Origin of the sequence: Dysosmobacter segnis (assembly GCF_014297285.1) — a bacterium.
GTDB classification, from domain to species: Bacteria; Bacillota; Clostridia; order Oscillospirales; family Oscillospiraceae; genus Oscillibacter; species Oscillibacter segnis.
The window spans coordinates 54,635-96,375 of record NZ_JACOQI010000012.1 but is presented as its reverse complement, the minus strand read 5'-3'; the positions used below and the strand labels follow the sequence as shown (position 1 = coordinate 96,375).

The 41,741-nt window shown below is 53.8% G+C and carries 41 protein-coding genes and 3 pseudogenes (1 of these 44 cut by a window edge); 41 read left to right on the top strand and 3 right to left on the bottom strand.

The features are described 5' to 3' along the window. From H8Z83_RS12470 to H8Z83_RS12365, 22 genes and pseudogenes are all read left to right on the top strand, one after another. Positions 1–159, top strand: a 159-nt coding sequence (locus H8Z83_RS12470) for a M23 family metallopeptidase (protein WP_187015346.1), incomplete at its 5' end; no start/stop codon positions are given. Positions 160–174: 15 nt separating this feature from the next. Continuing rightward, the gene (locus tag H8Z83_RS12465; protein WP_187015345.1) at positions 175–366 is read left to right on the top strand and encodes a hypothetical protein; all 192 of its coding nucleotides are present in this window, start codon (positions 175–177) and stop codon (positions 364–366) included. A 1-nt stretch (position 367) separates the two neighbouring features. Then, a complete protein-coding gene (locus tag H8Z83_RS12460) occupies positions 368–1,441 on the top strand; it encodes a hypothetical protein (protein WP_187015344.1) in 1,074 nt (357 codons plus the stop codon). 25 nt (positions 1,442–1,466) lie between these two features. Continuing rightward, positions 1,467–1,679, top strand: a pseudogene (locus tag H8Z83_RS12455) (M23 family metallopeptidase); the annotation flags it as partial. Between the two features lie 39 nt (positions 1,680–1,718). Next, positions 1,719–2,102: a hypothetical protein gene (locus tag H8Z83_RS12450; protein WP_187015343.1), complete on the top strand. Its 384-nt coding sequence runs from the start codon at positions 1,719–1,721 to the stop codon at positions 2,100–2,102. A 2-nt stretch (positions 2,103–2,104) separates the two neighbouring features. Continuing rightward, positions 2,105–2,887, top strand: coding sequence for a hypothetical protein (locus H8Z83_RS19650; RefSeq protein WP_243184983.1), 783 nt, complete (start codon positions 2,105–2,107; stop codon positions 2,885–2,887). Between the two features lie 16 nt (positions 2,888–2,903). Then, the gene (locus tag H8Z83_RS12440; RefSeq protein WP_187015342.1) at positions 2,904–3,182 is read left to right on the top strand and encodes a DUF6103 family protein; all 279 of its coding nucleotides are present in this window, start codon (positions 2,904–2,906) and stop codon (positions 3,180–3,182) included. A 1-nt stretch (position 3,183) separates the two neighbouring features. After that, positions 3,184–4,197, top strand: coding sequence for a hypothetical protein (locus H8Z83_RS12435; protein ID WP_187015341.1), 1,014 nt, complete (start codon positions 3,184–3,186; stop codon positions 4,195–4,197). A gap of 664 nt (positions 4,198–4,861) precedes the next feature. Next, a complete protein-coding gene (locus H8Z83_RS12430; RefSeq protein WP_187015340.1) occupies positions 4,862–5,299 on the top strand; it encodes a ribbon-helix-helix domain-containing protein in 438 nt (145 codons plus the stop codon). After that, positions 5,281–6,873, top strand: a complete 1,593-nt coding sequence (gene mobP3, locus H8Z83_RS12425) for a MobP3 family relaxase (RefSeq protein WP_187015339.1) — start codon at positions 5,281–5,283, stop codon at positions 6,871–6,873. Before H8Z83_RS12430 ends, mobP3 begins: the two co-directional genes overlap by 19 nt. A 29-nt stretch (positions 6,874–6,902) precedes the next feature. Beyond that, on the top strand, positions 6,903–7,802 hold the full coding sequence (locus H8Z83_RS12420; RefSeq protein WP_187015338.1) for a DUF3991 domain-containing protein: 900 nt from the start codon (positions 6,903–6,905) through the stop codon (positions 7,800–7,802). After that, positions 7,799–9,664: a type IV secretory system conjugative DNA transfer family protein gene (locus H8Z83_RS12415; protein WP_187015337.1), complete on the top strand. Its 1,866-nt coding sequence runs from the start codon at positions 7,799–7,801 to the stop codon at positions 9,662–9,664. The genes H8Z83_RS12420 and H8Z83_RS12415 overlap by 4 nt, the downstream gene beginning before the upstream one ends. Beyond that, positions 9,661–9,957 (top strand): helix-turn-helix domain-containing protein, encoded by a 297-nt coding sequence (locus H8Z83_RS12410; protein WP_187015336.1) that lies wholly within the window; start codon positions 9,661–9,663, stop codon positions 9,955–9,957. The genes H8Z83_RS12415 and H8Z83_RS12410 overlap by 4 nt, the downstream gene beginning before the upstream one ends. Positions 9,958–10,070: 113 nt before the next feature. Next, the gene (locus H8Z83_RS12405; RefSeq protein ID WP_187015335.1) at positions 10,071–11,141 is read left to right on the top strand and encodes an anthrax toxin lethal factor-related metalloendopeptidase; all 1,071 of its coding nucleotides are present in this window, start codon (positions 10,071–10,073) and stop codon (positions 11,139–11,141) included. Between the two features lie 114 nt (positions 11,142–11,255). Further along, positions 11,256–11,528, top strand: coding sequence for an HU family DNA-binding protein (locus tag H8Z83_RS12400; protein ID WP_187015334.1), 273 nt, complete (start codon positions 11,256–11,258; stop codon positions 11,526–11,528). 302 nt (positions 11,529–11,830) lie between these two features. Continuing rightward, positions 11,831–14,098 carry a hypothetical protein gene (locus tag H8Z83_RS12395; RefSeq protein ID WP_187015333.1) on the top strand — a complete coding sequence of 756 codons (2,268 nt, stop codon included), beginning with the start codon at positions 11,831–11,833 and terminating at the stop codon, positions 14,096–14,098. A gap of 286 nt (positions 14,099–14,384) precedes the next feature. Next, positions 14,385–14,897, top strand: a complete 513-nt coding sequence (locus H8Z83_RS12390; RefSeq protein WP_187015332.1) for a ferritin — start codon at positions 14,385–14,387, stop codon at positions 14,895–14,897. Positions 14,898–14,925: 28 nt separating this feature from the next. Further along, positions 14,926–15,300, top strand: coding sequence for a desulfoferrodoxin family protein (locus H8Z83_RS12385; RefSeq protein WP_187015331.1), 375 nt, complete (start codon positions 14,926–14,928; stop codon positions 15,298–15,300). A gap of 355 nt (positions 15,301–15,655) precedes the next feature. Then, positions 15,656–16,282: a flavin reductase gene (locus H8Z83_RS12380; protein ID WP_187015330.1), complete on the top strand. Its 627-nt coding sequence runs from the start codon at positions 15,656–15,658 to the stop codon at positions 16,280–16,282. A 39-nt stretch (positions 16,283–16,321) separates the two neighbouring features. Further along, a complete protein-coding gene (locus H8Z83_RS12375; RefSeq protein WP_187015329.1) occupies positions 16,322–17,185 on the top strand; it encodes a nitroreductase family protein in 864 nt (287 codons plus the stop codon). A 130-nt stretch (positions 17,186–17,315) separates the two neighbouring features. Continuing rightward, positions 17,316–17,972 (top strand): type I phosphoribosyltransferase, encoded by a 657-nt coding sequence (locus tag H8Z83_RS12370; RefSeq protein ID WP_243184982.1) that lies wholly within the window; start codon positions 17,316–17,318, stop codon positions 17,970–17,972. Between the two features lie 73 nt (positions 17,973–18,045). Beyond that, positions 18,046–18,657, top strand: a complete 612-nt coding sequence (locus tag H8Z83_RS12365; RefSeq protein WP_187015328.1) for a cytidylate kinase-like family protein — start codon at positions 18,046–18,048, stop codon at positions 18,655–18,657. Between the two features lie 808 nt (positions 18,658–19,465). On the opposite strand, the gene H8Z83_RS12360 is transcribed toward H8Z83_RS12365, so the two are convergent. Next, entirely contained in the window at positions 19,466–19,981 is a 516-nt protein-coding gene (locus tag H8Z83_RS12360; RefSeq protein WP_187015327.1) for a DUF1836 domain-containing protein, read from the bottom strand. A 187-nt stretch (positions 19,982–20,168) separates the two neighbouring features. Between H8Z83_RS12360 and H8Z83_RS12355 the strand changes: the two genes are divergently transcribed. The 8 genes and pseudogenes from H8Z83_RS12355 (at position 20,169) to H8Z83_RS19400 (ending at position 27,473) form a co-directional block, all read left to right on the top strand. Beyond that, a complete protein-coding gene (locus H8Z83_RS12355; protein WP_187015326.1) occupies positions 20,169–21,002 on the top strand; it encodes a DegV family protein in 834 nt (277 codons plus the stop codon). Between the two features lie 81 nt (positions 21,003–21,083). After that, complete coding sequence (locus tag H8Z83_RS12350) at positions 21,084–21,569, top strand: hypothetical protein (RefSeq protein ID WP_187015325.1); 486 nt, start codon at positions 21,084–21,086, stop codon at positions 21,567–21,569. A gap of 85 nt (positions 21,570–21,654) precedes the next feature. After that, entirely contained in the window at positions 21,655–22,815 is a 1,161-nt protein-coding gene (locus tag H8Z83_RS12345; protein ID WP_187015324.1) for a hypothetical protein, read from the top strand. Next, positions 22,812–24,011, top strand: coding sequence for a glycosyltransferase (locus H8Z83_RS12340; RefSeq protein ID WP_187015323.1), 1,200 nt, complete (start codon positions 22,812–22,814; stop codon positions 24,009–24,011). Before H8Z83_RS12345 ends, H8Z83_RS12340 begins: the two co-directional genes overlap by 4 nt. Positions 24,012–24,035: 24 nt before the next feature. After that, entirely contained in the window at positions 24,036–25,799 is a 1,764-nt protein-coding gene (locus H8Z83_RS12335) for a cyclic nucleotide-binding domain-containing protein (protein ID WP_187015322.1), read from the top strand. A 107-nt stretch (positions 25,800–25,906) separates the two neighbouring features. Continuing rightward, positions 25,907–26,839: a DUF4349 domain-containing protein gene (locus H8Z83_RS12330; RefSeq protein WP_187015321.1), complete on the top strand. Its 933-nt coding sequence runs from the start codon at positions 25,907–25,909 to the stop codon at positions 26,837–26,839. A 284-nt stretch (positions 26,840–27,123) separates the two neighbouring features. Next, positions 27,124–27,342, top strand: a pseudogene (locus H8Z83_RS19405) (DegV family protein); the annotation flags it as partial. Next, complete coding sequence (locus H8Z83_RS19400) at positions 27,273–27,473, top strand: hypothetical protein (protein WP_207732055.1); 201 nt, start codon at positions 27,273–27,275, stop codon at positions 27,471–27,473. The pseudogene H8Z83_RS19405 and the gene H8Z83_RS19400, both read left to right, overlap by 70 nt. A gap of 75 nt (positions 27,474–27,548) precedes the next feature. On the opposite strand, the gene H8Z83_RS12320 is transcribed toward H8Z83_RS19400, so the two are convergent. Both H8Z83_RS12320 and H8Z83_RS12315 read right to left on the bottom strand, forming a co-directional pair. Next, a complete protein-coding gene (locus H8Z83_RS12320; protein ID WP_187015320.1) occupies positions 27,549–29,786 on the bottom strand; it encodes a PepSY domain-containing protein in 2,238 nt (745 codons plus the stop codon). Beyond that, a complete protein-coding gene (locus H8Z83_RS12315; protein ID WP_187015319.1) occupies positions 29,783–30,343 on the bottom strand; it encodes an RNA polymerase sigma factor in 561 nt (186 codons plus the stop codon). Before H8Z83_RS12315 ends, H8Z83_RS12320 begins: the two co-directional genes overlap by 4 nt. Before the next feature lie 349 nt (positions 30,344–30,692). On the opposite strand from H8Z83_RS12315, the pseudogene H8Z83_RS12310 reads away from it, so the two are divergent. The 11 genes and pseudogenes from H8Z83_RS12310 to H8Z83_RS12260 all read left to right on the top strand — a co-directional run. Continuing rightward, a pseudogene (locus tag H8Z83_RS12310) lies at positions 30,693–31,178 on the top strand (M14 family metallopeptidase); the annotation flags it as partial. A gap of 210 nt (positions 31,179–31,388) precedes the next feature. Next, positions 31,389–32,075: a LytR/AlgR family response regulator transcription factor gene (locus tag H8Z83_RS12305; RefSeq protein ID WP_187015317.1), complete on the top strand. Its 687-nt coding sequence runs from the start codon at positions 31,389–31,391 to the stop codon at positions 32,073–32,075. Next, complete coding sequence (locus H8Z83_RS12300; RefSeq protein WP_187015316.1) at positions 32,038–33,162, top strand: S-layer homology domain-containing protein; 1,125 nt, start codon at positions 32,038–32,040, stop codon at positions 33,160–33,162. Before H8Z83_RS12305 ends, H8Z83_RS12300 begins: the two co-directional genes overlap by 38 nt. Before the next feature lie 256 nt (positions 33,163–33,418). Beyond that, a complete protein-coding gene (locus H8Z83_RS12295) occupies positions 33,419–34,033 on the top strand; it encodes a TetR/AcrR family transcriptional regulator (protein ID WP_187015315.1) in 615 nt (204 codons plus the stop codon). Positions 34,034–34,117: 84 nt separating this feature from the next. After that, on the top strand, positions 34,118–34,720 hold the full coding sequence (locus H8Z83_RS12290; RefSeq protein ID WP_187015314.1) for an MptD family putative ECF transporter S component: 603 nt from the start codon (positions 34,118–34,120) through the stop codon (positions 34,718–34,720). Further along, positions 34,721–35,419 carry an energy-coupling factor transporter transmembrane component T family protein gene (locus H8Z83_RS12285; protein WP_187015313.1) on the top strand — a complete coding sequence of 233 codons (699 nt, stop codon included), beginning with the start codon at positions 34,721–34,723 and terminating at the stop codon, positions 35,417–35,419. 2 nt (positions 35,420–35,421) lie between these two features. After that, a complete protein-coding gene (locus H8Z83_RS12280; RefSeq protein ID WP_187015312.1) occupies positions 35,422–36,876 on the top strand; it encodes an ABC transporter ATP-binding protein in 1,455 nt (484 codons plus the stop codon). Beyond that, on the top strand, positions 36,876–38,627 hold the full coding sequence (locus tag H8Z83_RS12275; protein ID WP_187015311.1) for an ABC transporter ATP-binding protein: 1,752 nt from the start codon (positions 36,876–36,878) through the stop codon (positions 38,625–38,627). Before H8Z83_RS12280 ends, H8Z83_RS12275 begins: the two co-directional genes overlap by 1 nt. Next, entirely contained in the window at positions 38,627–40,390 is a 1,764-nt protein-coding gene (locus tag H8Z83_RS12270) for an ABC transporter ATP-binding protein (RefSeq protein WP_187015310.1), read from the top strand. The genes H8Z83_RS12275 and H8Z83_RS12270 overlap by 1 nt, the downstream gene beginning before the upstream one ends. A 40-nt stretch (positions 40,391–40,430) precedes the next feature. Further along, entirely contained in the window at positions 40,431–40,994 is a 564-nt protein-coding gene (locus H8Z83_RS12265) for an L-2-amino-thiazoline-4-carboxylic acid hydrolase (protein WP_243184980.1), read from the top strand. 7 nt (positions 40,995–41,001) lie between these two features. Further along, positions 41,002–41,741: the 5' portion of a serine hydrolase domain-containing protein gene (locus H8Z83_RS12260; RefSeq protein WP_187015308.1), read on the top strand. Its footprint extends 1,096 nt past the window's final position; 740 of the gene's 1,836 nt are visible here — the first part of the coding sequence; it begins with the start codon at positions 41,002–41,004; the stop codon falls past the right edge of the window.

Here is a 41,741-nt window from a genome sequence, read left to right as displayed (position 1 = left end):
TGCTCCAAGCTGCTGGCAAGGGTGGGACAAAACGTACAGGCGGGAGACATCATCGCCCTCTCCGGCAGCACTGGGCGCTCCACCGGTCCGCATCTCCATTTCGAGGTGCGCGTCAACGGAGAGCGGGCGAATCCAAGGGCATATCTGCCGAAAGGCTGAAAGGAAAAACTAATTATGAATACTGCAATAAAACCGATCACGCCGGAGCGTGAGCAGGAGTTGGTTGCGAAGCTCGTGGATCTTCTCAGTAGCCGCTATGACGCCGGGAATCTCTATGACATCCTGCGTCACGGGCTTGGCATAGATCACAGCGACATGGAGGCGCTGGGCTTCCAGCTCCGCGACTACTACGAGGAGGTTGAGTAATATGGCATACCAAAAAGTATCCAGACCGTCCACGGTCTATCATTTGACGCAAAAAGGCAATCTCGACAGCATTCTGGATGACGGCGTGATCCGCCGCTTTGGTGATACGGAATGTTGGTTCTGCGAGAGTCTCGACAAAATGAAAGCGTACATGGAGCAGACCGTGATGTGCGAAGGCAAACCGTATCGCACCGCAGATGGACAGCTCTGCCATTACTCCAAATTCAACCCGGAAGCATACATCCTTCTCAAGCTTGCTCCCATCCGGCAGGAAAATGCATGGTATCGCCGGACTCAGGAACAGCCTTCAAGCAGTTCTGATGAAATGATGCAGGCAGAAAGAGAATTCTTCCCACTGAGTATTGGATATCGCGGTGATATGGCATTTCAAAATGCGGAAGTGATTGATGTGCCAAAATTCCTTGCCGGCGAAATCGTCAGCCACAAGGAGCTGACCTCCAGTGAACTGTGGGGCCTGTTATTTGAGCGAACCGAGGCAGAGATGGCTGCCTATATGCGTGGGCTGGATCATCTGGAACGTGACGAACTGATCCAGTCCGCAGAGGAGATCTCCGCCATGCAGGTGTGCCGCAGAGGACTAATGGCGGAGAGGAAAAAACTGACAAGAAGAAACGTTCTATTTTTACTTCAGGTGGAAAAGCCGCTGGGAATGATTTCTGAAGTGTGGATGGAGCAGCAGAATGCCGAAGAAGGTAATGCTTTTTCCCGATTGCTTGCGGAACTGTACAAGCAGAAAGGAAATGGGTATCTGATCGATGATGAACAGCCAGAAACCGTGAAGCAGATGCTGGAATCCTGTCCAAACAATTGCTTCATGCTTCTGATGCCGCAAGGTATTTTAAAGCTTGCCTCCGATGAAGCTGAAAAGGCTCTGCGCGGTGAAGAATACACTGTACTTCTGGACTATTCCGGAGATTCAGAACCGATTAAGACAGCAGACTTGCTGGAAATGGTAGTCATTGATATGAGGAAGGATGAGCAGGGCTGCTGGTATGTCCTGGTTGTCCATCCAAAGCTGTTGGAGGCGCTTAGACGGGAAAAGAAAATGACCTGATGTCCTCATTACCGACGAACACATCGGAGCCTATGCGGTGATCGACCACGGCAATGGCCTTGCCACGCTGTACGGCCACTGCTCCAAGCTGCTGGCAAAAGCAGGCCAGACGGTGGAGGCGGGAGACATCATCGCTCTCTCCGGCAGCACCGGGCGCTCCACCGGTCCGCATCTTCATTTCGAGGTGCGTGTCAACGGGGAGCGGACGAATCCAAGGGCATATCTGCCAAAAAGTTAAAAAGGACAACAGTCAAAGGAACAGAAATGGAGGCAAGCGATGTCAGATAAAAACTCGCTATTGGAATTCCCAACGGACGAAACCAAGGAAAAAGTACAATGGACAAAAGGACACGACTTCATGGACGGCACGCCGCGGTATACCTTTGAGGGACGCGATCCCGCTACGACCTATGAGCGCTTTCAAGTCGTAATCTACACAGAGTGGGAACACCGGTACGCACATGATCCCGGCAACCGGTGCAAACACTATTACGGCTATGTGCGTGATAATGAACAGGAATGGTCAGAAACCATCGGACCGTTCTTCTCTGTGAGGGAAGCGAAGAAGGAAACGCTGGCGCTATTCAATTCCTTTATGGAGCGGTTCGTTGCAATGGAGTCGGCTACGCAGAAGCACAATATGAAAATGGGAGGAATCTGAGTATGGCGTATGTAAAAGTCAGGCCGCCGGTCAAGATTTATCACCTGACGGGGAAGGACAATCTCAACAGCATTCTGGACGACGGCGTGATCCGCCGCTTCAACGATACGGAATGCTGGTTCTGCGAGAGCCTCGATAAGATGCGGGCATACATGGAGCAGACCGTGATGTGCGAGGGCAAGCCCTACTACGCCGTAGGCGGTCAGCTCTGTCGCTATCCCAAGTTCGTGCCGGAGGACTATGTTCTCCTCAAGCTCACGCCCAGTCACGCAAAGGATAACTGGTACCGCTGGGATCAGGAGATCCCTCCCGGCAGCCCCAGAGGACTGGTGCAAGCAGCTAAAGAATTCTCTATGCTGAAGATCGGCTACCGCGGCGACATGGCATTCCGCAACGCGGAGGTCATCGATGTGCCGCTGTTTCTTACGGATGGGATCACGCAGGGAGAGCCGGTGCAGACCACATCGGAACTGCGGGAACTCCTGTTTGAACATGTCGAGCGTGAGCAGAGGGAATACACAGATTCCCTCTACCGCATGACGCAGGGACAGCTCATCGCCAACGCAGGAGAGATCGAGGCGAATCGTTTTTGCTATAATGCCTTGCTGACCATGCGTTTAGACCGTGAACAGTTGAAAGTGCTGGCGGCGATGGATGACCCGCTGGAGGCAGTACGCAGCGCATGGGCCTCGGCGCAGGACGTGGGACAGGAGGAAGAATTCTCTCATACGCTGTTTGAAATCTGTGAGCAGACGGCGCAAGAACAGACGATGCGGATGAAATAGGAGGAACATACCAACCATGAAAAAGGAAAATGTCACGATCTCATTCAAGAGCGAGCAGCTTGCCGCTCTCGAATTTTCACTTAAAAAGAAGAACTCCAGCGTGCAAGCACAGTTGGAGGAGCTGCTCAAATGCCTCTACGAATCTGAGGTGCCGGAGCCGGTGCGGGAATATCTCGCCAGCCGCACAGCGCCTGCTGCCCGTCCGCGCCGTCCGGCAAGACCGGCGAAGCCGCAGCCGCGGGAGGAGCCTCCTTCCGCGTTGGCGCAGCCCACTGACGAAAGGAATGGTGAGTGAGATGGCAGATCATGTAGACATCACGCTGTGGATCGACCGGCGATGGAAGGATGCCATTGAAAAGCATCTCAAGGATGAAACCTTGCAGGAGCATCTGGAGGATGTGCTGGATGAGCTGTGCAACCAGCTCCCAGAACGTGAGTATGAGCGCATCAGTGCCGAGATCTACGCGGAGGATGCCGCGCGGCGCACGGAGGAAGAAGCAGCCCGCACCTACGCCGCCTACCATGTGATGGAGCGCGGGCAGGAGTGGTACTTCAAGACCTCGCTCGGCGAGGAGCTGCTGGCGGTCGGAAAAAAGCTGCGCGGTTATCTTACAAAGGGCAGTGGTGTTGCACCGGACAAATTTATCGGAATGTTTTTCGGCGGGCAACCCATCACGGTGGAAGAGTACAACGCGCTCACTGCCCTTCGCATGGAGAACACCGGCAAGGTGCGCGGCGTGTTCGATGTGAACTTCGACAAGCGGGAGTTCTCCGCCGTTCACATCATGGACGGTTGGCAGACCTGGGCGATGCGGGATGTGTCAGCGGCGGTGTACCATGCCACACGGTCGCAATTCGCGTCGAGCGATGATAAGTGGCGCAAGCTGCTAGATCATCTGAGCGGTAAAGAGATCACCTCGGTGGGACATCTCTCCGCGCGAAATTTCTCTTTCGGTGATGAGATCATCGAATCGGACGGCAAGCTCAATTTTTATGTGCAGACGGAGTTCGATGTGGACGCTGCCTTCGGAACCTTCGTCCTCACGGGCAAAAACGATGACTGGCTCAACATCTATGCCAACTACGACATCGCGGAGGATAGACCCTGCGACACGCTGGAGCTGACGCTCTGCAAGGGTGACGGTTCCGAGGAAAGCTGGAGCTACCAGCTCAACGCCGCAGAGCAGGATGTCCTGCTGCGTAAAATGGAGGAATACTGTCAACAGCAGACCGGCATGAGTCTCCACGACTACGCGCAGCAATTCCGCGAGGAACCGGAACAGCAGCAGGGGCCGGTGATGAAGCTGTAGGTACAAACGCAGGCACAGCAAGGCTGAAGCACTCACGACTGCGGAAACAACAGCGTCCAGGCTGCGCGTGCCTGCGGGCCCGCGGCGCCGCCGAACTGCGTCAACCCGCCCTTGGCGGGCAGCCGCAGTTTGGCGGCTGTTATTCTGCTCCCGCGGTTTTTCTCCGTCCCGAATTTGAAAGCGTTTTGCACAGATTTTGTGCCTTCAAATGTGCCGCGCAGGGCGGCTCCCCGTTTCCCCGCACCGTTCGCCCTGTGTGCCGCTGTGTGCGCGTTTAAGGGCTGGGGTGGAGTGTGTACCCGCCAAAGCCCATTGAAGCGAGTGTTGCGGCGTTTATGGGCGATGTGCGAAAAATCCGTGTGGATAAGGCTTCGACGATGGAGAAATGAGCCTTTGGGGAGGGTGTTTTTCCTCCTGACCATGCCCTGTTCCAGAGACTTTCGCCCCTTATTTACCCGTTCGATAGTGGAACAAGATAAAGGGCCGCAGTCGCAAGCGCCCGCGGCCCGCCCACAAAGCCCCGCAGTGCGGGGCTTTTTCGCGCTTTCCAAAGCGCAGTCTACTTCAGCACATTTCAGAAAAACCGCAGTCTGGTTTCCAAAAAGGCACGGTGTTTCCGGCACTCGCGCCCCTTTTGACCGACGGCAAGGAAAGGAGAACACCGATGGAAGAAAAAGTGAAAAAGAAAACGACATTCTGGCTCCCGCCCGACATGATCGACCGCATGGACAGCTGGCTGAAAGCTGATAACTGCCGCAGCCGCAATGAATTCGTAGAAAAGGCCCTGCGGTTCTACATGGGCTATCTCGGCACGGAGGACAACACCGCCTACCTCTCGCAAGCCATCCTCACCGCCATTCAGGGTACGCTGGACGACAACAACAACCGTCTGCGGACGATCCTCTTCAAGTGCGCGGTGGAGCTGAATATGCTCTGCCACACCATCGCCGCGCACTTCCGTACCGATCCCATCCACACGCGGGAGCTGCGGGCCTACGCGGTGGATGAGGTGAAGCGCACCAATGGTCAGGTGAGTTTTGAAAACGCGGTGCGGAGCCAGCGGCGCATAGAGCCGGATGACACATGGCCCGGATCGTACTGATCTCGCCCTACCTCAAGGGCGGACAGAACGCCGCGAAGCTGGCGCAGCGTACCCGCTACGTCGCCACCCGTCCCGGCGTGGAGCTGCTGGCGGATGAACGCAGTACACTCCCCGCCACAAAAAAGCAGCGGGATTTTATCACGCGGCTGCTGAAGTCCTTCCCCTCCTGCTGGGAACTCATTGAGTACGAGGAATATCTGGATCACCCCACCCAGGGCAGCGCCTCCGCGTTCATCCAGCAGGTGCAGGAAGACTACATGGAGGCGCTGGAGCAAAAGGAAAATTTTATCGACTACATCTCCCATCGCCCCGGCGTCCAGAAGGACGGTGAGCACGGGCTGTGGGACGCTCACGGTAAGGTACAAAATCTCGCGCGGGCGGTACGGGAGGTGGCGGAGCATTCGGGCAATGTGTGGACGCCGGTGGTGGCGCTGCGCCGTGAGGACGCAGAGCGGCTGGGCTATGACAGCGCGGAAAACTGGCAGGCTCTGGTGAACGCCTCCATCTGCGATATCGCAAAGGCGTATAAGATCCGACTGGAAAACCTGCGTTGGTATGCTGCGTTCCACCAGAAGCCAAATCAGGTGCATATCCACATGATCATCTTCTCCGCAGATCCAAAGGAGGGCTACCTCACCAAAGAGGGTATCCGGGAAATGAAATCCGTCTTCGCCAGACGGATCTACCACGCGGATCGGATGCACATCTACCAGCAAAAGGATACCGCGCGGCAGGAGCTACAGGTGCAGACCCGCAAGGCAATGGTGGAGTGCATCGCGCAGCTGGAGCATGGCTCGATGGACAATCCACGGCTGGAGCAGCTTACCGCAGAACTGGCGAATCGTCTGCTGACGATCAAGGGCCGAAAGGTCTACGGCTACCTGCCGCCAAGGGTCAAGGCCATCGTGGATGCCATCGTGGAGGAGCTGGCGAAGGACGAGCGGGTGTCCACCGCCTACGAAACGTGGCAGACGCTCTACGAGCAGGTGTGCTTGGACTACGATCAGCGGCCGCGCAAGCGTCTGCCGCTCTCCCAGCAAAAGGAGTTCCGGAGCGTCCGCAATATGGTCATTCAGGAAACACTGCAATGGATAGCGGAGCGGCAGCGGTACGCGGATGTGCGGAGAACTCCTTCCATGCAGGAAGGACCTATCATCAAAAAGGATGCCGCAGAAGCCGCGCCAAAGAACTCTGAGGTCACGGCATCTCTCGCGTCAGCGCAGCCCAAATCTGACCGTGCGGCGAGTACCGCACCGGAAGATCCCGGCTCCGCTGACGCTGCCGCCTCCAAAGGTACCGCGCCGCCCGTGGGCGAAATGACTCCGACGCACTCACAGCCATCCGGTCAAGCAGGGCAAACCGCACCGGCAGGAGCAGATTATCGTGCCCCCACGGTGGGCGAAACCGTTGTGCGGATGCTGCATCACATGAGCAGAATTTTTGAGGACAACAGCAAGATCGACCAGATCCACCGCGGCTTGCAGATCGACCGCAAGCGCCGACAGGAATTGCAGCGCAAGCGGCTGGCGATGGGACACAAGCCGGACGACCATGAGGAACAAACATTCAGATAGCACAAAGCAGAATTATGAAAGGACATGTCATGAGCAAATTTATCTATTTCACGCCGGAGGAAAAAGCACGTGCGCAGAACACGGATCTCGTGTCGCTGCTGCGCGCCCAGGGCGAGCGACCTGTGCGCTCCGGCCGGGAGTTCCGTACGCCCAATGATCCCAGCATCACCGTGCGGGGCAACAAATGGTTTGATCACTCCGCACGGGTCGGCGGCTATGCCGTCAGCTTCGTGCAACGTTATTACCGTCTCCCTTATCAGGAGGCGGTTTTGCTTTTGCTGGGCAGAAAGAACAGAAAAACATATGAACAGGCAAAGCCTGTGAATGAAGTTCCAAAGGCTTTCGCGCTGCCGGAGCCTTACGGAACCATGCGGCGTATGTATGCCTACCTCATGCGTCAGCGCCACATTGACCGCGAGGTTATTTCCGCCTTCGTACATGAAAAGCTGCTCTACGAGGACAAGCATCACAACTGTGTTTTCGTGGGGCTGGATGACAGCGGTGAGGCCAAGCACGCGCACATCCGCAGTACCAACAGCGAGGGACAGGTGTTCCGCATGAACATCGAGGGCAGCGCAAGTGAGCATTGCTTCCACAAAGGCGGGACCGACAAGTCCCTCTATGTGTTCGAGGCGCCCATCGACCTTCTGTCCCACATTACCCTCTATCCATACGGCTGGCAGGAACACAGCTATGTTGCCTGCTGCGGAACTTCCATCCAGCCGGTGCTGGAACGGCTGCGGCAGAATCCAAAGCTGGACATGGTGTATCTGTGCCTCGACAACGATGACGCGGGCAATGACGCCTGCGACCGCATGACGGATACGCTGGAGGACATGGGCTTGGATGTGGAGCGTCTTTGCCCGGTGCGCAAGGACTGGAATGACGATCTCTGCGCCAAATTTGAGAGAAAGGGGAAAGACGCATGAACGAAAATGTATGGCCCCTGATTTTGCTTGGCGGCGGACTGCTGGCATTTTTGCTTGTCGTGTCCTTTCTCTCCAAGAATTACTCACTCAACAATTTCAAGAGCAAGACCGTTGGCGACGGTCAGCACGGTACGGCTCGGTGGGCAACGCCCAAGGAGATCGGCAAGACCTATCATGTGGTCCCGTTTCGCCCGCGCTGCTGGCGCAAGGGAAAGGATCTGCCTACGGTGCAGGGCATCATCCTCGGCAGCATGGGCGGCAGAAAGCGCAGAGCTAAAAAAGGCGTGATCTCACAAGCCACGCACAAGCTGCTGGAGAGGCTCCGCCGTCCTACAGCAGGGAAAAAAGAACAGCGAAAGCCGAAGAAAAAGAAGTCGGCGATTTCCAAAATCAAAAATGTGGTGGAAGATCAGCGGGATGTCCGTGCGCTGGTGGACAGCGATGATATCCACTGTCTGATGATCGGCGCTTCCGGCGTGGGCAAAACCGCGTATTTTTTATATGCAAATTTGGAGTACGCCAGCGCCAGCGGCATGAGCTATCTGGCGTTGGACACCAAGGGGGACTTGGCGAGGAACTACGGTGCCATTGCCTCCCGGTATTACGGCTACAAGGTATCCGTCATTGATCTGCGCAACCCAACCCGCTCAGACGGTTTTAATTTCCTGACACTGATGAATCACTACATGGATATTGCACGCAAGCATCCGGAGAACCTTGCCGCCCGTGCGCGCGCAGAAAAATATGCCAAGATCCTTGCCAAGACCATCATCAACCCGGACGGCGACGCTGCCCAATACGGTGAGAATGCTTTCTTCTACGACAGCGCTGAGGGACTTCTGACTGCCATTGTGCTCCTGCTGGCGGAGTTCGCACCGCCAAAGGATGGAGAGCCGGAAAAACGGCATATCGTGTCAGCCTTCAAGCTGGTGCAAGATCTTCTGGCGGTGCCGAAGTCAAGAGGCAAGAACGGCTTTCAAGTGCTCATGGATGAACTGCCACCGGAGCATAAGGCCCGGTGGCTGGCAGGCGCAGCCCTCACCAGTGCGGATCAATCTATGGCTTCGGTCATGTCCACTGTTATGTCCCGCCTCAACGCCTTTCTGGATACAGAGCTGGAACAGGTCATCTGCTATGACAGTCCCATCAATGCGGAGATGTTCGCCTCGGAGAAGTGCGCCATCTTCCTGATTTTGCCGGAAGAAGATCCCGCGAAGAATTTCATCGCGGCGCTCATGATCCAAAACCTGTCCCGCGAATTGTTCTCCGTGGCGGACGAGCATGACGGCAGGCTCAAGAACCGCGTGGTACTGTTCTGCGATGAGCTGGGAACCATGCCGCCCTTTGATATCCTGCCCCTATTCAGCGCGGGGCGTTCCCGCAGGCTGACGCTGGTACCCATTATCCAGAGCCTGGCCCAATTGGAGAAGAACTATGGAAAAGAGGGCGCGGAAATTATATGTGACAACTGCCAGGACACCATCTTCGGCGGCTTTTCGCCCCAGAGCAAAACAGCCGACGCACTCTCCGCCGCCCTCGGCAGCAGGACCGTGCTGTCCGGCTCTGTCAGTCAGGGAAAAGAGAGCAGCCAGTCCTTGCAGATGATGGAGCGCGCTCTCATGACGCCAGATGAACTGAAATCCATCCCCAAGGGTGAGTTTGTAGTGATGAAAACGGGAACTCATCCCATGCGCACCAAGCTGCGTCTCTTCCTGGATTGGGGCATCACCTTTGACCCGGACGGCTATCGGATGCCGGAGCGGGCGGCCCGAAAGATCGCCTACATAGACCAGGGCGAACTCATCCGCAGCATCCATCGAAGCTGCATAAAGAATCCCTATAACATGGAGGGAAGCAGATGAGCCAATTCAACTTTATCTACGCCGAGGAGCATCTGAGCCACCGGGAGAAGGCGGTCTATATCTACCTTCGGGACCGGGCGGACGCCTCCGGCGTCTGCTGGCCGGGGATCAAAACCATTGCCCGAGAATTGGGACTTTCGCCGCGGACTGTCCAGCGGGCACTGGCAGATCTGGAGCGCAGGAAGCTCATTGAAAAGCGGAACCGCCGCCGCTCCAATGGCAGCCTCACCAGCAATTTATACCGGCTGACCAAGCATAAAACGTCACAGCCTCCCGCCAAGGGGGGACTGTGACGTTTTTACTCTCAAAATTCTGTCCATAGGGTAGCGTCACCATGGCGCATCCAGAAGAGCCTACTCTACCGGAGGATACAGGACAGAGAAAGAACAAGAATATGGAGGAACTTATGAAGATGATCGTTAGAAGAACAGCGTTGGCTGTCTGCACCCTTGTCCTGGCATTGATCCTGCCCACAGCTGCTTCCGCTGCCTGCACAGGCTTTGATGACGTGCCGGAGACTGTAGACTGCTATGAGAGCGTGATATATCTGGCAGAATGTGAGATCGCTGCCGGAACAGGAAATGACTGCTTCTCGCCGGAACAGCTCATCACTGTGGAGCAATGGGCTGTCATGCTCTGCCGCGCCTATGGTGTGGAAACTATCGGTGACAGCTGGCAGGATGTTGGCCGAAGCGGCGTCGTGGAAGCCTACCGGCAGGGCTGGCTGAACGAAACCGCATTCTCCGCGCCGTGTTCACCGATGTGTCGCAGCGTGCTGGTTGAGAGTGCTTTTGCCGCCGCAGATGTTCCGGTTTATGACAGCACGCTCTACGAGGGAGGGACATCGCTCAGCACGGCTGACAACATCCTGCGCGTGGGGCGGGAGCTCGGGCTGTGCTCTGATGATGCGGATGCCAATGCGCTCGTGACGCGCGGAGAAGCGGCGATCATTCTTCATGCTGTCCTGACACAGAGCTTCCGCATTGAGGAACCGCCTGTACCGGTGACGCTGGTGAATGCGGCAGGTGTCAATGTCAACGACTACCTGCTGGCGCTGCGGCAGGTGCCAGAGCCGGTGCTTGCCACCTTCAACGCCACCGGCTGGACGTACCGTATCGACTTCGACTACATCAGCGAACTTAGCAAGCAGCTGAACATGAGCTGCATTGGAGCCACCAGCTACGGCCAGAAAACCATCTACATCTCGGAGGCCAGCGCGACGCTCCACGAATTCGGACATTTTCTGGATTATGCCCTGGGTTTTCCCGCAGAGCATGAACGGCTGTATCTGGCAGAATCGCAGAACTCCAGTCTGCGGGACTATGCCAAGACCAATAGCCGGGAATTTTTTGCCGATTGCTTCGTCTACTGGATCACATACAGCGCTGACAAAAAGCGCATGGATGATTTCCGGGATGCAGCACCGCAGACTTACGCCTACATGAAGAAACTGGCAACAAACAACTGGGGAGCCTGATACATACGGTTCGCCACGGGGCGTCACAGAAATGGCAGAGTCCCGCAGTTGACAGATTCTCCCTTTTCCCGCTATAATGCAGTCATACTATAAACGAAAAGGAGAATCATTTCCATGAATAAAACCGAACTGACCGCCGCCATGGCGGAAACCAGCGGTCTGAGCAAAAAGGACTGCGAAGCGGCCCTCGCTGCCTTTACCGGCGCAGTGGAAACCGCCATGAAGAGCGGAGACAAGGTGCAGATGGTGGGCTTTGGCAGCTTCGAGGTAAAGAAGCGCCCTGCCCGTGTGGGCCGCAACCCCCGCACCGGCGAACCCATGACCTACCCCGCCTGCAAGGTGCCGGTTTTCAAGCCCGGCAAGGCACTCAAGGATGCCATTCGGTAAAGCCACATAACAGCAAGTTCCCCCGTGTCCTTCCAACCATATGAGAGGGCGCGGGGGGTTCTTTGGGAAAAGCCGTTGGTAAGCGCAGACCTCGTGTTTCCTGATGGACGGAAACCGCTCAGCATGGTATTCTTTCGATAAGGACTGACGTTTTCCAATACATTTCTGGGCATACCGGGCAACCACCGGTGAAAAGCGATTGCATTGTAAGGGAAATCCATGCAGGCAGAAAGAGCATGATCAGTGCTCCGGCTACCGCCGTATCAAACGCAGATACCGGCTCCTATACGAAAGGATGTCATATGGCAAAGAAAAAGAACGGCCGCAATCCACGCAATACGATGGAAAGTACAGACAGGAAGCTGATTGGCAATGCTTTTGATGACGCCATTCGCTTTGCGCGGAAAAACAGTTCCCATCCCAATGTGCCTAAGATCTATGATCTTGTCGGCCCTATCCTGAAGCGCCGCAAGGCCGCTGTTTACAACCTGCTGCCGGAAATCAGAAACCGATTCGGGCACCTCTATGGCAATTCGGATACCGGCCTTTTAACAGCATGGATCAATGAATGCAGTGCTCTGAACCATTCTGTTGACGGGGTGGATCACCTGTATTACATCACGCTGGCCGCTGCGATCTTTATGCTGGATGAGTTGAAACATGACGGAAGGCTCCCCGCGGCGTACTGCTGCTTTAATTCTTCTCAGGAAGCGCTGATGTCTGTTCGACTGCCGGATATTTATGACCCATGTCACGAAGAGATCGTGCTGCGGGGCATGATGGAGCTGATCCGGGAACGTGACCCGCGGGTCAATCCATTTCAAGCCTATATCAATGACGTGTCTGCCCAGCGCACGGAACCGGTGATCCACCAGAAGCCGGAGCAGGATTCCGAAAGTCTGTCCCCGCGGGAGCGTTTTAACGCTGTCATGGCCTTGGTCCCTTCCGTTGTAAAGGAACGGGCTATGAAGCGGTTCATAGAGAAGTATTGGGAGTTTCTGGGCATCTTCTTCGCCTGTGACGCTCCGCTGTGTAAGAAGCAGACCGAATTACTGCGACAATCGGATTCCATCATGAGCGAGTGCCGCAAACTGCATAAGAGACTCGTGGAAAAACGGGAGGAAAAGAAGTCGCCAAACATACCGCGCTATGTATTGGCTCCGAAAGCCGCGCTTCCTTTCCAAGAGCTGCAGGATATAAGCGGAAACTGCGGAATGAGCAGAGCGGAAACCTTCGCCATAGACGAAATGGACCGGCTGCAGGCGATGGCTGCGCAGGGCCTCGCTATGGAGGATGCGGCCGACGATGCAGGGCACAGACGGTTCTTACTCGCCCTGTTCGCACATTCCGCACAGATGGTTAAGCAAGAAGACCTTATAGAAAACCTGGACGCCGACATTGCGGAATGCCTTTTGCGTTTTGAAGTCAACGACCCGTATGAAACCTGCTTCGGATATCTGTGCCTCATAGAAGCCGGAAGCGATATTCCATGGACCTATAATGCCGCTGTTGCCGTTCTGATGGCTGCGGCACGCAAGCTGCCATGGAACGCACGCACACTCGATGAACTGGACGACCTCACGGATGGGTTTGATGAAGAAAGCGATTCGGAATACCTGCATGAGAACGCGGATGGGGATTTTGCAAGGGATAAAGACATCGCGCCCATCGACTGGAACGATCGAAAGGCGGACCTATATCGACTCAACTATTTGAACACGCCCCTCTACGCGCCATTGGAATCACCTGCGCCTGACTGGAAATTGAATATCCCGCAGATCCTGTGTGGCCTTACGGGAATCGTAATGCCGCGAACGGTTTCCGACAGCGACGGAATGGCGGAGATTTTCGAGGAGGCAGGCGTGGAGAAAGGCACTGCGAAGGGGCTGGAGCTATATCTTCAAATTGCTCTGGACGTACAGATGCAAAGCAGGGACTGGCGGCGTGACTTCCGACATCCCTCTGCCGAACTTCCGGAAGAACCCGCCAATTCGGATATTGAAAACGCAGTCAACATTGATAAGGAGGATGACATTGATGGGCTGAAAGCCAAAATCAGACGGCTAAGGGAATCCAATGAGAAATACAGGGAAGATCTCTACCAGATCCGGCGCGAAATGGAAACGGTTAAGGAGCACACCGCAAACGTGGAGAAGCGGGCGGCTGCCGAGAGGACGGAACTCGCTGAACTCCGGGAGCTGATTTTCATGCAGGCCAATGCCGTTGAAATGGGGGGACCGGAACAGGATAAAGCGGCAGAACTGAAATTTCCTTATTCCACGCGAAAGAGAGTCGTTGTCTTCGGCGGCCATGACTCCTGGCGCAAGGCGATTCGCCCGCTTCTTCCCAATGTCACCTTTATCAACCGTGAGCAGAGACCCAACGCGGATATGATCAAGGCGGCGGATGTGGTCTGGATCCAACCCAATGCGCTCTCTCATCGCAGCTTTTATAAGATCATCAATGTGGTTCGAACCAATCAGGTGCAGATCCGGTACTTTGGCTATGCCAGCGCAATGAAATGCGCGGTGCAGGTGCTGGAGGATGATGCTTCCGATGGGAAGCGTTGAGCCGACGCGGATGCTGTGTTCAGCAACATCCCACCTGCTGAATCACGCTTTTTATGAGAACGCTGAATGGCTGAAGGTTTCCTATATCAGATTTCATGGGATCACAAGTGAAAAGTGACACAAAAGCCTTGAAAAAACGGAATTGACAACAAATGACAACTACACTACAATAAAAGTGAGATCAGGCTTCGGCATCCGACTATAAATAGCGCATACGAAATGCAGATCTTGTGAAATGTTTCCCAGCTTTTGAAAATAACATTTTTATAAAAGTGAGGATCAGGATATGAATCAGACGGTGGCAAAGCTCATTAACGAGCAGATCAACAAGGAATTCTATTCGGCGTACCTTTATCTGGACTTCGCCAACTACTATGCGCAGGTGGGTCTGGACGGATTTGAAAACTGGTATAAGGTGCAGGCGCAGGAGGAGCGCGACCACGCGCTGCTGTTCTATCAGTATATGCAAAACAACAACGAGGCGGTCACCTTCGAGGCGGTGGCCAAGCCGGAGTGGGAGCGCGGGGATCACATGACTCCGCTGAAAAAGGCGCTGGAGCATGAGAAGTATGTCACGGCCAGCATCGACGCGATCTACGATGCCGCCTATGAGGTTCGGGACTTCCGCACCATGCAGACACTGGACTGGTTCATCAAGGAGCAGGGCGAGGAGGAGAAGAACGCCTCCGACCTCATCACCAAAATGGAGCTTTTCGGCGGGGACAGTAAGGGACTCTATATGCTCAACAGCGAGCTGAAAGCGAGAACCTATGCCGCGCCCACGCTGGTGCTGGACTAAAATCAACGGACGAAGAAAGGAGATCACCATGAAACAGAGATTTTTTATTTGTAAGCATTGCGGAAACCTCATCGCCATGGTGAAGGACACGGGTGTGCCCGTGGTCTGCTGCGGCGAGAAGATGCACGAGCTGATCCCCGGCACCACCGACGCATCGATGGAAAAGCACGTCCCCGTCTATACCGTCGAGGGGAGCACCGTTCATGTCAAGGTGGGCGAGGTGGAGCATCCCATGCTGCCGGAGCACTACATCGAATGGATCTCCATTCAGACGAAGCAGGGCAACCAGCGCAAGGAGCTGCATCCCGGCGAAAAGCCGGAGGTGTGCTTCGCCCTGTGCGAGGGCGATGAGGTGGAGGCCGCCTACGCTTACTGCAACCTCCACAGCCTCTGGAAAAAGTAACCCCCGTGTTGAAGGAAAGCCCTTACATTTGAGAGCAGGACGATGCTCTTGTTTTCAGAACGGACCGATCAAAAACAGCGAATGGTGACCGGCCTGCAATGAGCAATCCATTTCACCGCAAATAATCATTGAGCCGTGCAGCGCCGTTCGCTCTGCCTGAGAACAGGCAGAGTTCGTAGGGGCTGTGCGGCTTTTTGTATCAACGCAAGGGCAGGGAAAAAGCGCGGGGAGCACCCTTGCCAATATTGCTTCCGCCGGGGACAACGATATTGTAAATGCAACAGTTGTTTTTACAGAGTTCTGATATACTACTATTAAACAACGGCAAGGCCAAATACGACAGGAGGACAACGCCATGATCGACAAGAAAGCTTACCAAAAGATGGACTACGCGCTGTGCCTGCTCAGTGCCCACGCTGACGGAAAAGACAGCGGCTGCATCATCAATTCATTCCATCAGGTGACCAGCAGCTTCCCTGCAAAGTTTACCATTGCCGTCAATCGCGAGAATGTGACCGCCGCAGCGGTCGAACAGGCGGGCAGCTTCTGCGTAACGCTGCTCGCCCACGATGCGCCCGCGGCGCTCATCAACGATTTCGGCTACCGCTCCGGCCGTGTCGCGGATAAGTTTTCCCCATACGAGGTCAGACGCGATGAGGTCGGAAACCCCTACCTTACCGACAGTATGGTCTCCCGGGTATCCTGCCGTGTAATTGACCGGCTGGAGATCGGAAGCTACACGCTCTATGTCGGGCAGGCGACGGAGGCAGAGGTGTTCGGCAGCGGCGAGGTGCTGACGCTCAACGCCTACGCCGCGCGGGGCAAGGCTGTACCACCCACCGCCACGGTGTACCGCGAAATGGTCGGCGGCGGCTTCAAATGCAGTGTCTGCGGGTACATCCACGAGAGCGAAACATTACGCGATGACTTCATCTGTCCCATCTGCCGCGCCACGGCGGACAAGTTCGTCCGACAGAACTAAGTATTTGGAACCGCATTGTGAAAGAGAAAGGAGTGTTTTATGAATTACATCGCCATGATTCAAAACCGCAGATCCGTGCGGGCCTTCCGCGGCAAAGAGGTGTCGGGCGCAACGCTTGCCGAGCTGCGCACGCACTATGAAAGAAACTGCCGCCGTCTGATTCCGGAGATTGCAACAGAGCTTGTAATTCTTGATGCGGACGCGCAGAGCGCACTCGAGGGCGCGGCCGGGTACCAGCAGTTCCTCATCGGCGCGCCGCACTATCTGATGCTCCTCAGCGCCCCGCATATCCACGCAGAGGAAAACGCGGGCTACATGATGGAGGAACTGGTGCTCAAACTCACCGAGCTTGACATCGACAGCTGCTGGCTGACTTTCACTGACAGCGCACGTATCAAAACCGCCCTTGGGCTGACCACACCGCTGGAGGTCGCCGCCATCGTCGCCTTCGGCTATGGGGAAAAGACGCAGAAAAAACTGCGGCTGAATATTCTGAATATGTCAACGGTCGATGTGACCGTCGAGCGGCAGTACTTTGCACCGAAAAAGGGTATCAGGGAACTGGTCAATGTAGATACCTGGGGCAATAAGGAGGGGCTTGACGAGATGCTGGGCTTCTACGATGATATGCTCTGGCAGGCGTTTTACGCCGTATCCCTCGCACCGAGCTATCTCAACCGTCAGCCCTACGGCTTTCTGGTAAGAGATCATGAGATTATCTTCGTGCAGATATCCGACCCCTATACCGACGGCACGGATGCCGGTCTCGACGCCGGCATTGCCCTGCTGCACTTCGCGGCGGTCGCCGCTCAGCTGCTTGGTGAGGGACGCTGGGAGCTGGACCCGGAGGGAGTCGAAGGTGTTCCGGAGGGTGGCCGCGCGCTGGCACGCTATTGGATGTAACTGTGCTGACGAGAATAGAAAGGTATGCTCCGCGTAATGACATCAGACGTAAAAAGCAGGAGAACAACCCAACACGCACATCCAGATCATCCCTACAGGCACTATGAATATTGAGCGAGGAGGAATGAAGATGAGTTCCATGCGTATCAAATCCAGAGAAAATCCAAATCTGGAGATCTCCGTGTTTCGCGGACATTTTGCGACCCGCCACTCCCACAACAGCCACTACCTTGATATCACCCGCATGAAGCATGAGTACGGCATGGCGGCTGATGCGGCCGGTATCCTTGTGCAGCACTACATCTATGAGAAGCAGATCGACACGATCGTCTGTATGGACGGCAGCGAGGTCATCGGCACGTTCCTCGCAGGGAGGCTTGCCAAGAACGACCGCTTTGCCGTGAACTCCGGCAGGAACGTCTGCATCGTCACGCCCGAATATGACTCCAACGGCCAGCTCATCTTCCGCGACAATCTGGCGGGCATGGTTTCCGGTAAAAACGTGCTGCTTCTGATCTCCACCGTAAACTCCGGTAAAACGGCGCGCCGAGCGATGGAGTGCATCGAGTATTACGGCGGGAGCCTGCAGGGGATCGCCGCGGTATTCAGCGCGATTGCAAAGGTGGACGAGGTGCCGGTGATGAGCATCTTCTCCCCCGAGGACATCCCCGGCTATATGACAAGCCTTGTGCCTGACTGCCCGCTGTGCAGAGCCGGACAGAAAATCGACGCGCTGGCCAACAGCTATGGCTTTTCCGCTCTGAAATGTAATGACAATATGAAATAACCTGCGGACTTGCAGTTCATCCATTGTATATGTTTTAGGGAAGAATCAGCCCAAAACTAGAGAGGAGTGCAGAATGAGGCGGATTATCACTGTGGGTCGTGAATTCGGCAGCGGAGGACGGGAGATAGGACGAAGGATCGCAGAAGAACTGCAAATTGCTTACTACGATCAGGAAATTATTACGGAAATCGCAAAAAGAACAGCGCTGTCCGAAGCATATATCCGGCAGATAGAGGAGAAACGTCCTGTTGTGAGTTTCCCAATTCACATTGGACACAGTTTTTATCTGAGTCCAGATCCTACGTTCCATCCGGATTTGTCCATCTACACGAAGCAGCATGATTTGCTTCACGAACTTGCGCGAAAGAGTGATTGCGTTATCGTTGGCCGCTGTGCGGACTTTATCCTCCGAGATCAGAAGCCCATTCGTATTTTCTTTTATGCAGATATGCCGAGTAAAATCAAGCGCTGCATAGACCGCCGGCCAGTAGACGAGAACCTGAGCGAGGCTCAGATGAAAAAACGGATTATGGAAATCGACCGGAGCCGCGCACAGTATTATTCCTTCTTCACTGAGCAGAAGTGGGGAGCGAAGGAAAACTTTGACCTGCTGGCAAACACATCCGGCACTGACATTAAAAAGATGTCTGAATCCTTATGTAGTTACATTAGGGCTTATTATTAACGAATAAGTGAACTTGCATATAATTAGCACACAGTATTGCAGGTAAAGGCTTTTCGCAGGCGGAGAGATCGTGCGAAAGATAAGGTGATGCTCGAGTGTCTGTACAGTATAGCCTATATAGCGATCTCGAACATTACTGCAACTCTCCACCTGCGCCGGTTCTGGTGCAAGAGGTGTCTTTTGATGGCAAAGTACGCTTAAAAGCAAACTCAGACTCCTCACCGCCTGTGAGCAGGAAAAAAAGCCGCCAAAGCTGGCGACTTACAACAATTCTATTATATCAGAAGAATTCGTGTCTTACAAGCGATTTCAACTAAATATGCAAAAATCTATGTTTTGCATCGTGTCGCTTTGTTGATTTTATTGATTTTTCCGCTTGCCAATAAGGGCTTTCTCTGGTATGCTTTAAGTACAGAAAGGGTGAGTCCAATGAAGAGTTAAGTTCCCCTGTTGGAAGCTGATCCGATAGGGAAGATGGCTCCGAAGGTGTCAATGAGCCGCACTCTTAACCATGCAGCGTCACTCACGCAGAAGACCGTAACACGGCACTTGAAGAACGTAAGAGTGAAAAATGGAGCAGGTGGCATTCGGCGTCATGGCAAACCAAGACCCGCCCACGCAAAACGATCCAAGGAGAACTGAATATGAGAGATCCCAATATTCACGAAGGCTGACCCCTGATCGCAGTACCACGGAAACGCGATCGGGGGTCAGTCGTTTTTTAGCGTCATGAGCACTGCACAGCCACGCACAAAAAGTTCCGGACATCCTCGGATGTCCGGAACTTCTTCGTAATTATATCGATTACTTATTCCTGCTCAGAGGGTGCAGCGTCCTGTGCTTCCCTATAAAAAGCGAGGTAGCGGTCCAGATAGACCTTATTGACTACTGCTGTTATCGTATTGCGGAGAAGATCCTTCTCGTCGGACTCCGTTTCCCCAATTCCCTGCATCGCAGGCGCAACTCCAAATGCCGCACCGAGCATATTCTCAAACTCATCGCAGAAATAATCGTAGGCAGTTTGGATTTCATAGTTTTCCGCTTGAATGCTGAACATCAGTCGAAGCCCGTCCAATGGAACGACCGGTTTCACCGCCGCAATGAACATCAAGCGCGCAAGCTGCTCTGCCGAGTAGAGTTTTTTCCGGGGGGCGGGAAGCAGCTTATGCTTGACGTAATTACTTGCCATGGATGCCGTCAGTTCCACCTCCCCCAACGGCGCAAGGAAAGAATTGACGTAGCGAACTGTCTGCTCCAGGTACAGCCCCACATCAGGGATCTGTTCATAACGCGGCAGACGGAATCCGGAGATATCCTCCCTCATTCTGTTTTTCAGTTCCTTTTTCATGCTGCTATTATATATCGCCAACAAAGAGAATTCAACAGCTATTCAAAACATATTTATAAGTTATTGAAAAACCGTTGACAACAGTTTGATAATCTGATAGTCTCGTTTATATCGGTTTTTCAAAAACCGATAACAAGTTTTCAACAACTACGGAGGAAACCATATGAACAGGATTCGAATCGTTGCAGACTCGAGCTGCGATCTTATCACCTTGGATGAAGTGAGTTTTGTCAGCGTGCCGCTTACCATCCGCACGGAAACGCAAGAATTCCGCGATGATGCTTCGCTTGACGTTGAAACAATGGTAGATACCCTTCGCAGCACAAAGGGGCGCTCCTATAGCGCCTGTCCGAGTGTTGCTGACTGGGAGCGGGCCTTTGGAGAAGACGATGATGTTCTTGCCTTTACGATCACCAGCGGGCTCTCAGGAAGCTTTCGAGCGGCCTGCGCCGCAAAACTGAACTGCGAGGAGAACAGTCCATCCCGAAGAATATGTATCATAGACTCCCTTTCGACCGGCCCGGAGATCGTCCTTTTCATAGAAAAAGCGGTTTCTGAATTATCGGCAGGTGCGGACTTTGATGCCGTTTGCCGTTCTGTGCAGGACTATCAGCGTCGCACGCACCTGATTTTCGCACTGGAATCACTGCACAATCTTGCACAGAACGGGCGCGTGGGCAAGCTTGCGGCCGCGGCGGCAGGAATGCTCGGCATCCGCGCCGTGGGAACGACAAGTGATGAGGGAACGCTTGACCTGCTGGGCAAATGCCGCGGCAGAAAAAGAGCGGTAGATTTTCTTCAGGAAGAAATGGAACGGCTCGGGTATACAGGCGGCTGCGTCCGAATCGGGCATTGCAGAAACACCGACTCCGCAGGAGAACTTCGCACAGCGATTCTTCACCGCTTTCCGGGTGCAAATATCCGGATTTATCCCCTTCGGGGACTTTGCAGCTACTATGCGGAGTGCGGCGGTGTTCTTGTTGGATTTGAAGCATGAACATGCGACAGAACAGCAGTCGATCTCAAAAAGGCGAAAAAGCAGGAAGGAAAAGTCTCTCTTGAAAAGGCCCCTATTGTCATGTATAATGGAGCCACAGAAGATACTCCGGATAAAGCACAGCAAGGACTATTGACAGAAAGGGGGATGCCGCCATGTATATTATTGATTGCATCACGTCCGGCTTTGCGCGAACGCGATATTGGCACAGCCTCCATGAGAGAAGCTGTCAAAATCGAACCTGTTTTAGAGGCGCGTAAGCTGGACCGAACGGTCTGCTTGCGCGCTTTTTCTATCCTCTCACCAGAGATGTATCCAAAAGCGTGCTCTCGTCAGAACGAGAAGATCAAACTGCACCGCCCATCACTTTTTTCATTGAGATCAGGCAGCGCGAAGGAGGCAGAAAATGCAGACGGCATGACATCAGAAAATGCCAGTAACAAGAACAGCGGAGCGCCCGAAAGTCTATCATTGTTCCTATTGCCGCCTTACCACAGCAGCGGCGCCTTTGGGACGATGAAGCCCCCTCATACAGTTCCGCTGTATCAAACACATAGAATGCTATAGAAGCCCTCCCTGCTCCGTTCATGCCTGTTCTTTTCTCAAAGGGAAAAGTGCGGACATACAAAAGAGAACAAGGAGGGCTGATTTTATGATAATTGCCATAGGAATGATCGTAAGGGATCTACTGTCCGCGCATCCGCTGACAGACTTTCTGGACAACGCAGAGAAATACGGACACGCTCTTGACCGTATGATCGTAGTGTATTCTCATCAGGCGGATTCCAAGGCAGTTGAGGAACTGCGGAGCAGGACAAACCTCTCTTTGATCAAGCTCCAGAGCAATGAGCGGGCTCATCTGATCATGAAGGAGATTGGCGTCCGGCATTCTTCCATCCATCAGCTTTTGTACTGCCCTCTGATCGATGCCCACGGTCTGATCCCCTACGGCTTCAACCGGAATCAGGCACTGATGGAGGCGATGTTCACAGGCACGGACTATCTGATTTTTGTGGACTCCGATGTGCGGCCGGAGGTGCTGCGCAAGACGCCGGACGGGGCGGTTCAGTCCGAGGAGATCGACTTTATCGGCGCACATCTGCATGGATTGTCTCTGGGAGCTGATGTTACCAGCAGCGATTACAGCGGCTATAACATCCTGCCTCCGGCTTCGTTTGACGGTATGAAGGACCTGCTCTGGGGACTTCACAAGGAATCTATGGCAGATTTCTGGCAAAACAGTGAGGCTCATCGCGGACTTGTTATTCAGGAAGATCAAAACGCCGAGCCGCAGCCCACCACAAAGGTTTTAGGCGGAAACCTTGGCATCCGCATGAGCGCACTGACAACGCTGCCGCCGTTTTTCTCCCCCTACTATTTCTATAACAGGACGCCGCTTCTTGCCCGGGGAGAAGATACCCTCGTGGGAATGGCCGCGTCCCAGAGCCATATCAGATGTCTGGACATCCAGACACCTATCTTCCATGACACCTACGGAGATTATCCCAAGGTTCCGGATCTCCGGAATGACAGCCGTGTCCGGGACAGGCTCTACTATGCCTGTACCGGCTGGATCGGGCGCAACGTATTTTTCCGCTGGAAGACCGGACATACCCCCTCTGAGTTTACCCAGAGAAACCGCCAGCTGGCAGCAGGCGCAAAGGCACTGGCCCGCTATACAAACGACAGGCGGTTTTTGTATCTTCCGGATATTCAGTCTGCGGCGGAATCGTGGCTGCCGGATATGATCGGACAGTATCAGAAGTCGAAGGAGGCATGGAACGAACTGACAGAAAGGTGGTTTGGACGATGAAAGTATTGCTGATCAACCATTTTCCTCTGGAGGGCTCCGGAAGCGGCACCTACACCAAAAACATCGCGCTGCATCTGCGTAAGCGCGGCCATGAGGTCTGCGTCATCTTCCCGGAAAACCGGCCGGTGCTGATGCTTCCCGGCATCCGTATATTTCCCGTGATGTTTTCAACGGGAAAAGCGTCGTGGAGCTCGCTGCCCTTCAATTTTCCCTGCTTTACCACCCATCCCCAGAGCCGGACTACCTTCGCGGATCTCAGCAGCGGCGAACTGGCGCAGTATCTTACGCTCTTTTCCTCTGTCCTGCGGCAGGCGGTGCGGGAGTTTCAGCCGGACGTCATTCATGCCCAGCACGCATGGTGTCTTTCCTGGCTTGCCTCTCTGTGCGATATCCCGCTGGTTGTCACCATCCACGGGACAGACCTCATGGGCTGCAGAAAATGGCCGGTCTTCCGCGGCTTTGCGGAGGAGGCGATTGCGGGCAGCGCAAAGGTGCTTGCCATTTCACAGGACAACCGGGATCTTGCCATTTCCGTGCTGCCCTCCTGCGCGAACAGGCTGTTGCTGCTGCCCAACGGCTATAACGAGGACATCTTCTATCCGGAAGAAGTAGACAGAGAATCGCTTTTTGACTCGCTGGGTCTGCCTTACCGCGGGGAATACATTGTATTGTTTGCCGGAAAACTGGCGGAATTCAAAGGTGTGGATACGCTGCTGCGGGTGGCACACCGTTATGAGCGACTGACGGAACGGGAGATCGTCACCCTGATTGCCGGAGACGGCGAGGAACGGGAAAAGCTGTCGGATCTCCACAAGCTGCTGGGTCTGCGGCATACCTTCTTTCTTGGAAATCAGAAGCAGGATGAGTTGCGGCGACTCTACAACGCGGCGGACGTGTTCGTCATGCCCTCCCGCCGCGAGCCTTTCGGCCTTGTCGCTTTAGAGGCCATGGCCTGCGGACTGCCTGTCGTAGGCTCCAACGAGGGCGGGCTGCCGGAATTTATCAACAGTTCTGTAGGTACACTGGTTTCATCGAATGACGAGGACGCCTTCTGCGGCGCGATTTTAGAGGAACTGGCTCACAGCAGAGAAGCCCCGGAGCGGCGGGCGTTTGTCGCCCGGTATGCCCGCGAGAACTTCGCACAGGAGCTCTTTGTGACAAAGCTGGAGGATGTCTATGCTTCCGTGCTTTCCTAATACGCGCAGGAGGAGCGAAACAGTATGAGAAAAACCATGATCATTCCCACCTACTGGTGCCGCAGAACCGGCGAGCTGTGGCAGGAGGGGGACGCGGTCTATGACCATCCCACGCCGGTGGATCAGGAGGGGACGCTGGAACGCACCCTGCTCAGCATGAAGCAGTTCCATGAAAAGGACTTCAAGCTGGTGATCCTGATCTGCCCCACCACGCCGGAGGTGGAGGAGGAAGCCTACGGGCAGGTGCTCCGCATCACGCGCAGAGCACAGCTGAATGCGGAAACCTATCTTTTCACGGCAGGCGACCTGCGGGAAATGACCGACATTCTGCACACAACAGGGCTGACTGACCAGGGAGCGAAGCTCCTGTCCATGTTTGGCTACTCCAACGTGCGCAACATCTGCCTGCTGGCGGCCTCCATTCTGACGGCGGACGCCGCGCTGCTGATCGATGATGACGAGGTGTTTGAACTGCCGGACTTCGTGCCGCGCTCTCTGGAGTTTCTGGGAAGACGGGTCTACGGCGACATTGTCCACGGCGTGGCGGGCTACTACCTCAACAGCAAAGGGCAGTATTATGATGACGTGAAACCGGAGCCGTGGATGACCTATTGGGATCGCTTCGGCTGCAAGGCACGGGCCTTTGACCAGATCATCGGCAGTGGGCCGCGCCTCAAACGCACACCCTTTGCCTTCGGCGGCGCCATGATCCTGCACCGGGAGCTTTTTGAGTGCGTGCCCTTCGATCCCCTTGTGACCCGGGGCGAAGATGTGGACTACCTCATCAACAGCCGGATGTTCGGCTTCAGCTTCTTTCTGGACAACACCTTGTCCATCAAACATCTGCCGCAGCCCAAGTCCCACCCCCAGTGGAAACGTCTGCGGGAGGATATCTACCGCTTTGTGTACCAGCGGGCAAAAATGGCAGGGCAGAGAACAACGGGGAATCTGGTTCACGTCAGCCCGGAGGACTTTGATCCCTATCCGGGGGAATTTCTCAAGCCGGATTTGGAGGAGAAGATCTACCGAAGCAGCATGATGCTCTCCGCACAGTACCTTGCGGAGGGCGATTCTGATGCCGCCATGGAGGCCATGCGCAACGTCTACCTTGCCAAGCATGATGCTCCGCCGGTCTTCGACGCCTTCCGCGCTTATCTGGAAACCCAATCACAGTGGGAGAAGCTCATCCATCTTGTGCGGCAGGAGCGGTACGCCGTCCGGGCTGTGCTGGAACGGCACAACGTCTCCGCGCCGGAGATCCATCTGGACAGGGAGCACCGCCGGAAGCTCACGCAGGAAGAGCTGTTGACTGTACTGGCAAAGCTTCCTGTATTTTCCGTTTTTACGGAACAGGAGCGCGCGATCCTCCATGATTACTGCCATGTGAAAACCTACTATGAGCATGAAACGGTTTTTACCAGTGGGGATCATAATGAGGAGGTCTGTCTGGTACTCAAGGGAAAGCTCCGACTGGTGGCCAACCGGGAAGCAAGCAGCGGCTCCGCGCCGCTGGAGATTGCGTACCTCACACAAGGGAGCTTTCTGGGGGAAAATTGCCTTTCCCAAAGCGTGTTCCGCCTCAGCGGAACAGCGGAGGAATTCACCGAGCTGCTGTGCATTTCCAAGATGCGGTTAAAGCGCCTTCTGAACGAGCATCCCGCCATCGGCGTCAAGCTCCTGCAATGCTTCCTCGCAAGCCTGTCCGAAAAGATCAACCGCTCCAACGATCTTAGGAAGGAAACGGCCGCATACGACTACAACGCAGTTGATATGCCCGCAGATGTCTGAATTCATTGGGTTCTGTGGGAACAGCACTTTGGGAACTTTTTCCTGTATGTTCTCGTCTTATCTGATGAAAGATCAGCCCACATACGATTTGAAAAGAGGTGTATGAAATGAAAAAACAGATATCCCTCCTGCTGGCAGCACTCCTGCTCCTTACCCTGCTTGTCGGCTGCGGCGGCTCGGGTTCCGCAAAGCCCGCAGCAACCGGCTACGCCTATGATACAGATGCGTCCACCGCGCCGGAAGCGCCCATGGAACAGGATAGCAAGTTCAACATCACAGCTGTCGTGGCGGACGATGCTCTGCGCGACGCAAAGATGATCTACCGCGCGAACATTGACCTGCAAACCACCGACTATGAAACAAGCGAAGCGGCCATCAGCAATCTCGTGCGGTCCTTCGGCGGTTACTTTGAGAGCCGCAGCCTCAGCAATCGCTCCAGCGGCTACCGGTACAGCGACTGCACCGTGCGTGTTCCTGCCGAGAGCTTTGAGAGTTTCTGCAATCAGGTCGGCGAGATGTGTCATGTGGTCTATATGTCCTCCAGCGCGGAGAACATCACCGAAGCTTATTATGACACCGACTCCCGCCTGAAAACTGCGCAGATCAAGCTGGAGCGTCTGCAGAATCTGCTTGCCAACGCGGACAACATGGCGGACATCATCACCATTGAAAGCGCCATCAGCGAAACGGAATATGAGATTGAGTCTCTCTCCGGCACACTGCGCCGCTATGATGCGCTGGTGGGCTACGCCACCATCTACATGACGCTCAGCGAAACGTACAAACTCTCGGAAAACAGCGCCGCGCCGCTGACCTTCGGTCAGCGTGTTTCCCGCGCCCTGTCAGATGGTCTGCGTGACGCCGGCGTATTCTTTGAGGAACTGATTATCGGCCTTGCCGGTATGTGGGTGTTCGTGCTTGTGGCGGCTGTGCTCGTTGTGCTTCTCATCCGCGCTGTACGGAAGCGCGTCCTCCGCAAGAAAAAGAAGGATGAACCTTCTTCACCGGAGAATCCGAATCATGACCAACCTCAAAAATGAGAATTACCCACAAGCAATATCTGACGCAGGCGTCATAGCTTTGACCTTGAAAGCGGACAAGTGCGGCTGCAACAAAGCCGCCGCAGTGCGGTTTTCATGCCGTGCTTTGATTATTAGGAGGATCTGCCAATGGCATGGACACAGGAACTCAGGCAGAGCGTTAAGCTCGCTGCGCTGCCTTTGAGCGCCATCCCGAAAAGGGAGTATTAAAAGAGCGGGTAAAGATAAAGCGGTGCTTAAAGTCTTATTGTAAGACTCGTTTTTCCTGAGCATACCTCAAGCGGGGCGGTCGCATTTCAAAGACAGCCGCATTTGCCGGCGGGATACTGAACATTAAGCCCATAATTTCCGCCACTGACGGTGAAATACACCTGCTTGGAAAAGCGCGCAGCTCTAAGATGGGAAACAATCTGCTCGTTCAGGAGATTACAAGGTGGGCGGCATTGATTTCAGCAAGCCGGTGCTGCTTGGCTACAGCGGACTCTCTGACGCGCTTTTATTGAAGTACATCGAGGACAGCCGCCACATCTGGGAGGACAATCTGAAGGAGGTCCACTACACAACGGTGGGCAGCGTGATCGGAACGCACCTCGGACCCGGCGCCGTTGTGGTGGCATTCTTCAAGAACAAATGATGCGCCAAATATGCCGGTGGGCAAGCACAGTCTGTGCTTGCCCACCTTATCTTACTTGAAAGCGCCGTTTTTCGCTCAGTCGTCTGTGCGCTGCTTGGAATCGGAATTTTGAGATGTTTCCGGCACAGTCTCGGACTCCTGACGGGAAAACCAGTCGGTTTTCTTCCCGATAATATCCCCGGATACTGCATCGACCTTGTAGGAATACGCACACTTGTCCGTGTAGAACTCCAAGATATAGCAGGGTTTGCCAGAATTGCGGCTCAGCTCCTCCCTGGTGAACACGATCTTCTGTGCTGTTTCATCCAGACCCGCATCATCTAATGCGATCTGCTTTGCCTTCTCCAAGCCGATAAATTCAGGTGCAGAGGGAATGATCTTATCGCAGGTCTTATCCATAATCACGCCCAGAACAGCGTCGATTTTGTAGGTCCAACGAGCAGAGGCACTTTCAAAGGCGAAGTAATAGTAGGGCGACTTGATGCCGCCGGCAACCAGCGTTTCCTCGGTGAAGGTGACCTTTTCGCTGACACCGGCATCGTCCAGTGCGATTTTCTTCGCGTCCGCCAGAAGAATGAAGTGGTAAGCCTCCATGATGCTGCCGTCCTTGGCATCCACCTTGTAGGAATACTGCTTCTTCGCGGTGTAAAACTCCAGGATGTAGCAGGGCTTGCCGGAATTGCGGCTCAGCTCCTCTCTGGTGAACACGATCTTTTGCGTGGCATCATCAAGTCCCGCGTCCTTCAGGGCGATCTGCTTTGCCTCCTCCAGAGAGATGAAGTCCGTTGTCACGATCTCTTTCTGCTGCTTCTCCAACACATTGCCCAGCACCGCATCAATGCGGTATGTCCACTGTGTTTTTGCATCGGCAAAGACGAGCCGGTAGTAAGGCGTTTTGATGCCGCCGCTCACAAGGGTTTCCTCGGTAAAGCTGACTTTATCCTTGCATCCGGCGTCATCCAGGGCGATTTTCTTCGCGTCGGCAAGGGTGATGAACTTTCCGGCGTAGATGATGCTGCCGGTCTTTGCATCGATCTGGTAATGATACTGGTTCGTTCCGGTATAGAACTCCAGGAGGTAGCAGGGCTTGCCCTGATTGCGGTTCAGTTCCTCTCGGGTGAACACGATCTTCTGCGTGGCTTCATCCAGTCCCGCGTCCTTCAGGGCGATCTTTTTCGCCTCCTCCAAAGAGATGAAGTCCGTTGTCACGATCTCTTTCTGCTGCTTCTCCAACACATTGCCCAGCACCGCATCAATGCGGTATGTCCACTGTGTTTTTGCATCGGCAAAGACGAGCCGGTAGTAAGGCGTTTTGATGCCGCCGCTCACAAGGGTTTCCTCGGTAAAGCTGACTTTATCCTTGCATCCGGCATCATCCAGAGCGATTTTCTTCGCTTCGGAAAGAGTTATAAATTTCCCGGCGTAAATAATGCTGCCGCTCTTTGCGTCGATTTGGTAGAAATATTGATTTGTCCCGGTGTAGAACTCCAGCAGGTAGCAGGGATTGCCCTGATTGCGGCTCAGCTCCTCTCGGGTGAACACAATCTTCTGCGCCAGCTCATCAAGCTTCGCGTCCTTCAGTGCAATCTTCTTTGCTTCCTCCAAGGAGATGAACTTCGATACACTGACAGAAGAAATGCCGGAGACCTCTTGGAATTTAAGGAGCTCGTCCAACGACATGCGGGAGACCTCGTCCGTGGGCAGCCCGGTTTTATTTGCTGCGGTAAGGATCCAGTCGGCGCGGCCAAGGGAAACATGGAATTCCTCGGCGATCTTCGCCACTTCGGCGTTTTCCGTCAGTTCGGAGTGGAAAACCAGCGTGCCGACGGCATCGGTCTGCTCCAAGGCCTTCCGGATCTTCGCGGAGAGAGAGGCTTTTAGCTCGGCATTCGCATCAAGACGGGAATCAAAAGAGATCAGAACAGTCGCTTCGCCATTTTCCATATATCCGCAGGCCTCGTAGGCGGCGACTGTGCGCGTTAGAGCGGTCTCGACGCTCTGCTTTCCCAACGCAACATCGCTGAGCGCATTTTCCGCATCGCTGTTCAAGCAGCGAACATTCTTAACGATCCCGCTTTTGGCAATCGTATATTCCACGCTGGGGTTGACATCCATTGTGAAGGTGCCGGCTGTCGCATTGCTTCGGATGGCATTTGCAGCGATGCCGGTGCAGAGAACCAGTGCAAGGCAGGCAGCCATGATTCCAAGCTTGGCCCAACCGGGCTTTCTTTTGGTATTTGCTTCGCTCTCTGCGTCAGCAATGAGCTCGTCATTGATCTTTCCGATCGAACGAAGAAGAACTTCGGTTTTCATAGCATAATTCCCTCCTTTTCAAGAAATCGTCTTAATTCGTTTCTCATACGGAAAAGCAAAGACGTCACCTTGCTCTCGCTCATTCCGTATGCGTCCGCAATATCCCGTATCGCGTAGAGATGGTAGTATCTGCGGACAAAAATGTTACGGTTCAGTTTGGGCTTTGCATACAGGAAGCGGTCAATGGCGGCAGCCAGCTCATTTTCTTCGACGGTCTGCTCCACAGTCGTTTCCGAAGGAACGCAGGCTTCCAGCTCAGACAGCGCGAGGACTACTTGTCCGTGTCCGCGTTTTTCGGCAGTATACCGCTTATAACGGTTCAGAGCGAGGTTGCGCGTGATTTTCCCTAAGTAGATCGACAAACGGTTCGGACGCTGCGGCGGAATTGAATTCCATGCGCCGAGGTATGTATCGTTGGAACATTCCTCCGCATCCTCTTTGTTACGCAGTATGTTATATGCGATCATGTGGCAGTAGCTCCCGTACTTTTCTGCGGTGGCGGCAATCGCGCTCTCGTTACGCGCCCAGTACAATTCTATGATCTCATGGTCTCTCATTGCGCCCTCCTTTCTCTCTGCGTAAAGGCCTTTCACCTATATAGACAACAAAAATCGTCTTTCATTGCGCGGACGGGAAAACTTTTTACAAATTTATCATATCATGCCGGAGCGGCGATTTCTACCGGCCTTAGACCAAGAATCACAGCATGGGCATTGAAAAAGCTAATGCAGTCAACACACATCTATCGGGCATCTGGTGTTGCAGTTTATAAAAGGAAGAAATACGCAGTTTGCGGCAAAGGTAGAGCTGAATTGCCAGAGCCAGATTTCGCCTGCCGCTCATTCCGTCCCGTCGGAATCTTGTTGGGGAGTGCCTTCCCTGCGAAGATAGGCGGTAAACCCGGCCGATTTGGCGTGCAATGTAATTCTTCTGCCTCTAACAAATCCCACGGCTTTTTATGCTGGTACGAAGCAGGTGGTGCCGGAGGACGGCATCAATCTGAACCGTGCGTTTCCCGGAAATGCCAAAGGCAGCCTCTCCGCACGGTTGGCTGTGGCACTGGAGAATGCCCTATACCCAGTAGCTGACTTTCTGGCAGACCTTCACGGGGGGGATTATAACGAAGTGCTTCACCCGTTGGTATTCTTTCCCACGTCTGGAGATGCGGCAATCAACCGTACATCTTTGATAGCAGCTCAGACATTGACAGTTCCTTACCGTGTGCGATCCTCTGCACGGAACGGACTTTACAGCTGGGCAGTTCAGAAGAATGTCCCTGCATTGCTGATCGAGCGGGGAGGACGGGGAATATCAATATTCTTACGAAGAACAATGGTAGCCAAAAGATTTTCCGGTCATATTCCGAATGTATCAGCTAAATCTCGACGGTAATGAAAGTCGTGTCTAAAAAATATTGGGAAACTTCTGCCGTGCATTTTATAGAACCGGGATTGTAATGGAAATAACATTTAATTTATAAATAGGTGCTTAGCAAACTCAACCCCGAAGGCTGTGCGGCGGCGGAGCGCAGCGGTATTGCAAATTCCCATGCCATCCGCTATAATGAGCGTTAAGGAAAGGGCGGTGAGCAGGATGTATCGGGTGGCGGTTTGTGAAGACGAAAAAAATCTCCGTGAGGACTTGTGCGCACAGTGCGCGGCGATCCTGTCGGAGCTGCAGATAGAGCATACGGTCACGCCCTATTCTTCAGCCGAGGAACTGGAGGCAGCTTTTTCAGCGGGTGCGGAGTTCTCACTGCTTTGTCTGGATATTCTGATGGACGGCAAGACCGGCATGAAGCTGGCGCAGGAGCTGCGGGAGCGGGACGACAGGACCAGCATCCTGTTTATCACCGGTTCCACGGAGTTTCTCAAGGACGGCTACAGCGTCCGCCCCATCCAGTACCTGCTCAAGCCGGTTTCCCGGGAAGATCTGGAGCAGGCGATCAAAACGGATTTGCGGTTATATCATCAGCCCCGCACCGTAACCTTCCGGGTGGCCGGCAGGACCTTTGTCCTGCCGGCAGAGGATATCCTCTGCGCTGAAAGCCGGGATCACGGCAGCGTACTCCACACAACACATGGCGAACAATTCATTCTCTGCCCGCTGAGCCAGATGCAGGAGTATCTGCCGAAGGATCGCTTCTGCCGCTGTCACAACAGCTTCATCGTAAACCTCTTCCATATCCGCAGGGTCAGCAGCCGGACAATATGCCTGACAGATGGAAGAGATCTAAGCATCGGACGGCGCTATGATGATCGGAACGGCGGAAAACCGTGCGTTCTATGACATTGCGATGCGATACAAGAACGCCGAGGGCAACTGGGTCGAGGTCGATGAAGCGAATTTCCCCACAGGCGGTGTGGAGGTGGTGCTTCCTTATCCCAACGGCACAGACAGCAAGGATACCTTTACGATAGTCCACATGCTTACGACTGTTGCCCGTGCCGGTGAACTGGAGCTCGTTTCGCACACGAAGCAGGCGGATGGCCTGCACTTCCGTGTGACCAGTCTGTCGCCCTTCGGCGTGAGCTGGGTGAAGTATGCTGCACCTTCGGGCGGCGGCTCGGGTGGCAGCGGCGGCTCGGGCGGAGGCATCTTTAACCCGGCCTACAACATCATGGTCGAAAGGACTATGAACGGCAGCATTACCGTTTCGCCTTCGTCTGCTGCCAAGGGCTCCACAGTAACCATCATGGTCTATCCCGACAGGGGCTATGAGCTGGAAATGCTTATGGTTATGGACAAGAAGGGCAGCGAACTCGATCTCAGAAAGTGGGGCGGCGAGTACAGCTTCATCATGCCTGCAGGCGATGTGACTGTCAGAGCCCGCTTCGTTGAGGAAGCTCCAACACAGAGCTTTGCGGATGTTTCCACGGACGCCTACTACTATGAGGCCGTCAAATGGGCTGCGAAAAACGGCATCACCGGCGGCGTCGGCAACGGTCTGTTCGCACCCGACGCTCCCTGCACCCGCGCGCAGATCGTCACCTTCCTGTGGCGTGCAGCGGGCAGTCCGGAGCCGAAGAATGCCAGCAGTTTCTCTGATGTACCCGCAAGTGCCTACTATGCGAGGTCGGTGGCTTGGGCAGTCGAGAACGGGATCACGACTGGCACGGGCAATGGAAGATTCTCACCCGATGCTACCTGTACGAGGGCGCAAAGCGTGACCTTCCTCTACCGTGCGCTAAGTACCAGGGCAGAGGGTACAGCGGAGTTCCGCGATGTTCCCAAAAACGCGTACTATGCGGATGCGGTGGCATGGGCTGCAGCAAACGGCATCACCACCGGCATCGGCGGCGGGCTGTTCGGTCCCGATAATGACTGCACCCGTGCTCAAATCGTGACCTTCCTGTTCCGCACCTACAACAAATAATCGTCTCGGTACAATACAGATGTGGGGCGGCGGTATTATTCCGCCGCCCCATATTCTGGTTTCGGGTCGATGAATGAAAGGTATTCTTATTTGTAAGAGGAAAACGCAAAAGCTCACTTATAGGGCAACCGTGTCTGTTTTCCCTAATTCCACATCAAATCTTAAATAGCCGAAAAGGCATATTCTATTGACAAACTCAATCTGCTCGGTTATAATATACCAGCAGTATATACTACCAGTATATCAGGAGGCATCAATGGAACGTACAGAGACTCAAATGAAGATCCTCGAAGTTGGGAAAAAAGAATTCCTGGAAAAAGGCTTCAAGGATGCATCTTTGAATAAAATCGTCGCAGAGGCGGGCTTCACGAAAGGCGCCTTCTACGGCTATTACCCGGATAAGGCCGCGCTTTTTGAAGATATTGTGGGCGAGGCAGCAAAGGGACTGCTGGAGCAGTTCAAAGCCGCACAGGCCGCCCATTTCGATCTTGTCTCCGAGGAAAAGACGAAGGACAGCCTGAAGCTGTCCACTGAGTATTTGCGCGTCTTTGTGGAATATATGTACGCCCATTTTGATGCCTTTAAGCTGATCCTCTGCCGGGCGGAAGGTACGCGCTATGCAAATTTTTTGGAGGAGCTTGTGGAACTGGAGGTAGAGTGCTCAGAGGAATACTACGCACTTCTCCGCAAAAGAGGAAAGCTCTCCGGAAAAATGACAAAGCAGCTTCATCACATGATTACCAGTGCCTATTTTACGGCGGTATGTGAGACGATTGTCCATGATATGCCCAAAGAAGAAGCTGTGCGGTATGTTGAGGAGCTTGCAAAGTTTTTCAACTCTGGCTGGGAAGGCTTGCTCCGGCTGGAATAATAAGTAATCATACAATCACTTTAATTTTTTGCACATGAGTTAGCGTACTCTAACTAAACAATATAAAATTGGAGGTCGTTTATTATGCGTAAAACAGATTCGAAGAAGCTGGAAACAAGGGACTTTATATCGGTGGGCATCTTTTCGCTCATCTATGCTGTGGTGGCGTTTGTGATTGGCGGTGTTGCGCAGATGACGCCGGTCACTTTCCCGTTTATGCCAATGATCGTGGCGCTCTTTACGGGGACAGTTTTCATGCTCTATGTGGCAAAAATACCGAAGAAGGGAGCTCTCTCCATTCTCGGTGTAATCGCGGCGATTTTGCTGTTTGTTACGGGAATGTTCTGGATGATGTCCGTATTCTTCCTGGTTTTCGGCGTGATCGCGGATTTTATCTGTGCTTCCGCTGATTTCAGATCCTTTAAGAAAAACCTGCTTGCCTACTGCGTCATGGCGCTTGCGCCGATGGGGGCATATATTCCGATGCTTGTCATGCCCGCGCAGTTTGATGCTTTTATGAAGAATAAAGGCGACTTCGCCTCCTTTGAAGGAGTGATTCATTCGATTGGGGCTACCTGGTGGGCGATCCCCGCAATGATTATCGGGACGATCGTCTGCGCGATCATCGGCGGACTGATTGGAAAGAAGCTTATGAAAAAGCACTTTGAAAAAGCAGGGGTCGTATAAATGAGACTCGACCCACGGACGAAGCTTCTGATTCTCGCGGTCACAAGCGTTTCCGTTTTTATGAATAAAAGCATCGCGGTGGAGTGTGTGCTTGCGGGGATTCCGCTTGTACTTCTGAGCGTTTCCGGCAATCTGAAAAGGATGCTGAAATACGCAGCATTTTTTCTCGCGCTTCTGCTGATCCAGCTTTTTATCGTACCGAGGCTGCCCGTGACTTTCGGCGGAATCGTCTATATGTTTGCAGTGTATATCCGCAAGCTTCTCCCCTGTTTTATGCTGGGCAGCTTTCTGATTGCAACGACAAGCGTAAGTAAATTTCTTGCGGCGATCACAAAGCTCCGATTGTCGAAAGGACTCACGATCGCTCTTGCCGTTACGCTCCGTTATTTCCCGACCATGAGAGAAGAGTGGGCCTCCATACGGGATGCCATGGCGCTGCGAGGGATATCAGCGTCCGCGGCTGGGCTGATTAGCCATCCCATACAGACGATGGAGCATGTCTATGTTCCCCTGCTTGTTTCTGCTTCCAGAATTTCGGACGAGATTACGCAGGCAGCGATTACAAGAGGCATCGAGCACACAGGTGAAAGAAGCTGTATAGAGGAAATCGCGTTCTCATTTGCTGATTTGCTGGTGGTAATTGCTTACGCGGCGGTCGTTGCCGGCATGGTATACGCGGGCATGAAAGGGGTGTTTTGATTATGATATCGTTTCAAAATGTCTCTTTTACATACGATGAAAGCGGGAACGGCGGAGTCCTTGATTTGAACCTTATTATCCGGTCCGGCGAATGCGTGCTGCTTTGCGGACCATCCGGATGTGGAAAAACAACAGTTACACGGCTCGCAAACGGACTGATTCCCCATTTCTTCCACGGCAATCTTTCGGGGCAGGTGAACGTAAACGGTATGGATACCCGGGAGACAGAGATTGCTGCGCTATCGGATGCGGTAGGGACGGTTTTTCAGAATCCTCGAACGCAGTTTTTCAATACGGATACAGACAGCGAGATCGTGTTTGGGCTTGAAAATCGGGGCATTCCGCGAGAGGCTCTGCGCTTCCGATTAGATGAACTTACGGAGGAGCTGCATCTTAGCGAGCTCCGGGGTCGAAATATCTTTGAACTGTCCGGCGGCGAGAAGCAGAAGATCGCGTTTTCCAGCGTGTATGCTTCGGCTCCCGATGTCCTTGTGTTTGACGAGCCATCATCCAATCTCGACATGAAGGCCATCGGAGAATTGGCTGATTTGATCCAACAGGCGAAAATATCGGGAAAGACCATTCTGATCGCAGAGCACCGCATCTGGTATCTGATGGACATTGTGGATCGCGTCGTTTATATGCAGGATGGCCGGATTGCATCGGACATGGAGGCTTCAGCGTTCAAGGCGCTGCCTGAAGCAGATATTCGCAGAATGGGACTGCGTGTCAGGGATCTGTCGGTATCCGAATCGGGCGGTGTGAAAACAATCGCTGCCGATGGATTGCTTTCCGCTCAGAAAATCAGCGTCCGTCTCGGCGGCCGGAATGTATTGAATGATATCTCTTTTCAGGCAAGCCGCGGAGAAATCATCGCCATTGCGGGCGTCAACGGCGCCGGGAAATCGACCCTCGCCAGAATGCTCTGCGGATTGCAAAAGAACGGCTCCGGTACTGTTTTGTGGACTGGAAAACCGATGAGCCGGCGGTTGAGACGGAAAAAGGCATACATGGTCATGCAGGATGTGGGACACCAGCTCTTTACCGACAGCGTGGCGGCAGAATGCGCGCTTGGCATAAAAGCTCCGAACAAAGACGAGATTGACCGCACATTAGAAAAGGTGGACCTGCTGGCGTATAAGGAACGGCATCCCTTGTCTCTTTCCGGCGGGCAGATGCAGCGCCTTGCGGTTGTGGTGAGCGATATCTGCGGCAAGGAGCTGCTGGTGTTCGATGAACCTACCAGCGGACTGGATCTGAAAAGCATGGAAGAGGTTGGCATCTTGACACGAAGCCTTGCGACGCAAGGCAAGGTGCTTTTGATCATCACACATGATATTGAGTTTATGATGCGGATTTGCACAAGAATACTGTTCATTCGGGACGGAGAAATCGTGAAGGATCTTTCCGGTGGGCAGAAAGAAAAGATTGTAAGACTTTTACGAGGTGAGGAATAATGGCGGGAAAAGAAAACTCGGCGATGACGATTCTGATGGATTTTGCGAAGCCGTGCAAAGGGAAACTGATCGGCTCCGTTGTACTTGCGGTTTTGGGGGCGCTTTGCGGCATGATCCCCTACATCGCGGTGTCCCGCGGGATCATTATGATCTGCCACGAAGACTATGCTTTCAGCAAGTTGGCGTTTCTGGCATTGATCGCTCTTGCGGGCTATCTCGGGCAGGTGTGGTTCGGAACTTTTTCTACAATGAAAAGCCATGAGTCTGCCTTTATCATTCTGCGGAATATCCGCATGGCGATAACAGAGAAGCTCTCCCGTGTCCCCATGGGAACGATCCTTGATACGCCGTCCGGGAAATTCAAAACGATCATCGTGGACACCGTGGAAAAGCTGGAGCTTCCGCTGGCGCATATGGTACCGGAGCTCACTGCCAACATCCTAATCCCAGTTCTAATACTCGTTTACCTCTTTAGCCTTGATTGGAGACTCGCGCTGATCTCTCTTGTGACGATTCCGGTGGGCGCCTTCTGCTATATGGGAATGATGAAGGATTACGAGAAGAGATATGCCAGAGTACTTGCCGCAGGGAAAAACATGGATGCCGCAACGGTGGAATACATCGGCGGCATCGAAGTGGTGAAGACGTTCAATCAGGGTGAACGCTCATATAAAAAATACGCTGACGCCGTGGCGGAAAACGAGACATCCAAAGCGACATGGTTCAAGCAGACCAACGGCTACTATGTGATGGGGCTTTCCATCCTGACGGCAACGCTTGTGGGCGTGCTGCCCTTGGGGAGCTGGCTCTTTATAAATGGAAGGGTCGAAGCGGGTACGCTGATTACCTGCATCATTCTCGCCCTTGGACTCGTAAAGCCACTGATTCAGGCATTGCAGTACACCGACAGCCTGGCCATGGTGGATTCCACCGTAAAAGAGGTAGGGAATCTTCTGGATGAGCCGGAGCTTGTGCGGCCGACCGAGAGAGCTGTCCTTGCGGACGCCGACGTATCCTTTGATCATGTTACCTTCCGATACAAAGAGACGGAGGTTTTGCATGGAATTTCCTTTGACTGCGCAAAAAACGGTATGACGGCCATTGTGGGTCCCTCCGGCTCCGGTAAATCTACCATTGCGCGGCTCATCGCCTCCTTCTGGGAGGCGGAGAGCGGCTGCGTCCGTATTGGCGGCGTGGACGTGCGGAACATTCCTCTCCCTCAGATAATGGAGCTTGTCTCATATGTATCACAGGATAACTTCCTGTTCCACCTGCCTATCCGGGAAAACATTCGCATCGGAAAACCGGAGGCCACAGACGCAGAGATCGAGGCAGCGGCAAAAAAAGCGAGCTGTCACGATTTCATCGCCGCTCTGCCGGAGGGCTATGATACGCTGGCGGGCGATGCGGGAAGCCACCTCTCCGGCGGAGAAAGGCAGCGTATCGCCATTGCAAGGGCAATCCTAAAGAACAGCCCGATCGTGGTGCTGGATGAAGCCACGGCATTTACCGATCCTGAAAATGAGGCCGTTATTCAAGCATCCATTGCAGGGCTTGTAGCAGGAAAAACTTTAATCGTCATTGCGCATCGGCTGTCTACCATTACAAAAGCAGACAAGATCCTTGTCGTGGATAAAGGAAATATCGCCGCGGAAGGAACTCATGAGGAGCTTCTTGAAACAAGCAATCTATACAAGGAATTGTGGAAAGCCCATATGCAGGGCAAGGATACCGCAGAGGAGGTGGCGTGATGATAAGGTTGTTTCAAAGACTTTTGTTGTTCTCGGGCTTACAGAAGAAGCGTCTTATCCGCTCTTTTCTTGCATACCTTGTCAGCTCATTCTTTGAGATGATCCCAATCATGGCCATTCTAACGGTGCTCACAGGAATCCTGAAGCAGCTTTCCGGCGATGTTATGCCTGAAAGCACAATCTGGATTTCACTTGGCATCATGATTGTTTCCATTGTAGGGCGAATTGTATTTGTCAATCTCTCTGCCAATGCCAGAACTCTTGGCAGCTTCGCGTTCGGGTCGGAAAAGCGCATGGAGATCGGCGAACGCCTGAAAAGGGCTCCTATGGGCTATTTCAATGAAAACAGGCTCGGTGATATCACTGCGGCGGTGACGACCACTCTTGGTGATCTGGAGCAGCAGTCCGTTACCATTATGGAAAATGTGGCGGGCGGGTTTATCCACGCCATCGTGATTGGCATTTGGCTTATGATCTATGAGTGGCGGATCGGGCTGATCTCTTTGGCCGGGCTTGCCGCGGCGCTCATCGTTTATTCGTTTATCGGCAAGGTCGGCAGGAAATACGCGCCCCGCCGTCAGGCAGCCCAGGCTGGCCTGGTCACTGCCGTTTTGGAATATGTGCAGGGCATGGGCGTAGTCAAGGCGTTTGGGCTGGCGGAGCGCACCGGAAAAGCAGTTGACGCCGCAATTGAGGAAAGCAAAGAGGCAAATATCGTGCTTGAAAAGGCGTTTTCCAAAATGACGGCGCTCTATCAGACGGTATTCAAGCTCGCACGGGCGGCTATTCTGGTTTTTGCGCCCTATCTTCTGGCAGGAGGAAGCATCACACCGGAGAAGTGCCTGCTGCTTCTCGTGTCCAGCTTCATGATCTATGCCGCCGTGGAGGTGGCGGGCAGTATGTCCTCCATTGCCCGCGCGGTGGAGGCTTCCCTGGACCGGCTGGATAACATCATGGACATTCCATCCCTGGACGAAAACGGGGCTGATCTTGTGCCGGAAAATTTCAATATCGAAGTGAAGAATATGTCCTTTGGATACGGGGAAAAGGAGGTATTACATCAAATCAGCTTAAGCGTACCCCAGGGAAGCTCCTGCGCCATTGTTGGTCCCTCCGGCGCCGGAAAAACCACGCTGGTCGGTCTGATTGCCCGTTTCTGGGATGTGAAGGAAGGACAGATCACGCTCGGCGGCCGGGATGTGCGGGAATATACCAGCGGCAGCCTTCTAAAGAATTTCGCCATCGTATTTCAGAATGTGTATCTCTTTGAGGACACCGTCGAGAACAATATCCGGTTTGGAAGACCGGACGCAAGCGAGGATGAAATCATAGCAGTCGCAAAGAAAGCCTGCTGCCATGACTTTATCATGACGCTGCCCGACGGTTATCAGACAAAGATCGGCGAAGGAGGCTCCAGCCTCTCCGGCGGAGAAAAGCAGCGAATCTCCATTGCAAGGGCAATTCTGAAGGACGCACCCATCGTCATTTTGGATGAAGCCACAGCCAGCGTGGATCCCGAAAACGAGCAGGAGCTGCAAAAGGCCATCCGGGAGCTGACAAAAGGCAAAACGATCCTGATGATCGCCCACCGTCTGTCCACCGTGCGCACGGCAGATCAAATCATCGTGCTGGAGAACGGCAGGATCGTTCAACGCGGAAACCATAAGGAGCTGATGCGCGAAGACGGCCTGTACAGGCGCTTTGTGGGAATGCGCAGCCAGGCAATCGGCTGGACGCTGAAAGGTGGGAAAGCACATGGATAGAAGGTTAGACAAAAGATACTTGACCGGAGCGGTATCTGCAATGGAAAAACAGTATGGCGCGGAAAAGACAGACGCGATCATAGAAGATGCATGGAGACGTTATGCGGAAATCGTAAATGAAAACGCCGACGAGCCGAAAAAGATGTATATGCATACGAGGAAACGCATCTATCCTGCCATCGCCGCCTTTGACGCCATGACGGGAAATGGAATCTCCCGTGAGGAAGCGGCGGCTTTTCTGAATAGATATTATGAAAAGCGGGCAGCGGGCGTTGGTTCAAAAATCCGAGGGGCAATGAAGATACCGGGTCTGTATAAGCTGGTGCCGAGGTTCTTTGCCAAAATGACAAAAAGCTCCTTTGGAGAGGACTGCGGTTTTCGGGCTAATTGGATACGAACAGAGCAAGAGGAAATGTGCTTCGACATGCTGGCCTGCCCCTATCAGGACACCTGTGTGAAATACGGCTGCCCGGAGATTGTGGCCGGCTTTTGCCGCGCGGATGACGAGGCCTACGGGCATATGCATCCAAAGCTCAAATGGGGACGGACAAAGACGCTCGGACAGGGCGGAGACTGCTGTGATTTTAGACTGACGATAGAGTAATGACCCTATGGAAAGACTGATGAGATACAAGACCCTCCAATGCTTTCTTGCGGCGCTGATTATGATTGTGTTCCTCGCTCCTGCTGCATATGCATCCGGTACACCGGACGCATATGAGGCAAGCGCAAACGCTGTTTCCGAAAAATATATTGGCAAAACGGTTCCGGGCGCGTGTGTCGTAATTTCGGAGTATGACAATACGGTATTTGCGAAGGGGTATGGCTTTGCTGATTTGGAGAACAATACGGCCATGGACCCGGAGACCACGGTTTTTGAATGGGGTTCCATATCAAAGACCTTTGTGTGGGTCAGCGTGATGCAGCTTGTTGAGGATAGGAAAATCGATCTGGAAACGGATATCCGCACCTATCTGCCGGACGGCTTTTTGAAAAATCTGCGATTCGCTGAGCCGGTTACTTTACTTCACCTGATGAACCATACGGCAGGATTTGAGGAAGAACTGCTGGATTTGCGCTATTACAGCGCGAGTGAGGAAATTCCCTTCAAAGAAGTACTATCTGCGCACCAGCCCAAGCAGGTCTATCCGCCGGGATCCGTCAGTGCCTATTCCAATTACGGCGCGGCACTTGCAGCGTTGATCGTGGAGGAAGCCAGCGGCCAAAGCTATAAGGATTATATCAAAGAACATATTCTTTTGCCTCTGGGTATGACGCATACCTCTGTCGGTCCCTTTTGGATGGATGTGGATGGACTCCTTGATCACAAGGCGAAGGGTTATTCTTATAC

Excerpts from the sequence above, each read along its gene's own strand:
- H8Z83_RS12465 (WP_187015345.1), top strand. The coding sequence starts at position 175 with ATGAATACTGCAATAAAACCGATCACGCCGGAGCGTGAGCAGGAGTTG.
- H8Z83_RS12460 (WP_187015344.1), top strand. The coding sequence starts at position 368 with ATGGCATACCAAAAAGTATCCAGACCGTCCACGGTCTATCATTTGACG.
- H8Z83_RS12450 (WP_187015343.1), top strand. The coding sequence starts at position 1,719 with ATGTCAGATAAAAACTCGCTATTGGAATTCCCAACGGACGAAACCAAG.
- H8Z83_RS19650 (WP_243184983.1), top strand. The coding sequence starts at position 2,105 with ATGGCGTATGTAAAAGTCAGGCCGCCGGTCAAGATTTATCACCTGACG.
- H8Z83_RS12440 (WP_187015342.1), top strand. The coding sequence starts at position 2,904 with ATGAAAAAGGAAAATGTCACGATCTCATTCAAGAGCGAGCAGCTTGCC.
- H8Z83_RS12435 (WP_187015341.1), top strand. The coding sequence starts at position 3,184 with ATGGCAGATCATGTAGACATCACGCTGTGGATCGACCGGCGATGGAAG.
- H8Z83_RS12430 (WP_187015340.1), top strand. The coding sequence starts at position 4,862 with ATGGAAGAAAAAGTGAAAAAGAAAACGACATTCTGGCTCCCGCCCGAC.
- mobP3 (WP_187015339.1), top strand. The coding sequence starts at position 5,281 with ATGGCCCGGATCGTACTGATCTCGCCCTACCTCAAGGGCGGACAGAAC.
- H8Z83_RS12420 (WP_187015338.1), top strand. The coding sequence starts at position 6,903 with ATGAGCAAATTTATCTATTTCACGCCGGAGGAAAAAGCACGTGCGCAG.
- H8Z83_RS12415 (WP_187015337.1), top strand. The coding sequence starts at position 7,799 with ATGAACGAAAATGTATGGCCCCTGATTTTGCTTGGCGGCGGACTGCTG.
- H8Z83_RS12410 (WP_187015336.1), top strand. The coding sequence starts at position 9,661 with ATGAGCCAATTCAACTTTATCTACGCCGAGGAGCATCTGAGCCACCGG.
- H8Z83_RS12405 (WP_187015335.1), top strand. The coding sequence starts at position 10,071 with ATGAAGATGATCGTTAGAAGAACAGCGTTGGCTGTCTGCACCCTTGTC.
- H8Z83_RS12400 (WP_187015334.1), top strand. The coding sequence starts at position 11,256 with ATGAATAAAACCGAACTGACCGCCGCCATGGCGGAAACCAGCGGTCTG.
- H8Z83_RS12395 (WP_187015333.1), top strand. The coding sequence starts at position 11,831 with ATGGCAAAGAAAAAGAACGGCCGCAATCCACGCAATACGATGGAAAGT.
- H8Z83_RS12390 (WP_187015332.1), top strand. The coding sequence starts at position 14,385 with ATGAATCAGACGGTGGCAAAGCTCATTAACGAGCAGATCAACAAGGAA.
- H8Z83_RS12385 (WP_187015331.1), top strand. The coding sequence starts at position 14,926 with ATGAAACAGAGATTTTTTATTTGTAAGCATTGCGGAAACCTCATCGCC.
- H8Z83_RS12380 (WP_187015330.1), top strand. The coding sequence starts at position 15,656 with ATGATCGACAAGAAAGCTTACCAAAAGATGGACTACGCGCTGTGCCTG.
- H8Z83_RS12375 (WP_187015329.1), top strand. The coding sequence starts at position 16,322 with ATGAATTACATCGCCATGATTCAAAACCGCAGATCCGTGCGGGCCTTC.
- H8Z83_RS12370 (WP_243184982.1), top strand. The coding sequence starts at position 17,316 with ATGAGTTCCATGCGTATCAAATCCAGAGAAAATCCAAATCTGGAGATC.
- H8Z83_RS12365 (WP_187015328.1), top strand. The coding sequence starts at position 18,046 with ATGAGGCGGATTATCACTGTGGGTCGTGAATTCGGCAGCGGAGGACGG.
- H8Z83_RS12360 (WP_187015327.1), bottom strand. The coding sequence starts at position 19,981 with ATGAGGGAGGATATCTCCGGATTCCGTCTGCCGCGTTATGAACAGATC.
- H8Z83_RS12355 (WP_187015326.1), top strand. The coding sequence starts at position 20,169 with ATGAACAGGATTCGAATCGTTGCAGACTCGAGCTGCGATCTTATCACC.
- H8Z83_RS12350 (WP_187015325.1), top strand. The coding sequence starts at position 21,084 with ATGTATAATGGAGCCACAGAAGATACTCCGGATAAAGCACAGCAAGGA.
- H8Z83_RS12345 (WP_187015324.1), top strand. The coding sequence starts at position 21,655 with ATGATAATTGCCATAGGAATGATCGTAAGGGATCTACTGTCCGCGCAT.
- H8Z83_RS12340 (WP_187015323.1), top strand. The coding sequence starts at position 22,812 with ATGAAAGTATTGCTGATCAACCATTTTCCTCTGGAGGGCTCCGGAAGC.
- H8Z83_RS12335 (WP_187015322.1), top strand. The coding sequence starts at position 24,036 with ATGAGAAAAACCATGATCATTCCCACCTACTGGTGCCGCAGAACCGGC.
- H8Z83_RS12330 (WP_187015321.1), top strand. The coding sequence starts at position 25,907 with ATGAAAAAACAGATATCCCTCCTGCTGGCAGCACTCCTGCTCCTTACC.
- H8Z83_RS12320 (WP_187015320.1), bottom strand. The coding sequence starts at position 29,786 with ATGAAAACCGAAGTTCTTCTTCGTTCGATCGGAAAGATCAATGACGAG.
- H8Z83_RS12315 (WP_187015319.1), bottom strand. The coding sequence starts at position 30,343 with ATGAGAGACCATGAGATCATAGAATTGTACTGGGCGCGTAACGAGAGC.
- H8Z83_RS12300 (WP_187015316.1), top strand. The coding sequence starts at position 32,038 with ATGATGATCGGAACGGCGGAAAACCGTGCGTTCTATGACATTGCGATG.
- H8Z83_RS12295 (WP_187015315.1), top strand. The coding sequence starts at position 33,419 with ATGGAACGTACAGAGACTCAAATGAAGATCCTCGAAGTTGGGAAAAAA.
- H8Z83_RS12290 (WP_187015314.1), top strand. The coding sequence starts at position 34,118 with ATGCGTAAAACAGATTCGAAGAAGCTGGAAACAAGGGACTTTATATCG.
- H8Z83_RS12285 (WP_187015313.1), top strand. The coding sequence starts at position 34,721 with ATGAGACTCGACCCACGGACGAAGCTTCTGATTCTCGCGGTCACAAGC.
- H8Z83_RS12280 (WP_187015312.1), top strand. The coding sequence starts at position 35,422 with ATGATATCGTTTCAAAATGTCTCTTTTACATACGATGAAAGCGGGAAC.
- H8Z83_RS12275 (WP_187015311.1), top strand. The coding sequence starts at position 36,876 with ATGGCGGGAAAAGAAAACTCGGCGATGACGATTCTGATGGATTTTGCG.
- H8Z83_RS12270 (WP_187015310.1), top strand. The coding sequence starts at position 38,627 with ATGATAAGGTTGTTTCAAAGACTTTTGTTGTTCTCGGGCTTACAGAAG.
- H8Z83_RS12265 (WP_243184980.1), top strand. The coding sequence starts at position 40,431 with ATGGAAAAACAGTATGGCGCGGAAAAGACAGACGCGATCATAGAAGAT.